This window comes from Kribbella sp. NPDC051718, from assembly GCF_040681515.1.
Taxonomy (GTDB): Bacteria; Actinomycetota; Actinomycetes; order Propionibacteriales; family Kribbellaceae; genus Kribbella.
In genome coordinates this window covers 338521-395882 of sequence record NZ_JBFAYZ010000008.1, presented here as the reverse complement: position 1 = coordinate 395882, position 57362 = coordinate 338521, and the positions used below count along the sequence as shown (strand labels likewise).

Below are 57362 nucleotides of genomic sequence, written 5' to 3'. Positions count from 1 at the left end.
CAACGATGTCGGCTCGTTCATCGCCGCACTCGATGCGACGCCGGTGCTGGTGGATCTGGGGCAGCCGACGTACACGGCGATCTCGTTCTCCGGTCGCCGGTACGAGCAGTGGGTGGTCCGCAGCGAGTGGCACAACGTCCCCGTCGTCAACGGTCTGGAACAGGATGCGGGTCGGCAATGGCGGGCGACGGATTTCGCCGTACACAGTGCCGGCGACACCGAGCGCGCCGAGCTCGATCTGTCGGACGCCTATCCCAGCGGGAACCTGCGACGGACGGCGACCTTGGACCGGATCGGTCAGGCCGTTCGCGTCGTCGACACCTGGGCGGAGGGGACCGAGATCGCCGAACACTTCGTGATCGCCGGACAACCTGTTGCTCACGAGCCAGGCCGCCTGGTGGTCGAGACCCTTGGCGGCAGCGTCGCGGAACTGCGATGGGATGCCGACCTCGGCACCGGCCGGCTGGAGACGCGAGCCGTCGACGACGAACTACTCCAGCGGGTCTGGGGCCCGGCCGTCCATCGCCTGATCCTTGCGGTGGGCAACGATCGTTTCGAACTCACTCTGACCCGAGGACCTCGTCGATGAACGACACCCGCTTCACCGGCCTGACCCGCGACTCCTGGGCGGCGGTCGCCGACCACCTGCTGCTCTCACTGCGTGGCTGGGCTTCGCCCGAGCACGCCCGGATCGACCTGCCTGGACGACAGAGCGCGTACGGGCCCGACAGCGACTCCCTGGAGGCCTTCGCCCGGTCTTTCCTGCTGGCGGCGATCCGGCTGAAGGGTGAGGACGGCAAGGACCCGCACGATCTCGCCGGGTGGTACGCCGAGGGTCTGCGGGCCGGTACCGATCCGATGTCGCCGCACGCCTGGCCGCGCCCGGACCAGCTCGGGCAGGCCAAGGTCGAAGCCTGCTCGATCGCTCTGGGCCTGCAGCTGAGCAGGCAGTGGTTGTGGGACCGGCTCGACGACCGTGATCGCGACCAGATCGTCGCCTGGCTGGCGACCGTGGTCGGCGAGAAGTATCCACCGATCAACTGGGTCTGGTTCCAGATCGTCGTGGAGACGTTCCTCGAGTCGGTCGGCGGACCGTGGTCCCGCGACGACATCGACAGCGGCCTCGCGGTGCACGAGTCGTTGTATCGCGGACACGGCTGGTACGCCGACGGTCCGGAGCGTGCGTTCGACCACTACAACGGCTGGGCCTTGCATGTCTATCCGTTGCTGTGGGCATCGATGGACACCGGGTTGTGCGATCCCGCGCTGGTGACCGAATGGCGCGAGCGGCTGACTGCCTTCCTGGATTCGGCGGTCCACCTGGTCGGCGGCAACGGCGCACCGCTGATCCAGGGCCGCAGCCTGACCTACCGGTTCGCCGCGGCCGCGCCGTTCTGGATCGGTGCGATCACCGGGGCCACCGATCTCGCCCCTGGCCTGCTGCGCCGGACGACGTCCGGAATGCTCAAGTACTTCCTCGACCAGGGTGTCCCCGATCGGCGAGGTCTGCTCACCCTCGGCTGGCACGGCGAATGGCCGGCGATCGCCCAGTCGTACTCCGGCCCGGGATCGCCGTACTGGGCAGTGAAAGGCATGCTCGGCTTGATGCTGCCGGCAAGTCATCCGGTCTGGACCGCGGCCGAGGAGCCCTTGCCTGTCGAGCGTTCCGACTTCACCCGCGAACTCGCGGAGCCTGGCTGGCTGATCAGCGGTACCCGATCCGACGGGATCGTACGGGTCGTCAACCACGGTACCGACCACTCGGTCCCGGGCGACGAACGCGCCGACTCGCCGTTGTACGCCAGGCTGGCGTACTCGACCCACACGATGCCACCACTGAGTACGCCGTACTGGGCACAACCGCTCGAGAACGCTGTCAGCATCGTGCACCCCGAGCTCGGCCGGTCGCACCGCAACGGCTTCACGACGGTCGGTACGAACGCCTCGATCGCGGCGATGCACTGGGTGCGGACGACCGATGACGCCGGACCGGAGCACGGCTCGGGCCGCGGCGGAGCGGTCGTCGCGGGACCGACGGTCGCGATGGTGTCCTCGCTGCGCGGAAGCCACGAGGTGCGGGCCGCACGCATCGATCCGGATGCCGTCGTCGAGCCAGGCCGGCTGCTCGAGATGTCCGGATGGCCGCTGACATCCGACAGCCCGCCGTCCGCCGTGCTCGATGCGCGGGCCGCGGTCCGGGCCGCTGAGTTGCTGTCCTCCATCGAGGGCCGCGTCGGCTTCGACGTGGTCGACATTCGCCGATCCGACGAGTCCGAGGCGCTGGGCAACCACACCGCGATTCCGCTCGTGCGTGCGGCCGTCGTACCGGGTCAGGTCTTCGTTGCCGTCGTCTCCCTGTCCGGCGGTCACCCCGAGCCTGTTCCGGACCTTGCGGTGGACGGTAGCGGGGTTCGGGTCACCTGGTCGGACGGCACCGACGAGATCTTGTCGTTCGGCTGGTGCGGCATCGATGAATCGCGGATGACCAGCTCGGGCACGATCAGCACGCGTTGCGGCGGGCGGCGGCGGCCTTCGGTCAGCCGGGCGACCATCTGCTCGACCGCGGTCCGGCCGACCATGGACTTCGGCGGCCGGATCGCGGTCAGGGCCGGCTCGGCCAGGTGGGCGATCTCGTCGTCGTAGGCAACGATCGCCAGTTGGTCCGGGATCGCGATGCCCTGCTCGGCGCAGTACTGGGCGACTGCCATCGCGTCGGGGTCGGAGTGCACGACGAGGGCTGTCGTGCCCGCGGTCCGGCAGCGGTCGAGTACCTGAGCGATGATGTCGCGATGCCGAGGCTGGTCCATGTTCACGGACTCGCGAATCACCAGGCCGGCTGGGATCGCGAGATCGGCACACACGAGGTCCCAGCCGGCCGCCAGATGGGCCGAGGTCGGACTTCCTTTCGACAGCAGTAAAGCCAGGTTGCGGTGGCCCTGGGCATGCAGGTGCCGGACGGCCAGCTCGACACCCAGGGCGTGATCACTGCGGACCCATTCGACCTGGTACTTGGTCGGTGTCCAGCGCGGCGGCTGTCGCTCGACCAGGATCACCGGTACCGGGAGCCGGGCAATCCAGTCGATCATCTCGTCGACAGGGGCTCCCTCGAGGTTCGGCGCCAGCAACAGGCCCTGGACCTGCTGGGCCTCGATCAGCCGGGTGATCTGCCGGCGGTCCTCGGCCCAGTCGTAGCTCGATCCACGCAACTGGATCGCCACTCCCAGTGCGGCGGCGGTCGTCCGCGCCCCGGAGACGATCGGCGGCCAGTAGTAGTCGAGGGAAGGCACCACCATTCCGATGGTGAACCGGGGCGCGGCCGGTCCCCGGCGCCGGGCCGGTGCCGCCAATTCGGTGGGCAGCGTCGCGCCGCCGTGCACCTTGGTGAGCAGGTTCTGCGCGGCGAGAGTGGCGATGTCCCGGCGGACGGTCAGCTCGCTGACGCCGAGCAGGACGGCGAGGTCCTTGACCCGGACAGCCCCTTCCCGGCGGAGTTCCTCCAGCACACGTTCGTGCCGCTGCAGGCCGAACAGCCGGTCGTCCGGCACTCGCCTCACCTCCGGTATCGAATCTGATCGTTTGCGATCGAATACGGACGAACCGTAGATGATCTGAACGTTGCCGACATCTCATGTTCACATGACCGCAACGGTAACCGCTTACCGCAGTGAGGCACTGCTGGTGATGAGCCGCGAGGCGTTCGAGGCTCACTTCGACCGGCCCCGGCTCGATCGGCTTCGCTCGCTGGTGGCGCTGCCCGATCCGATCTGGACCGACGAACTCGACTCCGCGCAGGCCCGGGCCCGGCTCGCGACGGCCGACCTGATCGTGACCTCCTGGGGCGTGCCCCGGCTGACGGCCGACCGGTTGGCCGCGGCCGCGCGGCTCAAAGCCGTCTTTCACGCGGCGGGAAGCGTCCGGTCGCTGGCCGACGACGTGCTCTGGGCGCGCGACATCGTCGTCACCAGCGGGGCCGACGCCAACGCGATCCCGGTCGCCGAGTACACGCTGGCCGCGATCATCTTCGCGGGGAAGAAGGCGCCGTTCCTGGCCGCCGACGCCGCGACGGCGTATCGGGGATGGGGTCCGGTGCAGGGTTTCGGCGACCTGTCGAACTTCCGCCGCACGATCGGTGTGGTCGGCTTCTCCCGGATCGGCCGCCGGGTGGTGGACCTGCTCCGGACGCTCGACGGACCGTCCGTGCTGGTCGCCGATCCGCATGCTGACCCGGCCGAGGTGGAAGCGGCCGGCGCCCGGCTGGTCGGACTCGACGAACTGCTGCCCCGGGTCGATGTGCTGTCACTGCACGCGCCGGCCCTGCCGAGCACCTACCAGATGATCGGCGCGAGAGAACTCGCCCGGCTGCCCGACCGCGCCACCGTGATCAACACAGCGCGCGGCAGCCTGATCGACTCGGCCGCCCTCGCCGCCGAGTGCTCGGCCGGGCGATTGTTCGCGATCCTCGACGTCACCGATCCCGAACCACTGCCGGCCGACTCTCCGTTGCGTTCGGCCGGCGGCAACGTGATGGTCACCCCGCACATCGCCGGCTCGCTCGGCACCGAGATCCATCGGCTCACCGATCACACGCTGGCCGAACTCACCCGCTGGCTGGCCGGTGAACCACTCCACACCCGGATCACCGCCGACGCCTTTCCGCTCACCGCCTGACCGCCACCCGCGCAGTACGAAGTACAAGGAGAACGCCCGTGAAGCGACACCTCGTCACCATCCTGGCCGGTGCGGCCGCGCTGGCCCTGCTGGCCGGCTGCGGAGGCAGTTCGAACGGTCCGGCCGCCGACGGGCCGCAGACCATCAAGGTCGCGCTCTGGAACTACGCCACCACGCCGGAGTTCAAGGCGATCATCGACGGCTTCCAGCAGGCCAACCCGCAGATCAAGGTCGAGCCGGTCGACATCCTGGCCGACGACTACGCCGAGAAGGTCACCACGATGCTGGCCGGTGGCGACTCGACCGACGTACTGACGATGAAGAACGTCATCGACTACGCCCGGTTCGGCACCCGCGGGCAGTTGCTGCCGTTGACCGACCAGGCCAAGGCGTTGGACCCGGCGAAGTACTCGGGCCTGAAGTCCTACGAACTCGACGGCAAGTACTTCGCCCTGCCGTATCGCCAGGACTTCTGGGTGCTCTACTACAACAAGACGCTGCTCGAGCAGGCCGGCGCGCCGGAGTCCAAGCTGCAGAACCTGACCTGGGCCGACTACGCCACGCTGGCCAAAAGCCTGACCAAGGGCGACGGTCCGGCCAAGGTGTACGGCGCATATCAGCACACCTGGCGCTCGGTGGTCGAGGCCACCGCGGCGGCGCAGACCGGCGGTGACCTGCTCGGTGGCGACTACGGCTTCCTCAAGGACCAGTACACGATGACGCTGGGTCTGCAGAGGGACGGCGCACTGTTGCCGTGGGCAACCGCCAGGAGCCAGAAGGTCACCTACAACACGATGTTCTCCACCGGCAAGGCCGCACTGATGCCGATGGGCACCTGGTACGCCTCGACGCTGCTGGCCGACACGAAGTCGGGCAAGACCAAGGTGGAGTGGGGGATGGCGCCGCTGCCGCAGCGAACGGCGGACGGAAAGGTGACCACCTTCGGGTCGCCGACCGCGTTCGCGGTGAACAAGAACTCCAAGCACGCCGACGCGGCGAAGAAGTTCGTCGAATGGGCGTCCAGCGAAGCCGGCGCCACCGCAGTCGCCAAAGCGGGCGTCACGCCGTCGCTGCAGAGCCAGCAGATCCTCGACACGTACTTCGCGCTGCCGGGCGTGCCCGGCGACCCGGTGGCGAAGAAGGCCTTCAAGCCCGACAACGTGGTGCTCGAGATGCCGGTCGGCGACAAGTCCTCCGACGTCGACCAGATTCTGACCGAGGAACACGAGCTGATCATGACCGGGCAGAAGTCGCTCGACGACGGCCTGGCCGAGATGGCCAAGCGGGTCAAGAACGAGGTCCGCTGACCGATGACAGCCACCGTGTCCGCACCGCGGCAGGTCCGGCCCCCTGTGCCCGCGCCGCGGCCGGTCCGGCGTCGCAGCCGGGCCTGGGTCGGCTGGAGCTTCATCCTGCCGAACTTCATCGGCTTCGCCGCGCTCACGCTGGTGCCGGTGATCGCCTCGCTCGCGTTGTCCTTCCTCGACTGGGACTCCTACAGCACCCCTGAATGGGTCGGCCTGGACAACTTCGAGCGGATGATCCACAACGACACCTTCTGGACGGCGCTGAAGAACACCGCGTACTACGCCGTCGGGCACGTGCCACTGACGCTCGCCGCCTCACTCGGTTTCGCGGTACTGCTGAACCAGAAGCTGAAGGGAGCGCGGTTCTTCCGGACCGCGCTGTTCTTCCCGTACATCACCTCGCTGGTCGCGGTCGCCGTGGTCTGGAACATGTTGCTCAGCCCGGAGTCGGGCCCGGTCAACCAGTTCCTGCGGGCCATCGGCATCGACCACCCGCCCGGCTGGACCACGTCGACCACGTGGGCGATGCCAGCGGTGATCGTGGCCAGCGTGTGGCGCGACCTCGGCTACTACATGATCCTTTACCTGGCTGGTCTGCAGACGATCCCGGCAGAGCTGTACGAGGCCGCGCAGGTGGACGGGGCGAGCGGCTGGCAGCGGTTCCGGCACATCACCCTTCCGGGGCTGCGGCCGACCACCTTCTTCGTGCTGATCATGCTGACCATCTCCAGCTTCAAGGTGTTCGACCTCATCCAGGTGATGACCGAGGGCGGTCCGGGGCGCGCGACGCTGGTGCTGTCGCAGGTGATCTACCGCGAGGGCATCGTGCAGGGCCGGTTCGGCTACTCCTCGGCGGTGTCGATGGTGCTGTTCGTCATCGTGCTGACGATCACCGTGGTCCAGTTCCGGCTGCAGCGAAGGAGCGAGCGATGAGCCGGGTACGCCGTACGTCGGCGTACCTGCTGCTGGGACTGCTCTCGGTGGCGGTGCTGGTGCCGTTCGCCTGGATGGTCTCGTCGTCGCTGAAGGCCGACGCGGACGTCTTCAGCGTGCCGGTCCGATGGATCCCGGCCGAGTTCCACTGGGGCAACTTCAGTGCGATCTGGGGCCGGATCCCGCTGCTCACGTACCTGCGCAACTCGGTGTTCCTCAGCACCACGATCACCGCCTTGCAGGTGCTGACGGGCAGCTTCGCGGCGTACGGGTTCGCCAAGGTGCGGTTCCCCGGCCGGGACGCGTTGTTCCTCGCCTACATCGCGACGATCGCGGTGCCGTGGCAGGCGTACATGGTGCCGCAGTACGTGATCATGCAGAAGGCCGGCCTGGTGAACACGCACCTGTCGCTGATCCTGCTGCAGGCGTTCAGCGCCTTCGGGGTGTTCCTGATGCGGCAGTACTACCTGACCATCCCCGACGAACTCAGCGAGGCGGCCCGGCTGGACGGACTGAGCGAGTACGGCATCTGGGCCCGGATCATCCTGCCGTTGTCGAAGCCCGCGCTGGCCAGTCTCGCGTTGCTCACCTTCGTCAACACCTGGAACGACTACATGGGGCCGTTCATCTACCTGACCGACAACAAGCTGTGGACGATCCAGCTGGGACTGCGCTCGTTCGTCGGCCTGTACGACGCGGAGTACGCGATGATCATGACCGGCTCGGTACTGTCCGTGCTGCCGATCCTGGTGATCTTCCTGCTCGGCCAGAAGTACTTCGTGCAGGGCATCGCGACCAGCGGGATGAAGTGATGGCCTCGCCGCTGTCGCGGGTGAACGTCCGGGCGGACGCCTGGGACCTGCTCTGGTCCTTCGCCCATCGGGTCCTGGCGGTCAACTTCGTGCTGGCCGTCGCTGGGACGCCGCTGATGCTTGCCCTCGGCACCGTTGCCACGCCGTGGCGATACCCGCTCTTCTTCGGTCTGCTCGCCCTCCCGCTCGGCCCGGCAGCGGCCGCCGCTTTCGGATACCTGGCCATCGATGATGCCCGTCCTCCGTTGAGAGCCTTGATCCGATTGGTGCGGGCCACCGGTCGTCGCTCGCTCGTCGTCGCCTCGCTCACGGCAGGCCTGGCAGGAGTGCTGCTGGCCGACCTCAAGGCGCTGGCCGGTGCACTTCCGGTCGTTGCACCCCTGCTGGTGGTGCTTCTCCTGCTGGTACTCAACGCAGGCCTCGCGGGCTTGGTGCTGGCCGGCACCGAGCCGGCGCTGGACCTGCGAGCGCTGCTGCGGCTCGCTGTCTACACAAGCGTCCGCGGCTGGCCGCTCAGCCTGCTCTCGCTCGGTGTCCTGCTGGCCGTACTGATCATCGTCAGCCAGGTGCCGGTAGCGGGCCTGGCCACCGTCCCAGGGTGTGCCTTGTGGGTGGTGCACACGAATACCAACGCCCAGCTCGCTCGAATCCGGAATCCGTCCGCCCGATGAGGAGAATCCGATGAAGCTGCTCAGACCAGTGCGAATCCTTGCCGTCCTGGGCGCCGCGCTCACCCTGCTGGCTCCGGCCACGGTCGCGGCCCAGGCCGGACACATCGAGAGGTACACGTCGTTCCGCCCAGGTGCTCGATGGCTCGACAACAACGGGCAGGTGATCCAGGCCCATGGTGGACAGATCGTCGCCTCGACCGATGGTGGCGGGAAGCGAGTCTGGTACTGGTATGGCGAGGACCGCAGCAACGGGTACTACGACAGCCCCGGCGTGCACGTGTACTCGTCGTACGACCTCTACAACTGGAAGGACCGCGGGCTCGCCTTGCGGGCGATGAGCTCGCCCGGCCAGTTCGAGAGCGATCCGTACTTCGCCAAGGTCTACAAGCACTACAGCCCGGCGCAGAAGGAGGTCGTCTGGCGCGACCTGTCGGCCAACAGTGTGCGCGCGGACGGCTGGGCGCGACCGTCGATCCTCGAGCGGCCGAAGGTGATCTACAACAAGGCCACCCGCAAGTGGGTGATGTGGGTGCACTCCGACGGGCCCTCGTCACCGGCCAGTACGTCGACGTACGCGCGGGCCGAAGCCGGTGTGGCGATCGCGGACTCGCCGATGGGACCGTTCCGCTGGATCGACTCGTACCGGCTGAACCACGTGCCGGGCGATTCCGTGCCCTGGTGCGGCAGCGGGTCCTCGTTCGACCCGGCCGGCGGGATGGCGCGGGACATGAACCTGTTCGTGGACGACGACGGCTCGGCGTACGTCATCTACTCCTCCGAGGAGAACCGGTCGATGTACATCTCCAAGCTCGACCGGGACTACACCTATCTGTCCGCACGGCCCGAGAACGCCATACAGGGCAAGGACTTCGTCCGCACGCTGGCCTGCAACCAGCGGGAGGCGCCGGCGATGTTCAAGTCCGAGGGCCGGTACTACCTGCTCACGTCGGGCGCGACCGGCTGGGATCCGAACCCGGCCAGGTATGCGACCTCGGACAACGTCCTCGGTCAGTTCACCGACCAGGGCAGCCCGATCAGCGGACCGGGCGCGGCGACCACCTTCGGCTCGCAGAGCACCAACGTGATCCCGTACGACCAGAAGGACAACAAGTTCATCTTCATGGCCGACCGCTGGACGCCGAGCGACCTCGCGCACGCGCCGTACGTCTGGATGCCGATGTCCCTGGGTGAGAGCGGCAGCCTGTCGATCGGCCCCGACCAGGACTGGACCCTGGACGGCTTGGCGCCGTACCAGCGGTGGAGTGTCGAGACCCAACTGCCGGACCACACCTGGCTCGGCGACACGAGCGCCCTGCCGGCCGAGGTGACGGTGAAGACGGGCACGCGGTCGACGCAGGTAGCCGTGACCTGGGATGCGACCAGCGTCGCGCGGCCAGGACCGGCCAACCTCCGTGGGACGCTGGCGGACGGACGGACCTTCACCCGGTCGATCGTGGTGATGCCGCGTGAGCTGCGGTACGCGGTCAACGCAGGCGGCGTGGCCACCGCGGACTGGCAGATCCTGGCGAAGAACGCCTCATTGCTGAACTCGAGCGCGGAACGGGTGCTGGGCACCGATCCCGTCACCGGGACCAGCTGGGGTTACACGGGCGCGAGTGCACCATCCGGTACTGCGAACGGCGACCTCTACAGCACCTTGCGGTACGCGAAGAACCACGAGCCGCTGACCTACACCTTCGGGGGCCTGGAACCGGGGACGTACACCGTGCACGCCGGCTACTTCGATCCCTGGCCGTGGGCCAACCGGGCGGCGCAGGTGACCGTCAACGGTGCCGTCGTCGACCAGCAACGCCTGTTCACCGGCACCAACGAGGCAGCGACGTACGACGGCGTCACGGTCGGCGCCGATGGCAAGATCTCCGTCACGATCGCGCCGACCAGGTCGCCCGACATCCAGGTCAGCTGGCTGATGGTCGCCCGTACCGGCTAACGCGGGCGGCTCGCCGTACGGAAGGCTCCTGGGGTGGTGCCGGTGCGGTGCGAGAAGAACTTGGAGAAGTTGGCGGCGTCCTCGAAGCCGAGCCGGTCGGCGATCTCGACGATCGGCACGGTTTCGTGGATCAGCCGGCGTTTGGCTTCGAGGACGACCCGGCGGTCGATCAGCTCCTTGGCCGTCGTTCCCGCGTGGATCCGGGCCAGGCGGTTGAGGGTGCGCTCGGAGTAGCCGAGCCGCCGGGCGTAGCCGGCCACGGTGCGTTCACTCTGGAACGACTCCTCGATCTCTTCCTCGAACCAGCTGAAGACCTCGTTGCGAGGCCGGGTCGGGCCACCGCCGGCCGGGCTGCTGCCTGCCAGCACGAGAAGGGTCGCCAGTACCGCGTGCGTGAGCGCCTGGTCCCGTGCGTCGGGCTCGAGCTCCGGCGCCTCCCGCAGTCGCCGGTCGATCTCGGCTGTCGTGCTGAACGATTCCCAGAGCACGCTACCGGGCAATGCAGCGCCTGGCCAGTGATTGAGATGGCTGGTGCCGAGTCGCCGGAACAGGTGCGCGGTCGCCTCGTCGTACAGGTCGGGCGGGAGCATCAGAACCGGTCCGTCGATGGCCGAGATGTTTCCCCACTGCTGCACCTGCCCGGCGTGGATCCAGAAGACGTCGCCCGGGCCGAGCGGGTAGCTGGTGAAGTCGACCTCGTGGACGGCGTGACCTGAGCGGATCTGCAGGATCAGGTCGAATCCCAGTCTTTGCGGGGCCTGGAACTCGCCCGGCCCGGCCCGGCGCAGCAGCGTGGCCAGGTCGGCGATCTCGGCCCCCGCCGAGTGCCCGGCCGGCGGCGCGTAATCGACCTTCCGGATCGTGGATGTCCGATTTTCACCATAAACTGACGCACTCACACAAGGGATCCTACGGCGCTGAGTCCTAATATCACAGTAACGACTCATCCATCGAAGGAACCAGAACAATGTCCGAACTGAACTACACCGTCCTCGACTTCGCGGACTCCTCGCTGAACAAGACTTCTGTCCTCGTCACCGGCGAGAACGACGCGATCGTCGTCGACGCCGCCTTCACCCGCGCGGACGGCCACCGCATCGTCGCCGCGGTACTGGACGCGGGCAAGACCCTGCGCACGGTCGTCGTGACCGGCGGCGACCCGGACTTCTACTTCGGCGCCGAAGTCATCGCCGACGCGTTCCCCGAGGCGGCCTTCGTCGCTCCGGCCGACGTGATCGAACACATCACCGCGGCCTACGAAGGCAAGCTCAAAGCCTGGGCACACCTGGGCGCCAACCTGCCGACCCGGCTGATCGAGCTCACCGCGTTCACCGGCGGAGTCGAACTCGACGGCCGGACGCTGGAGTTGCGGCACGCGGGCGACAGCCTCGGCGATCGCGGCTGGTACCTCTTCGAACCGCAGCAGCGGGCCCTGCTCGGCGGGATCCTGCTCTTCGACGGACTCCACGTCTGGACCGCCGACAGCCCGACGACGGCCGATCGTGCGGCGTGGCTGACCGCCCTCGACACCCTCGAGGCGCTTCAGCCCAGCTTCGTGGCCGCCGGGCACCGTACAGCGGGTGCGCCGACCGACCTGTCGGCGATCCACCACACCCGCGCCTACCTCACCCTCTTCGAGGAGACCGTCGCCGCGGCGGTCGACGCCGCCCAGGCCAAGGAGAAACTGCTCGCGGCCTACCCCGACGCCGGCCTGGTCATCGCCGCTGACCTCGGCACCAAGGTCGCCAAGGGAGAACTGCAATGGGGCTGATCGACGCAGCAGGAACCGCTCCGGCCGACGTCCTACGCCGCCAGTACCTCGCCTCCGCCGCCGGTGACCTGGAAGCACTCCGCGCCACCCTCGCCCCTGATGTCGAGTGGACGGAGATGGCAGGCTTCCCCCTCGCCGGCACCTACCGGACCCCGCTCGGCGTCACCACCAACGTGATGGAGCAACTCGGCAAGGAATGGGAGAACTGGGTCGCTCACGACGACACCTACGTCGTCGACGGTGAGAACGTCGTGGTCCTGGCGCGCTACACCGCGAACAACCTGGCGACCGGCAAGACCCTGAATGCCCGGGTGGCTCATCACTTCGTGGTCAGGGCCGGTCTGATCGTCCGGTTCGAGCAGTTCACCGATACGGCTCTGGTGCTCCAGGCAAGTAGTTGAGCGACTAAAGGCCGAGGGCGAGCCGGTGGTAGGCCTGGTTCCAGCGGATCTCCTTGTGGAACTGGCGGATCTCGGTCGAGGCGTCGATGGTGAGGAGTTCGGTCCGGAGCATGGTGGCCAGGTCGTGGAGTTCGTCGGAGCCGACGGCAGCCGACAGCACGGTGTGGTGCGGGGCGCCCGCGGTCAGCCACGATTCCGCCGACGTACGGAAGTCCGGGCGGGGTTTCCAGACCGCTCGGGCGACCGGTAGTCGGGGGAGCGGCTGGTCGGGGGCGACGACGTCGATCTCGTTCGCGACCAGCCGGAACCGGTCGCCGAGATCGGCGAGTCCGACCACCACGGCCGGTCCGGGCGCGGCGTCGAAGACCATCCGGACCGGATCCTCGCGGTTGCCGATGCCGAGTGGGTGGATCTCCACCGTCGGGGTGCCGGCCGCGATGGTGGGGCAGACCTCGAGCATGTGGGCGCCGAGGATCAGCTCCTCGCCCGGTACCAGGTGGTACGTGTAGTCCTCCATGAAGGAGGTGCCTCCTGGACGGCCCGCGCCGATGACCTTGAGGGTCCGCAGCAGTACCGAGGTCTTCCAGTCGCCCTCGCCGCCGAAGCCGTAGCCGTCGGCCATCAGCCGCTGGACGGCCAGGCCCGGCAGCTGACGCAGTCCACCGAGGTCTTCGAAGTTGGTGGTGAAGGCGGTGAAGCCGCCGGCTTCGAGAAAGGCCCGCAGGCCGGCCTCCAGCCTGGCGGCGTAGCGCAGCGAGTCGTGCCGGTCGCCGCCGGCGCGCAGTTCGGGCGCGATCCGGTACGTGTCGTCGTACTCCTTGACGAGACTGTCGACGTCGCCGTCCGGTACCGCGTCCACGGCGGTGACGAGGTCGTTGACCGCGTAGGTGTTGACCGAGACACCGAACCGGCGCTGGGCCTCCACCTTGTCGCCTTCGGTCACCGCGACGTCGCGCATGTTGTCGCCGAAGCGCGCGAGCTTCATCGAGCGCAAGGCCGACAGGCCGGCCGCGGCGCGGGCCCAGGCGCCGATCCGGGCGGTGACGGACGGATCGCTGACATGGCCGGCGACGGTGGTCCGCGGGATGCCGAGCCGGGTCTGGATGTAACCGAACTCGCGGTCGCCGTGCGCGGCCTGGTTCAGGTTCATGAAGTCCATGTCCAGCTCGGCCCAGGGGAGCGCGACGTTCGCCTGGGTGTGCAGGTGCAGCAGCGGCAGCTGGAGCGCCTCCAGGCCGCCGATCCACATCTTGGCCGGCGAGAACGTGTGCATCCAGGCGATCACGCCGATGCAGTCGTCGCTGGCGTTCGCCTTCAGGAAGGTGTGCCGGATGGCGTCGGCATCGGTGACGACCGGGTACCAGACCACCTCGGCCTGGAGCTCGGCCGAGTCGTTCAGGGCCGCGACGAGCTGCTGGGACTGGACGGCGACCTGGTTGAGGGTTTCGAGCCCGTAGAGGCCTTGGCTTCCGGTGAGGAACCAGATCCGGGGCCGTTGAGTGGTTTGCATGATGGGCTCCAGAGATCAGCGCTGACCGTAGACGGTCTGATAGCGGCGGTAGAGGCTGTCGACGTGCTCGGGGTCGATGGGCAGCGGATCCCCGCCGGTCCGGGCGAGGTGGACGGTGCGGGCCACGTCCTCGCACATCACCGCGGCCTTGACCGCTGCCCGGGGGTCCTTGCCGATGGTGAAGACGCCGTGGTTGCGCATCAGCACCGCGGGCGAGCGGGAACCGGCCAGGGTCTCGACGATGCCGCGGCCGATCGAGTCGTCGCCGATCAACGCGAACGGTCCGACCGGGATCTCGCCGCCGAACTCGTCGGCCATCGCGGTCAGCACGCACGGGATCGCTTCGTTGCGCGCGGCCCAGGCAGTGGCAAACGGTGAATGCGTGTGGACCACGCCGCCGACATCCGGCCTGGCGCGGTAGACGTACGCGTGGGCGGCGGTGTCGCTGGACGGCGCCAGTTCGCCCTCGACCAGGTTGCCATCCAGGTCGCAGACGACGACCGAGGCGGGGGTGAGATCGTCGTACGAGATCCCGCTCGGCTTGATCACGAACAGGTCCTCCCCAGGCACCCGCCCGGAGATGTTGCCCGCGGTCCAGGCGACGAGCCCGTACCTGACCAGCTCCGCGTGCAGCGCGGCCACCACGGTCCGCAGTTCGTCGACGGCCACTGACGCGGTCACCCGATCACCTCGTTCTTGAGTGCGTGCAGACGATGCAGTACGCCGGTACCGCCGTACGCCTCGCCCGCGAACCAGTCATGGAGTTCCCGGTACTCGGCATACAGCAGGTCATAGCGATCGGCTCGGGCGGCATCGGGCAGGTAGGCGGACTCGGTCCGCCGGCCCATCGCCGCGGCTGCCGCCGGCACGTCCGGATACGTGCCGGCGGCAACGGCCGCGTGGATGGCCGAGCCGAGTGCGGGGCCCTGACCGGACGCGACGACCGAGATGGGACGGCGCAGGACGTCGGAGTAGATCTGCATCAGCAGTTCGTTCTTCAGCAGGCCACCCGCGACGATGAACTCTTCGACGGCCACACCCTGCTGCTCGAACGCCTCCACGATCCGGCGGGTGCCGAACGCGGTGGCCTCGATCAGGGCGCGGTAGCCGTCCTCCGGCCGGGTTGCGAGGGTCTGCCCGACCAGGACGGCCGACAGATCGTGGTCGACCAGGACGGATCGGTTGCCGTTGTGCCAGTCGAGGGCGATCAGGCCGTGCGCGCCCACCTGCTGCTGGGCCGCGAGCCCGGTCAGGTAGGTGTGGACCGAGACGCCTTGCCGTTCGGCCTCGGCGACGTACGCCGGGGGAACGCAGTTGTCCACGAACCAGCCGAAGATGTCGCCGACCGCCGACTGGCCGGCCTCGTAGCCCCAGAGCCCGTCGATGATGCCGCCGTCGACCACGCCGCACATGCCGGGAACCTCGGCCAGCCGATCGGAGGACATCACGTGACACGTCGACGTCCCCATGATCGCGACCAGCTGCCCAGGGCGGGTGGCGTCGGCCGCCGCGGCCGTCACGTGCGCATCAACGTTGCCAGCAGCAACAGCTATGCCGGCCGGCAGGCCGGTCCACTCCGCGGCCTGCGGGGTCAGCCGGCCGGCCGGTGCGCCCAACGGGAGCAGGTGGTCGGCAAGCTTGTCCGTGAAGTCGGTGAAGGCCGGGTCGAGGGCCGCCAGGTAGTCGCGGGACGGGTAGCCGTCCTCGGTCCGGATTCCCTTGTAGCCGGCCGTGCAGACGTTGCGGGACTCGGTGCCGGTCAGTTGCCAGATGATCCAGTCGGCGGCCTCGATCCAGCGGTCGGTCCGCGCGTAGAGCTCCGGGTCCTCCTGCAGTAGCTGGAGACCTTTGGCGAACTCCCACTCGGAGGAGATCTTGCCGCCGTACCGGTTGAGCCATGGCTCGCCCCGGTCCGCGGCGACTTTGTTGATCAGGTCCGCCTGTGGCTGCGCAGCGTGGTGCTTCCAGAGCTTCGGCCAGGCATGCGGGCGGTCGGCGAGATCGCCGAGCTCGCACAGCGGTGTGCCGTCGGCGAGCGTCGGCAGCACGGTACAGGCGGTGAAGTCGGTGCCGATGCCGATGACGTCGGCCGGGTCGACCCCGGAGAGGGCCAGCGCCTTCGGTACCGCCTGGCGGAGTACGTCGACCCAGTCCGCCGGCGACTGAAGGGCCCAGTTCGGTCCCAGCCGGACCCCGGATCCGGGCAGCGAACTCCCGATCACCCCGTGCGAGTACTCATGCACCGCGCTGCCGAGCTCCTCGCCGTCGTCGGCGCCGACCACCACGGCCCGCCCGGACAGCGTGCCGAAGTCGATGCCGACGACGTACCGCCGGGCCGGGTCCGGTGCGCTGTCGGCGCTCACGTTCTGCTCCACATGTGAACGCTAACATTTTTCCGCCGGACGGCAACAGTCATCAGCCGGGCGAGCATTCTCAGAGGTCCAGTTCGACGGTCGCGAAGGAGTGCGGGGGGAGGGTCAGGCGCAGCCCTCGGTCGTCCCTCGCGATGCCGGTCAGCGCCGCCGGTACGACGGCCTGCGGATCATCCGTCGAGTTGTGCGCCTGCAGTTCGGAGGCCGCGAGCAACCGCCCACGATGGTCGCGGATCGTCGCGCCCCGCAGGTCCAGCACGACCTCGGCGGACGCGGCCGGATCGAGATTGGTGATCGACACCAGGGCGTGGCCGTCCTTCACGCTGGCCGAGGCCGAGAGCAGCTCCAGGCTCTTGCCGTCGAGCTCGTACGGCGCCGGCTTGTCGACCAGATGAACCGGTACGGACGTCGCGTCGTGGTGGCCCTTGTTCATCTCGAAGACGTGGTACGTCGGTGTCAGCACCAGCCCGCCGGTGTCGTCGGTCAGCAGCATCGCCTGCAGAACGTTCACCGTCTGGGCGATGTTGGCCATCACCAGTCGCTGCGCGTGCCGGTGGAAGACGTCGAAGTGCAGGCTGGCCACCAGCGCGTCACGGAGTGCGTTCTGCTGGTACAGGAAGCCGGGGTTGGTGCCCGGCTCGACGTCCCACCAGGTTCCCCACTCGTCGAGGACCAGGCCGATCCTGCGCTGCGGGTCGTAAGCGTCCATCACGGTCGAGTGTCCGGTGAGCACGCGGTCGATGTCTTGGGCCTTGACCATGGTCCGGTAATAGTCGTCTAGGTCGAAGTCGGTCGCGCTGCCCTTGTGTTCCCACGATCCGGGCACGGTGTAGTAGTGCACCGAGACCGCCTGGAAGAGGTTCCGCGGTTCGCCGCCGAGGCTGCTGATCGCCTTCATCAGGGCTTCGGTCCAGGCGAGGTCGTGGTCGGAGGCGCCCGCGGCGATCCGGTACAGCTTGTTCCCGTCGTGGTCCTTGCAGAAGGTCGCGTACCGGCGGGCCAGCTCGACATAGGCCTCGGCGCTCAGGTTGCCGCCGCATCCCCAGGCCTCGTTGCCGATGCCCCAGTACGGCACCTTCCAGGCGGCGTCGCGGCCGTTGGCCTTGCGGAGCCGGACCATCGGGCTGTCGCCGTCGCGGGTGAGGTACTCGACCCAGTCGCTCATCTCCTGCACGGTGCCGCTGCCGACATTGCCGTTCACGTAGGGCTCGGCGCCGAGCAGCTCGCACAGCGCCAGGAACTCGTGGGTGCCGAAGTGGTTGTTCTCCACCACGTTTCCCCAGTTGGTGTTGACCATTCCGGGCCGGTCGGCCAGCGGGCCGATGCCGTTCATCCAGTGGTACTCATCGGCGAAACAGCCACCCGGCCAGCGCAGGTTGGGGATGTTCAGGGCTCGCAGTGCCTCGACCACGTCGAGCCGGATCCCGCCCTCGTTCGGCAGGCTGGACGATTCGCCGACGTAGAAGCCGTCGTACACACACCGGCCGAGATGCTCGGCGAAGTGCCCGTAGAGGTGCCGGCTGATGGTCGGGCCGGGGACGTCGAGGTCGATCACGATCCGCGATTCGGTGGACAAGTGCTCCTCCTGGGGGTGAGGCCACAATGTTAGCGCAAACATAATTCGCCCAGAGGTGTTGACCAACGGAAAGTTAGCGCTAACAATCAGCCCAAACAGTGCTGGACGGAAGGACTGCCGGGATGAAGAGACTGATGGCCGTGGCGACGGGGCTGGTGCTCGTCGGAGGCCTGGCGGCTTGCGGGGACGACAAGCCCGAGGCGAAGGCGGCGAGCGGCGACAGCATCACCATGGGCTTCGCCCAGGTCGGCGCCGAGAGCGGCTGGCGGACGGCGAACACGAAGTCGGTCCAGGAGGCGGCCAAGGCCGCGGGGATCGAGCTGAAGTTCTCCGACGCGCAGCAGAAGCAGGAGAACCAGATCAAGTCGATCAGGTCGTTCATCCAGCAGAAGGTGGACGTGATCGCCTTCAGCCCGGTGGTCGAGACCGGCTGGGACACCGTGCTGATGGAGGCCAAGCGCGCCAACATCCCGGTCATCCTGACCGACCGCGCGGTCGACTCCAAGGACACCTCGCTCTACAAGAGCTTCCTCGGCTCCGACTTCGTGGTCGAGGGCAAGAAGGCCGGCGAGTGGCTGGTGAAGCAGGGCGACACCGCGGACGTGAACCACGACGGCTCGATCAAGGTGGTGGAGCTGCAGGGTACGACGGGCGCCGCGCCGGCCATCGACCGCAAGGAGGGCTTCGAGGAGGCGATGAAGGCCAATCCGAAGATCGCCATCGCCGCCTCGCAGACCGGTGACTTCACCCGGGACGGCGGCAAGAAGGTGATGGAGTCGTTCCTGAAGTCGCAGAAGGACATCGACGTCGTGTTCGCGCACAACGACGACATGGGCCTGGGTGCGATCGAGGCGATCGAGGCCGCCGGCCTCAAGCCTGGCAAGGACGTCCAGATCATCACCATCGACGCCGTCAAGGACGGGATGACCGCGCTGGCGGACGGGAAGATCAACTACATCGTCGAGTGCAACCCGCTGCTCGGCCCGCAACTGATGGGTCTGGCGAAGAAGGTCGTGGCCGGCGAGGAAGTCCCGGCGCGGGTACTGACCGAGGAGACGGTCTTCGACCAGGCAGCCGCGAAGACGGCGCTGTCCGCACGGCAGTACTGATCCGGCGATGACCCAGGCGATCACTCCCGCCCCGGCGACGGCGCTCACCCCGCCGGTGGTCGAGATGCGCGGGATCAGCATCGGCTTTCCCGGTGTCAAAGCGCTCACCGACGTCGGCTTCCGGCTGCTCCCCGGTGAGATTCACGCCCTGATGGGTGAGAACGGGGCAGGCAAGTCGACGCTGATCAAGGCCCTGACCGGCGTCTACGCGATCGACGAGGGCACGGTGGAGATGGCCGGTGAGCAGCAATTGTTCAGCTCACCGGCCGACTCGCAGGCCGCCGGGATCAGCACCGTGTACCAGGAGGTCAACCTGTGCACGAACCTGACGGTCGCGGAGAACATGCTGCTCGGCCGCGAGCCGCGGCGGTTCGGCCGGATCGACGGCAAGGCCATGAGGGTCCGCGCAGGGCTGATCCTGGACCGGCTCGGCCTGGCGATCGATCCGGGGTCGACGCTGGCCGAGCACCCGATCGCGATCCAGCAGCTGGTCGCGATCGGGCGGGCGCTAGATCTCGACGCGCGGGTGCTGATCCTCGACGAGCCCACCTCGAGCCTCGACGCGGACGAGGTGGCGAAGTTGTTCGCGGTGATGCGGACGCTGCGCGACCAGGGCGTGGCGATCCTGTTCGTCTCGCACTTCCTGGACCAGGTGTTCGAGATCTCCGACCGGATGACCGTACTGCGCAACGGCAAGCTGGTGGGGGAGTACCGGACCGGGAGCGTCAGCCAGTTCGACCTGGTCCAGGCCATGATCGGTCGCGAACTCCAGACGTTGGAGAAGCTCGAACAGCACACGTCGGCCGACGTGGCCGAAGACCGGGTACCGCTGGTGAAGGTACTGGGTCTGGGCCGCCGCGGCAGTCTGCAAGCCGTCGACCTGGAGATCTACGACGGTCAGGTGATCGGCATCGCCGGCCTGCTGGGGTCGGGACGAACCGAACTCGCCCGGCTGCTCTTCGGGGCCGACACCGCGGACACCGGCTCGATCGACGTACGGGGCACGCGGCGGAGGTTCCGTACGCCGCGGAACGCCATCGGCGCCAAGATCGCCTTCTCCAGTGAGAATCGGCGCGCGGAAGGCGTGGTGGAGGACCTGACCGTCGCGGACAACCTGCTGCTCACCCTGCAGGCTTCCCGCGGCTGGCTCCGCCCGGTACCGGTCCGGACCCGCGAGCGGCTGGTCGCGGAGTACATCAAGGCCCTGGACATCCGGCCTCCCGACCCGGCCGCGCTGATGCGCAACCTGTCGGGAGGCAACCAGCAGAAGGTCCTGCTGGCCCGCTGGCTGATCACCGAGCCGGAGCTGCTGATCCTGGACGAGCCGACCCGCGGGATCGACATCGGCGCCAAGACGCAGATCCAGCAACTCGTCGCGAAGCTCGCCGCCGACGGACTGTCCGTCGTCTTCATCTCCGCCGAGCTCGAGGAGGTACTCCGGCTCAGCCACCGGGTGCTGGTGATGCGGGACCGGGCGAAGATCGCGGACCGGCCCAATGACGACACCGTCACGGTGGCCGGGATCCTTGAACTCATCGCAGCCGGCGGTACGACGACAGCCGAAGGGAACCCCGATGCGTGACCTCGTCCGCCGGCCACTGTTCTGGCCGACGCTGGCCCTGGTACTGCTGCTCGCCCTCAACACGGTGGTGACTCCCTCGTTCCTGTCGGTGCGGATCCAGGACGGTCACCTGTACGGCAGCCTGATCGACATCCTCCGCAACGGGGCTCCGGTGCTCCTGGTGGCGCTGGGGATGACGCTGGTGATCGCCACCCGGGGAATCGACCTCTCGGTGGGTGCGGTGGCCGCGATCGCCGGCGCCGTGGCCTGCGTCTACATAGCGGGCTCGTCGCAGCAAGCGGCGACCTCGACGCTGCTCACCGCGGTCGCGATGGCGGTCGGCGTCTGCGTACTGCTCGGACTGTGGAACGGGTTCCTGGTCTCGGTGCTCGGGATCCAGCCGATCATCGCCACCCTGGTGCTGATGACGGCCGGCCGCGGACTGGCCATGCTGATCACGGACGGCCAGATCACCACGGTCGTCAGCCCGGGGTTCAAGGTGATCGGCGCGGGCTTCGTCGCGACGCTGCCGGTGGCCATCCTGATCGCGCTCGCGGTCTTCGCGCTGACCGCGGTACTGGCCCGGCGGACCGCGCTCGGCCTGTTGATCGAGTCGGTCGGCATCAACCCGGAGGCCAGCCGGCTGGCCGGGATCCACGCCCGGACGATCACCTGGACCGTCTACGTGTTCAGCGCCTTCTGTGCCGGTGTCGCCGGGCTGATGATCGCGTCGAACACGAGTGCGGCGGACGCGAACAACGCCGGCCTGTGGATCGAGCTGGACGCGATCCTGGCCGTCGTGATCGGCGGCACGTCGCTGGCGGGCGGAAAGTTCTCGCTGACCGGGACGCTGATCGGCGCGATGTTCATCCAGACCCTGGCCACCACGATCCCGACCATCGGGATCCCGGCCGAGGCCAACTATCTCTTCAAGGCGGTCGTCGTGATCGTGGTCTGCCTCCTGCAGTCACCGAAGGCGCGGGCCGCGTTGCGCAGCCGCCGGCCTCGCCGGGCCACCCCCACCGTACGGACGGAGACAGCATGAGCGCGTCAGCCCTGTCGCCCGCGGTGGCGGCCCGGATCCGCCGGTACAGCCCACCGCGCCGCTACCTGCCGGTCGCGGCGGCGATCGCGCTGCTGATCGGGATCTTCGGCGCCGGATCGCTGCGCTACCAGGGTTTCGCGGATCCCCAGGTGATCCTGAACCTGTTCGTCGACAACGCCTTCCTGCTGGTGCTGGGGCTCGGGATGACGTTCGTGATCCTTGCCGGCGGCATCGATCTGAGCGTCGGCTCGGTGGTCGCCCTGTCCACGATGATCGCGGCGTCGACGCTCGAGTCGGGCTGGCCGGTGGCGGCCACCGTCATCGCCGTCCTGCTGTCCGGGACGGTGCTCGGGACGTTGATGGGCCTGGTCATCCACTACTTCGACGTGCAGCCGTTCATCGCGACCCTGGCCGGAATGTTCCTGGCTCGTGGCCTCTGCTACCTGATCAGTGTCGAGTCGATTCCGATCCGCGATCCCGGTCTGACCAGATTCGCTCAGGGGACCGTCCCGGTGCCGGGCGGCTACCACGTCACTCCGAGCGTCGTGGTGGCGCTGGTGGTCTTCGCGATCGGCGCGTGGGTGCTGCACCTGACCCGCTTCGGGCGGACGGTCTACGCCGTCGGTGGCAGCGAGAGCTCCGCGCATCTGATGGGGTTGCGGGTCGCTGCGGTCAAGGTCGGCGTGTACACGATCAGCGGCCTCTGCTCGGCGCTGGCCGGACTGCTCTTCGCGGCCTACACGCTGTCGGGGTACAGCCTGCACGCCGTCGGGATGGAGCTCGACGCGATCGCGGCGGTGGTGATCGGCGGGACGCTGCTGACCGGCGGCCGCGGCCTGGTACTGGGGACGATGGTCGGCGTCCTGCTGCTCGGCACCATCCAGACCTTCATCTCGTTCGACGGCACGCTGAGTTCCTGGTGGACCAAGATCTCCATCGGAGCGCTGCTGCTGGTCTTCGTGGTGGTCCAGCGCCTGCTGACCAGAAGGCAGACCTGACGGCGGTCAGACGGCGCCGGAGCTCTGCCGCACGATCAAGGTGGCGGGGATCTGCTCACTGCTCGACTGTCCGCCGTTCATCTGCTCGGACAGCAGATAGAAGGTCCGCCGGCCGACCTCGTCGAAGTCCTGCCGGACGGTGGTCAGCGGCGGGTTGAAGAACTCGGCCTCCGGGATGTCGTCGAAGCCGACCACCTGGACATCGCCGGGTACCGAGATCCCGGCCTCGGCGAACGCCCGCAGCAGGCCGAGCGCCATCTGGTCGTTGGCGACGAACACGGCGCTCAGGCTGGATTCCCTGGCCAGTGACCTACCGGCCTCGTACCCCGACCGCGGGCTCCAGTCGCCCCGGGTCAGCCGGGGCCGGCGGACGCCGTGGGCCTTGAGCGTCTCCCGCCAGCCGCGCTCGCGTTCGGCCGCCTCGAGCCAGTCCGCCGGTCCGCCGACATGCCAGACCGTCTTGTGACCGAGCGACAGCAGGTGCTCGGTCGCGAGGCGGGCGCCGTCGTACTGATCGACCGAGACGGTCGGTACCGGTGGTGCCGCGCCGCCGACAGCGACGAGCGGTACGCCGTGCGGCGCGAACTCCAATGCCTTGGCCGTCGTGACGTGGGGTGCGATCACGACGATGCCTTCGACCGCCTGGCGTTGCAGTGACTCGACTGCCTCCGCGATGGACTGTCCGCCCGGCCGGCTGACGCTCGCCACGGTGATCGCGAAACCGGCATCCCGCGCCGCCCGCTCGATGCCGTAGAGCGTGCTGGCCGGTCCGTACAGGGTGGAGTCCAGCGTCACTACTCCGAGCGTGCCGGTCCGCCCGGTGACCAGGGCTCTGGCGGCGGTGTTCGGCCGGTACCCGAGGCTCTCGATCGCGGCCAGCACCCGCTCGCGCGTCGCAGGCCGGACCAGGTCGCTGTCGTTGATCACCCGCGACACCGTCATGTGGGACACCCCGGCGAGCACGGCGACATCGGCCAGACTCGGATGCCGCCGGGCCGACGACGAGGCCACCGGCGCGTGCTCGACGTCCGAACCCTTGACCACGTTCACCTCTCCGATCATCGCCTGGGCTGAATTCTGTCATCCGCCACCCGTTTCCCGGCGGATGACGGCACCGGCGCCATCACTCGGCGAGCGGATCCTCGCTGGGTGGGCGTTGATGGAGATAGTCCTCGACGGCGAAGAGGTGCGCGGACATGTAGGTGCGGGCGCGGTCGGAGTCGTGCGCGGCCAACGCCGCCAGGATGGAGCGGTGTTCGGTATGGGTCGCCTCGTCCGCACCGTGCTGACTGATCGAGCGCCACAGCCGGTCCCGGCTCGTCCGGCCGCCGAGCGCCTCGATCAGTGCCGCGAGGACCGGGTTGCCGGCGGCTTTGGCGACGACCAGGTGGAAGGCGATGTCGCCGTCGATGATCGCCTCGTGATCAGGTTCGCCGTTCGCGAGCTCAGCCTCGATCCGGCCGAGGATGAGGTCGGCGGCGGCCAGTTCGTCCGGACCGATCGACTGGGCCGCCAGGCCGGCCGCCTCGGTCTCCAGGATCCGGCGTACGGCGTGCAGATGGTGTGCGCCGCTGCGATCGTGCAGGTCGACGACCAACCCCATCGGCGCCAGCAGCATCGAGGAGTCCAAGGTGGTGACATAGGTCCCGTCACCTCGCCGGGTCTCCAGCACGCCCATCGCCGACAGCGCGCGAACCCCCTCCCGCAGCGGATTCCTGGACACGCCGAGCGCTTCGGCGAGATCCTTCTCGACCGGCAACCGATCGCCCGGCCGGAGCCTGCCCTCGACGATCAGGTCCCGGATGCCCTGGACGACGACGTCGGTCTGAGACGTCATGACACCTGCTCCGCGACGGACCGCGCCGCCCAGTACCTGCCGGCCGGGTAGGTATAGGTGTCGACCGAGTCACCGTGCATCTCGGCACTGTATCCGGCCGCCGTCGGCAGGACGTAGGCCCCGTCACGGACGACGCACGGGTCGACGAAGTGCTCGTGCAGGTGGTCGACGTACTCCGTCACCCGCCCCTCGAGGGTCGCCGCGACCGCCACGTAGTCGAAGATCGCCAGGTGCTGGACGAGTTCACACAGCCCGACACCGCCGGCGTGCGGACATACCGGTACGTCGTTCCAGGCGGCCAGCAGATAGACCGCGAGGATCTCGTTGATGCTGCCCAGCCGGGCCGCGTCGAGCTGGCAGTAGTCGATCGCTTCGGCCTGCATCAGTTGCTTGAACAGCACCCTGTTCATCCCGTGCTCGCCGGTCGCGACCCCGATCGGCGCGACGGCCTTCCGGATCGCCGCGTGGCCGAGGATGTCGTCCGGGCTGGTCGGTTCCTCGATCCAGAGCGGATCGAACTCGGCCAGGGCGAGCACCCAGTCGATCGCCTGTGGCACGTCCCAGACCTGGTTCGCGTCGATCATCAGCTTTCCGTCCGGCCCGAGCACCTCCCGGGCGATACCGCAGCGCCGGATGTCGTCGTCGAGGTTGGCGCCGACCTTCAGCTTGACGTGGTGGTAGCCGGCGGCAACCGCTTCTTCGCAGAGCCTGCGCAGCTTGGCGTCGGAGTACCCGAGCCACCCCGCGGAGGTGGTGTAACACGGGTACCCGGTGGCAGCGATCTCGTCGATTCGTTGCTTACGGCCCGCTTCCCGCGCGGCCAGGAAGGCGATCGCCTGATCAGCGCTGAACACGTCGGACAGATAGCTCAGATCCGCGGCGGCGACCAGCTCCTCGGGCGACATCTCGGACAGCAGCCGCCACAGCGGTAGTCCGGCTCGCCGGGCCGCAAGGTCCCAGACGGCGTTCATCACGGCGGCGAGGGCGAGGTGGATGACGCCCTTGTCCGGTCCGAGCCAGCGCAGCTGGGTGTCGGACTGCAACTCGCGGTAGACCGCGCCGAGATCAGCGCAGAGTTCGTCGACGTCGCGTCCGGCCAAGGGGATCGCCCGCTGCTGCGCGGCGGCGACGCACAGGTCGTTGCCGCGGCCGATGGTGAACGTGAACCCGTGGCCGCGCAGATTCTCGTCATCGGTGTGCAGGACGACGTAGGCGGCCGAGTAGTCGCCGTCCTTGTTCATCGCGTCCGAACCGTCCTGGGTCAGCGAGGTGGGAAAGCGGACGTCGGTGACCTGCACGGACGTGATGCGTGGCATGAGATCCCCTCAGCGAAACAATAGATGGGATGTTTCGGCAGATTCTTCGAGCCACAGTATGGATCATGAGCGCGTGCGGCGCTACGATCCCGGCAAAACATGGGATTAATCCCGCCTTTCGATGAAGGGTTCCTCGGATGAGGCTGTTCTACGACCATCCCGCGCGCAGCTGGCTGGAAGCGTTGCCGCTCGGCAACGGGCGGATCGGGGCGATGGCCTTCGGTGGCGTCGGCAGCGACCGGATCGGCCTGAACGACGAGACCTGCTGGTCAGGCGGTCCGGAGACGGCGCGCCTGCTCTCGGAGCCGATCGGTGCGATTGGCGCCGATGCTGTCCAGGCAATTCGGGGCGCGCTGGCTGCTGGTGACATCCGGCGCGCGCACGAACTGGCTGGAGGATTCCAATCCGGCTACTCGCAGGCGTACCTGCCACTCGGTGATCTGCTGCTGGACATCACGGTCGACGGCTCCACGCCGGTTGCCGACGACGTAGCGGAGTACGGAAGAAGGCTGGAGCTCGACCTCGCCACCGCACTGACGGAGTACGAGGTCGGGGAAGTGGCCGTCCGGCAAGAGGTGTTCGTGAGCGCGCCGGCCGGGGTGCTCGTCGTACGGATCACCGTCTCGAAGGCGGGTGCGCTCGGCCTGACCGCGCGGCTCGACTCCCAGTTGCGCTCCCGGCCTCATGCCGCCGGCGACGGCGTCGGGCTCCTGCTGCAGGCTCCGGCCGATGTCGCGCCGCCGCACCGCGACGTACCGGAACCCATCCGGTACTCCGAGGGCGCGGACCGCGGGATGGCCGCCGCGATCGCGCTGCGTGCGCGCACCGATGGCGACGTGCACGCTGACGAAAGAGGCCTCAGCGTGACTGGTGCCACCGAGCTGACGCTGATCCTCTCGACAGCGACCGGGTACGACGGCCCGTCGACCGTGCCGACGCGGACGGCGGAAGAGTGCTGGGCGATCGCAGACGACCTGGTGGCGGCTGCGCTGGCCCGCGAGTACGGCGAACTGACGGCTGATCACACCGAGGATCACCAGAAACTGTTCCGTCGCGCATCGCTCGAGCTGACCGGCCTACCCGATGCCGCGGGCCTGCCGACCGACGTACGACTGGCACAGCACGGTGACGACCCCGCCTTGGCCGCGCTGGTCTTCAACTACGGCCGCTATCTGATGATCGCGAGCTCTCGGCCCGGCGGTCTGCCGACCACCTTGCAGGGCATCTGGAACGACATCCTGCGGCCGCCGTGGAGCAGCAACTACACGATCAACATCAACACCGAGATGAACTACTGGCCCGCCGAGACGACCGCGCTCCCGGAGTGTCACCAGCCGCTGCTCGACTATCTCGAGCACCTCGCCGAGGCAGGACAGAAGACAGCGCAGGAACGCTACGGCTGTGCCGGCTGGACAGCGCACCACAACGCCGACGCGTGGTGCTGGACGCTTCCCGTCGAGGGCGACCCGCGATGGTCGAACTGGCCGATGGCGGGCGCGTGGCTGGTTCGCCATCTGTGGGAGCATTACGCATTCACAGGCGACCTGGACTTCCTCGGCCGGGCCTGGCCCGTACTACGAGGCGCTGCGGAGTTCTGCCTTGACTGGCTGGTGGAAATGCCGGACGGCAGTCTCGGTACCTCGCCGTCGACCTCACCCGAGAACGACTACCTGGCCGACGACGGCGAGCCCGCCTCGGTCACGATCTCGTCGACGATGGACCTGTCGCTGATCGCGGACCTGTTCGACCGGTGCGCGCAGACTGCGGGGCTGCTCGGCGTGATCGATCCGCTCGTGGACCGGCTCGTGCTGGCCCGCAAGCGGATCCCGGAGCCGTCGATCGGTGGCCGTGGGCAACTACAGGAATGGGCCGCGGACCTGCCCGAGGAGGACCCGCACCACCGGCACATGTCACACCTGATCGGTCTCCATCCCGCCGACACGATCACCCCGGACGGTACGCCGGCTCTCGCCGCCGCGGCGGCGAGAACGCTCGACCTGCGCGGAGATCGGGCCACCGGGTGGTCGCTGGCGTGGAAGATCAACCTGCGGGCGCGGCTCCGGGACGCCGCGGCGGCGCAGCGACTGGTGCGCGCGTTCCTGACTCCCGCCGACGACACCTCGACGGACTACGTGGGCAGCGGCGCCGGTGTCTATCCGAACTTGTTCTGCGCGCATCCGCCGTTCCAGATCGACGGCAACTTCGGTGCGACGGCAGGCATCGCGGAGATGCTCCTGCAGAGCCACACCAGCGAGATCGAGGTACTGCCCGCGCTGCCGGTCGACTGGGCCGCAGGCCGGGTGACCGGTCTGCGTGCGCGGGGCGGTGTCTCGGTCGACCTCGCCTGGTCCACGGACGGAGTCGAGGTGACCCTGACCGCGGATCGGGACCAGGAGCGCGTCATTCGCTCCGGCGACGAACGGACCACCGTCCGGCTGAACGCCGGCACAGCCCACCGTCTCAGCTTGAGCTGACGACGCCCAGGGAGGAGGCCCCCGATGGCAGCAATCCCCACCACCATCCCGCCACCCGTCGGCGAAGCACCGCCGCGGCAGCGACGCCGCCGCCGGCGCGAACGCACCACCGTCGCCGGCCTGCGCCGCAGTCTGCGGCGGCACTGGACGCTGTACCTGCTGATGGTCGTCCCGCTGATCTGGTTCGCGGTCTTCAAGTACATCCCGATGTCGAACGCCGTGCTCGCCTTCAAGGACTACAACGTGATCCAGGGCATCTGGGGGAGCCCGTGGATCGGCTGGCAGAACTTCGAGGTGTTCTTCCAGAACCCGGTGTTCTGGACCCTGGTGAAGAACACCTTCGTGCTCTCGGTCTACACAGTGGCGGCGAGCTTCCCGCTCGCGATCATCCTGGCCCTGGCACTGAACGAGATCCGTACCGGCTTCTTCAAGAAGACGGTACAGATGGTGACGTACGCGCCGTACTTCATCTCCACGGTGGTCGTCGTCTCGATGACGATCCTGGTGCTGTCGCCACGGCTGGGCATCGTCAACGAGGGTCTGGGATTCTTCGGGGTACCGGCGGTCGACTTCCTCGGCAATCCGGACTACTTCCGGCACATCTACGTGTGGTCCGACGTCTGGCAGACGACCGGGTACTCCGCGGTGATCTACCTGGCCGCGTTGTCCGGCATCGACCCGGCGCTGCACGAGTCGGCCAAGATCGACGGTGCCAGCAGGTTGCAGCGGATCCGGCACGTGGATCTGCCGGGCATCATGCCGACCGCGGTGATCATCCTGGTCCTTGCTGTCGGCAACATCATGGCGATCGGCTTCGAGAAGGCGTTCCTGCTGCAGAACCCGCTCAACCTGAGCAAGTCCGAAATCATCGCCACCTACGTGTACAAGACGGGTCTGCTGAACGCGGACTTCAGCATGGCGACCGCGATCGGGCTGTTCAACTCGGTGATCAACCTGGTGCTGCTGTTCGGAGTCAACACGATCGCCAAACGGATCACCGGGAACGGACTGTGGTCATGAGCGCTCAGACTGAAGTGAGAACGTTGCCCGGGAAGAAGCTCGAGCGCCGTACGGCGCGGGCCCGGAGGATCCGGGAGCCGCGGACGGACCGCATCTTCCTCTTCTGTGTCTATCTCCTGCTGGCGGTCCTGCTGGCGGTCGTGCTGCTGCCGTTGCTGTACATCGTGGCGAGTTCGTTCAGCAGCCCGGAGGCGGTGTCGTCCGGCCGGGTGCTGTTCTGGCCGGTGGACTTCTCGCTCCGCGGGTACCACGCGGTGTTCGCCAACCCGCAGGTCGTCCAGGGCTACCTGAACTCGCTGTTCTACACCGTGGCCGGGACGATCGTCAGCGTCACCATGACGATCGCGATCGCCTACCCGATGTCGCGCCGTACGCTGGTCGGCCGCAATGTCGTGATGACGTTCATCTTGTTCACGATGCTGTTCACCGGCGGCCTGATCCCGACGTACCTGGTGGTCCAGTCGGTCGGTCTGCTGGATACCAGGTGGGCGTTGATCATCCCGCAGGCGATCGGCGTGTGGCAGGTCATCATCGCCCGCACCTACTTCCGTACGGCGATCCCGGAGGAGCTGGTCGAGGCCGCGCAGCTGGACGGTTGTGGCGACCTGCGGTTCCTGTGGTCGGTGGTGATCCCACTGGCCAAACCGATGATCGCGGTGGTCGCGCTGATGTACGCGATCATGCAGTGGAACTCGTACTTCGACGCGCTGATCTATCTGAAGAACCCGGATCTGTTCCCGCTGCAGCTGGTGCTGCGCAACATCTTGATCCTGAACACGACCGGCGGTGGGGCGGTCGATGCCTCCGTGGTCATCCAGCGCCAGCAACTGGCCGATCTGCTCAAGTACTCGCTGATCGTGGTGGCGAGCGTGCCGGTCCTGCTGATCTATCCGTTCGTCGCCCGCTACTTCACCAAGGGAATCCTGATCGGCGCCGTGAAGGGCTGATCTTCCGCATCACCTCGACCCTGTGAGGGACCTCATGTCTGTACAGTTCAGAAAGACCAGGCGTGCCGCGATCGCCGGCATCAGTCTCCTGGCAGTCGCGCTCGCGGCCTGTTCCGGTGGCGGCTCGAACACCGAGCAGGGTAAGCCGCTGCCAACGATCACCGGAAATCCCGACGTCACGCTGAACGTCTTCTCGCCGCAGTCGGCCGACACGAACCTCGCCACGAACGACTTCACCAAGCTGATGAAGCAGAAGTTCAACCTCACCATCAAGTGGCAGACCACGACGTTCGACGGCGGTCCGTCGAAGGAGAAGCGGCAGATCTCGCTGGCCAGCGGCGACTACCCCGATCTGTACCTGCTGATCCCGTGGGTCGACCAGTTCACCACGGCGGAGCTGCTCAAGCTCGGCAAGCAGGGTGTCGTCGTACCGCTGAACCAGCTGATCGACCAGTACGCGCCGAACATCAAGAAGGCGCTGGACTCCACGCCCGAGTGGAAGGCGATGGCGACCGCGCCGGACGGCAAGATCTACGGGATGCCGCAATGGGTCGACTGCTTCCACTGTTCGTACCCGGACAAGCTGTGGATGAACTCGGCGTGGCTGAAGAAGCTGGGCCTCGAGCAGCCGAAGACCACCGAGGACCTGCGGAAGGTGCTCCAGGCGTTCAAGACCCAGGACCCGAACGGCAACGGCAAGGCCGACGAGATCCCGCTCAGCGCGAACGTCCGCGACAGCCTCATCCCCTACTTGATGGACGCCTTCATCTACGACCCGCAAGGGCAGAACAACAGCGGCGGCAACAACACCACACTGGTTCTCGACAACGGCAAGGTCGACGTCCAGGCGAACAAGGACGGCTGGCGCGAAGGCCTGCGGTACATCAACTCGCTCTACCAGGAAGGCCTGATCGACAAAGGCGCCTTCACGCAGAACCCGGACGCGATGCAGCAGCAGGGCAACCACGGCGGCTCGGTCATCCTCGGCGCGGGCACCGTCATGCACTCGGGCATCTTCGTCACCATCGGTTCGGCGGACGGGCGGGACAAGCAGTACGACGCGGTACCGCCGCTGACCGGTCCGAGTGGCGCGAGCTTCGCCAGCTACGTCTTCCCGAGCATTCCCGGCGCCACGTTCGTACTGACGTCGAAGGCCACACCGGACAAGCAGATCCAGGCGATCAAGATGCTCGACTACATCTTCACCGATGAGGGACAGAACAATGGACAGTTCGGCACGGAGGGCAAGGCCTGGACCAAGCCCGGTCCCGGCGATGTGGCGCTCGACAAGGCGCTGAAGCCGAGCTTCAAGCAGATTCCCCTGAAGCCCGGGTCGAAACCGCGGAACAGCGGCTGGGGTGCGCTGGCGCAGTACAACAACACCGCGAAGTACCGCAACTCCGAGGTCATCGACACCGACATCACCTCGCAGGCGGGGTACGAACGCAAGCTGTTCGACGCAACGAAGTTGTACGCCGGCAAGGAGGACAAGGCCCAGATCTACCCGTTCTGGAAGGTGTGGATCGACCCGTCCCTGGCGAGCGAGGTCGCGACCCTGCAGACGAACCTCGAGAACTACGTCCAGCAGAACGCGCTGCAGTTCATCACCGGCTCGAAGAACATCGACACCGACTGGGACGCCTACGTCAAGGGCCTCGACGGCCTCGGCCTGAAGCGCTACCTGGAGATCCAGCAGACCGCCTACGACAAGGTCCCGAAGTAGAACCAGGAAAGAGGATTCGCCGATGCAAGAGTTCGAGCCGACCTTCGAGTCGCTGGGGAGATTCGAGTGCCCGGACTGGTTCCGGGACGCGAAGCTCGGAATCTGGTCGCACTGGGGCGCTCAGTCGGTGCCCCGGTACGGCGACTGGTACGCCCGCAACATGTACCGGGAGGGCTCCGACCAGTACCGGTACCACCTGCGGACGTACGGTCATCCGTCCGAGTTCGGCTACAAGGACATCGTCCGGCTGTGGAAGGCGGAGCGGTTCGATCCCGATGCCCTGATGGATCGCTTCGCCGCCGCGGGTGCCCGGTACTTCGTCGCGCAGGCCGTGCATCACGACCACTTCTTCAACTACGACTCGGCGCTGAACCGGTGGAACTCGGTGAAGGTAGGGCCTGGCAAGGACATCGTGGCTTTGTGGAAGGCTGCCGCGGACCAGCGAGGCTTGCCGTTCGGGATCACCGAGCATCTCGGCGCGACGCTCAGCTGGTCGGCGGTCAACAAGGGCAGCGACAAACACGGCCGGTACGCCGGTGTGCCGTACGACGGGAGCGATCCGGCGTACCGAGACCTCTACCTCGACAACAGGCGGTACCTCCCCGCGGAGGACACAGAGGTCCAGGACCCTTGGTACAGCGAGGATCCCGCCTGGCATGCCTACTGGCTCGAGGCGGTGACCGAGATGATCGATCGCTACCAGCCCGATCTCCTGTACTCCGACGGGCCGCTACCGTTCGGCGACGTCGGGTACACACCCGGTCTGCGGGCGGTTGCCCAGCTGTACAACACGAGTGCTCAGGTCCACGGGACGAACCGTGCCGTCTACCAGCAGAAGGATCGCCGGCCCGAGGTCAGCCGGGTCGGCGTGATGGACATCGAACGGAGCCAAACGCCCGGCATCCACGCCGAGCCCTGGCAGACCGACACCTCGGTCGGTGACTGGTTCTACAACGTCCGCGACGTCTACAAGACCTCAGGACACGTCATCGAGTTGCTGGTCGACATCGTCTCGAAGAACGGCAATCTGTTGCTCAATGTGCCGCAGTTGCCGGACGGCTCACTCGATTCCGAATGCTCGCAGTTGCTGGACGACCTGGGTGCCTGGACGCGCGTGTGCGGCGAAGGTGTCTACGGCAGCCGGCCGTTCCGCGTCTTCGGCGAGGGACCGTCGGGGGTGATCATTCGCGGGTTCACCGAGGAGCGGGTGAAGTGGACCAGCTCCGACTTCCGCTTCACCCGCAAGGGCGACACCCTGTATGCCTTCCAGCTGGCCTGGCCGGACGACGGGCGGGCGGTCATCCGGAGCCTTGCCGATCACGAGGTGGTGTCCGACGTCCGGCTCCTCGGCCACGGCGCCGTGCCCTTCGAGCAGGCTCACGGAGTACTGGTTGTCCGGCTGCCGGATGCTCGCCCGGTCGACGTCGCGAACTGCCTTGCCATCGAGCTCACCTGACCAGCTTGATGACGCGGGCTGAAGGCTCGGGGGAGGACGTGGTGACGGTCAACGTCTGATCGGTACTGGCGTAGGTCCAGCCGTCGGGCTGGGCCGGGAAGAAGTTCTCGACGGTCAGTCCGCTGAGGGACAGGTCGATCCGGCCAGGGGTCGAGGCGCGGTGCCACAACGTCAGGTACGACGTGGTGGCACCCGCCAGGCCGAAGGCGACCCACTCGTCGGTCCAGCCGGGCAGGCCCAGTGGCCAGAACGGTGTCAGCTCCTCGATCTCCGTCAACACTTCCCGGTGCGCCGCAACGGCGGCCCGGACCAGGTCGAGTTCGTCCGTCGTCATCCGGTTCAGATAGCCCGACAAGTACATCCGGCCGAGGATGCCGTTCACCAGGCTGACCGTGTATCTCTCCGTCGACGTGCCTGTCTCCGGGTATGCCCAGTGGCCGGCCTGTTCGGGAAGGACCGACGCGGCCGCGGCCGCCGCGATCGGGGCATACAGCAACGGATCTTGCTGGTCGGAGGTCGATTGCAGGTGCAGCCTGGACAGCAGCGCGTAGTCCATCCGCAGCGCACCCGATCCACAGTTCTCCAGCAACAGCTCGGGGTGGCGTGCCTGGACGCCGTCGAGCCAGTCCAGGTGCGCCCGGTTGTGCTCGAGCAGTCCTTGCCCTGGTGACTTCCCGCCCAGGTCGGAGCCGGGGCCGGTCATGGTGTTGTAGTCCAGCTTGAAGAATCCGATCCCGTACTCCGCGACCAGCCGGTCGACGGTGCCGTCGAGATGGGCGCGGGCCGCTTCGCTGCGCAGGTCCAGCAGGTATCGGCCGCTCTCGGCGTACCGGATGCCACGCCGGCTGAGGAACGCCTCGTCGGGCAACTCCTCGGCCAGCGGCGAGTCGACGCCGATCACCTCGGGTTCGAGCCACAGTCCGGGCACCATGCCCCGGTCGCGGATCCGGTCGATCACCTCGCCGAGACCGTTGGGGAAACGGGTCGCGGACGGTTGCCAGGCGCCGACCGTGCTCCACCAGTCGCCGTCGGCGTACCAGCCGGCATCGATGCAGAAGTAGTCCGCACCGGCGTCCGCTGCGGCGTCGATCAGCGGCAGCAGTTTGGCCGTAGTCGGGTCGCCCATCAACGTGTTCATGTAGTCGTTGAAGACCACCGGCAGCCGGTCGTCGACCGGACGGCGTCGGCGCAGCGCGCGTCGCTGGCGGGTCAGGGCCGCGAAGGCGTCGTCCTGTCCGTGGCCGGCAACCAGCGACACGGGCACGGTGCTGAACGACTCGTCGGCGCTGATCGAGGTGGTCCACTGGTGTTCGGCGTCGGTGGGTCCGCTGAGCAACAGGTATCCACCCTGCCGCGTCTCGCCGACCTCGTAGTGCCAGGGTCCGTTGTGTTCGATCTGCCAGCCGAGCGCGTACGGCTCGTCGTGTGCCAGGAGCATCCCGGTCGGCAGTCGTTCACCGGTGGACCACGAGCCATTGCAGGTGACGGCCCGGCGGGTGCGCGGCGGCGGACGATGCACGGCGGTACGGATGTCGGGCAAGGCGGTACTGCGCAACGGCGAGCGGCTCCAGCGGCTCTCGGCCATCCAGTCGTTGTCCCCGGCCAGCAGGTCGAAGTCCACCGAGCCGAGTCCGATCACCGCCGACGACAGGAAGTCCAGTTCGAGCCGCCCGGCACCGGTAAGCGTCGCCTCGGTCCAGGTCTGCACACCGGCCAGCGCCTTGAAGCAGCTGGTGACCTGCAGCCCGGCCACGTCGTCGTGCTGAACGATCCGGAGCATGTCCGCGGTCTGCTCGTGCCGTCGGTACCGCAGCCGCTTCCCGATCACCGTCTCGACATGCCGGAACGTGCTCGGTGCCCGCCCGTGGCCGAGCGCCGACACCTCCACCAGAGGCTGATCCGTCGTCGCGAAACCGTCACCCGGCTCATCGCGCGACCGGATCGAATCCAGCCGAACGGCCCCATCGTCGAAGCAGAAGCTCAGAGTCAGGTCGGGGGTCTGCCAATAAAACGTCATAAAGCTCCGTTCGAGGGTGCCGGTCAGGCCAGGGGGAGCCAGACGCGCATGGCGCCGGGCTCGCGGTTTGCCCAGGTGTAGTAGGGAATCGCGGTGATGGTGACCGGAGTACTGGCGGTCGATGCCGGCGGGTAGGGCTGATAGAGAGTGGTGTCGAGGGGCGTGATGATCGCGGGCAACCGGAGGTGGACGGGATGCGAGACCTCTTCGAGAATGGCGCCTGAAGGGTCGAGCGCCAGCTGCTCGACCGTGACGCCGTCGGGGAGATCTGCCTGCTCGACGCAGTACACGATCGGTCCGCGCTCGATGGCCACACACCCGCGGACGGCATCGACGCGTCGGTCCGCGCGCACCAGGCGCGGTTTCATCGGCAAGGTGATCCGCACGATCGCGCCGTCATCACACGACACTCGCAGGTAGTCGCCTGCTGTCGGCTCTGCCAGGACCTTCGCGCCGGTCGCGGCGGCGGTCGCGCCCGCGGCCCAGGGCGGGATGCGGACTGCAAGCTCCCCTCGGCCGCGGATGCTCATCAGTACCTCGCCGCTCCACGGATAGCCGGTTTCGACAACCACGGTCAACGTGTCCGCCGTGAACGACCCTGCCGTGAGGAGATGCAACTGGAGCCCTGAGGCGTCCGAGGTGGCGGCGTAGCCGTGCACGGACGCGAGCAGGCGAGCGAGATTGGGCGGACAGCAGGCGCACTCGTACCACGGCAGCCGCTCGCTGGGCGCATCCTCGTGGGAGCCGTCGTGTCCGGTGCGCAACTGCAGCGGGTTGGAGTAGAAGAAGGCGGTACCGTCGGCTGTGGTCGATGCCGCGATGGCGTTGAGCAGCGCACGCTCCATCTCCTCGGCGTACCGGGCCCGTCCCGTTGCCAGCAGCAACCGCCAGGACCACTGCAGGGCTGCGATCGAGGCGCAGGTCTCGGCGTAGGCACGATCGGGAGGTAGCTCGTACGGATCGCCGTACGCCTCGTCCCGATGTCTCGAGCCATGTCCTCCGGTGATGTACATCTTCGTGCCGAAGGCGCTGTCCCACAGCTGCGTCATCGCGTGCAGCAGTGTCTCGTCACCGTTCTCCAACTGCAGGTCCGTGACACCGGCGGCCAGATAGAGCTGCCGCACCGAGTGCCCGATGGCCTCGGTCGCGGCCCGCACCGGCAGGTGATCCTGGTAGTACTGCGATCCGAGGCCCCCGGGTGGCAGGACGCCGTGCCCACGTCGCTCGATCTGAAGCTCGGCCGCACGGAGATAGGACTCCTCGCCGGTCTCGCGGTAGAGCTCGATCAGCGCGGTCTCGACCTCCGGGTGCCCGTCGATCCGCGGGGCGGCGTCGGCTGTGAAGGTGCGAGCGATCAGGTCGGCGAATCTCCGGGCGATCGTGAGGAAGCGCGGATCGCCGCCGCCACGGTGGATCGCTACGGCAGCCTGGATGAGATGGCCGGCGCAATAGAGCTCGTGGCTGTGTTCGAGCTGACTGAACGGCTCTGCGCCCGGCGTCCCCTGTACGCGGGTGTTGAGGTAGCCGGCCGGGGTCTGCACCTGCTCCAGCAGCTCGGCCACGTCGGACAGCAATCCGGCCCACCGGTCGGTACCGGTCCGCGCCATCTCCCAACCGATCGCCTCGAGCGTCTTGTAGAGATCCGAGTCGGCGAACAACATCCCTTGGAAGCTGCCGTCAGGAACGGCCGGTACGCCCACCAGCCGGCGGAAGTTCTCGATCACACCGGTGCGCTCGATGTTGTCGACGCAGTGCGGAATGGTGGCCGCGGCGTTGACTTCCTGCCGGCCACCCAGCAATGACGCGGGGTCGAGCCGCACAGCGCTCAACGGCAACGGCGTCAACCGTGCGGGCCTTCGCGGCACGGCCGGCGCCGGCGTACCGGCCGGTGATTCGTTCATCTGTGGCTCCAGACTCTCGACCACCATATGTTAGCGCTCACAGGCGGCAACCTTTTCGCCGTTGGCGGCAACTGGGGGTGGACGGCGACTCGATCAATCGGACGGATGGACAGATGAGGACAACGAAGCACGGTGGGGCGCAACTGCCGAAAATGCACTGGCGGACCGTAGGCATCCCGCTGGCTGCGCTGGCCGTCGGCGTAGTGGTCTGCCTGGCCGCCGCGCTTCTCACCAGGGGCGGCGCTGCTCCCCGGCGTACCGCCGATGCGTCCGTCCCGGCCGCCACGGCCAACGTGGCGCCCGATTCCGGCTCTCCGGGGGCGACGGCCGATTCCGCCACCGCACCGACGCAGCCGCCGGCCACGAGCCCGACGCCATCACGTCGTACTCCGACGCCCTCAGTCGCCGGCAAGCCGCCGGCGGCTACTCGCAGCCCGCACGTGGCTTCCAGCACCCCACGCGTCGCCTCCAGCACCCCGCGCATGACTTCCAGCACCCCGCGCGCGGCATCCGCTGGGACCGCGGGATCCTTGGCGGGACGGATCAAGCCCGCCGTCCGGTACCGCGGCGTCGCGACCTCCTACGAGGCAGGTGACGGCAACGGTGCCTGCCTCTACGGCCCATCCGGCGACATGATGATCGCGGCGATGAACCACACCGACTACGAGTCGGCCAAGGCCTGCGGGGCGTACGTACTGGTCCGCGCCGCCAACGGAGCCTCCATCACGGTACGGATTGTCAACGAGTGCCCGTTGCCCTGCGCACCCGGGCAGCTCGACCTCAGCCACCAGGCCTTCTCCAAACTCGCCAGCCTCTCCGTCGGCCGGCTCCCGATCACCTGGACGCTGGTCAGCCCCGCCGCGTCCGGCACGATCTCCATCCGCTACAAGACCGGGTCCAGTCGGTACTGGTGCGGCGTCCAGGCGATCGGTCACCGCAACCCGTTGGCCGCGCTCGAGGTCCGGACCACCAAAGGCTGGCTGAAGCTGCACCGCACCGACTACAACTACTTCCTCTCCACCGACGGCAGCGGATGCGGCAAAGCGATCAGGATCACCGACATCTACGGTGAGCGACTGACCATCGACGGGATCGCGCTCGAACCGGACGTCGCGCAGTCCACTCGCGTCCAGTTCGCCCGGCATTGACCAGGTGACGGGCACTGTTACGCTCAGGCCGATTGTTAACGCGCACATCGCAGGGAGAGGGCGACCGCGGGAGATGCTCCTCGACGACGCGTCCGGGCAGTTCCACGACTTCTTCGAACGCCATCACGCCGAACTGGCTCGTCTCGCCCACCTCCTGACCGGCGAGAAGGACGTGGCCGACGATCTTGCCGCCGATGCGCTGGTCGCCCTGTGGCAGCGCTGGGATCGGTTGGTGGCGGCGCAACACCCGGTCGCCTACGCCCGCGGTGTGGTGGCCAATCTGGCTCGGGAATGGATTCGGAGTACGGTCCGCGAGCGACGGCGAGTAGGACTGTTCTGGTCACGCGGTACAGAACCGGTGGACGGGCCGGACGTCGCGGTTGTGCTGGACGTCCGGGCCGCACTCACCCGGCTGCCGTTCCGCAAGCGGGCCTGCGTGATCCTGCGCCATGCCTTCGACCTGTCGGAGAAGGACACCGCCACCGCGCTGGGCATCTCGGTCGGTACGGTGAAAAGCCAGACCTCGAAGGGGATGGCCGAGCTGGAATCGCTGCTCGGCGCAAAAGCAGCCGGCGAACTCGCGGCAGGAAGGAGGAACCGGTGAACGAGGACATCCGCCGACGGCTGCGCGAGGCCGCCGAGGCCCACGAGCCCAACCGTGCAAGGATCCTGGCGCGCGTCGAGCGCGGCGTGGCCGGCCCCACCGTCCGGCACCGCACACCTTCGATCGCGAGGTCCTGGCACCAGGCAGCGATCGTCGGTCTCGTCGCCGCCGCCACTCTGGCGACCGGTGGTCTCGCCGTAGCCGCCATCGGAGGAACTCCGTCGCTGCCGGCCGCCGTGCCCACGTCCTCCGTCCCGTCCCCGATCGTCACTTCCACTCCGACGCCATCGCCACGCACCACCAGGACCCCCACCCCCACCGCCACCCGCCCTGCCCCGACGACCACCCCGCGAAGTTCGCGTCCGACCCCGCCGGCCGTCAGCCAGCTCCAGAACGGGCCGCTGTGGTCCCAAGGCTCGATAGACGCGCACAGCACCATCTACTGGGCCCAGAACAACCTGATCCTCGAGACCACCAAGCCCCTCACTGCGCTCACCGTGGAACTGCGCATTGCCCAGACCGGCGACGTGCGCCAGACCGGCAATTGGCAAACCCTGCCAAGCGAGGACTTCACCGTCACCGTTCAGGAGTCCGGCGGTGCACTGCTCTACCGCTGGGTCCTCATGCCGGGCCGCACCGTACCGGCCGGCCGGCACGAGTTCGCCGCCCAGTACAACCACGCCACCGGCATCCGCAAGCCCAAGCGCGACACCTACCACGCCTACGCCCAGAGCTCGGCCGGTCCCAGCACAGTCTGGGGAGGCTTCACCTCACCCCGCTGAGGTGTCGTATTGGCGGTAGCCGGTTCGTGGTGAAGGAAACAGGTCCTAGGACGGTTCCAGACACCAGGAGAATCGCGATGAACGACCAGGCCGGGCGACCCACCAGACCATTCCGATTCGGAGTCGTTGCGCCGATCGGTTCCGACCTGGCGAAGTGGCGAGACCACGTGCGCCGCATCGCCGACAGTGGTTACTCGACGCTGCTGATGCCTGACGTCCCGACCTGGCAACCCGCGCTCGGTCCCACGCTCGCAACTGCGGCCGCCCTCACTGACCTGCGGGTTGGTTCATGGGTCTATGCCGCCGCGCTGCGCGAACCATGGAGTGCGGCATGGGAGGCCCATTCACTCTCGGTACTCACCGAAGGCCGCTTCGAGATGGGTATCGGCGCCGGCCGTCCCGGGATCGAGGTCGAACTGGGTCTGCCCGCCGTCTCCCTGGCTGAGCGTCGGGCCAGAATGCGCGAGACCGTGGCCGCACTACGAAGGTTCGATGGCCCCGATCTGCACACGCCAGTAGTCATGGCGGTCAGCGGACCGAAGTCGCAAGCGCTGGCGCTCGAAGTCGCCGACGGACTCACGTTCGTACTCCCACCGCAGGAGAGTCGAGCAGAGACCACGAACCGAGTGCGCAACCTTCCTGCCAGCCAGGACATCGAACTCGGCCTACACGTCGCCGCCGTCGGCGACGGTGTCGCTCCGTTCATGGCAGCGCCCAACCTAGACACCGCGGCCCTTCGCGCAGCCGACTCCCTCATAATCCTCCCGAGCGACCCCAGCGCCGCCACCGAAGAAATCCAACGCCGCCGCGAAGAGATCGGCTTCTCCTACTTCGTCATCGGCGCCGACTTCGCTGACACCCTCGCACCGGTCGTGGCCCAGTTGGCCGGGCAGTAGTCGCCTCGCAGTAAACTCCGGCGGCGGAGGGATCGACATATGGTGATGGGGACTCAGGACATCAGCGCCTGGGACGCGGAGTTGCACCGTTCCGGCCGGGTAGTCTTCGCGGTCCGGCGTGCGCTGTCCTTCGGCGGCCTGGTGGTCGTACTGGTGCTGGCCGGCATCCCGATCCTCTCGGTCGTCCGGGATCTCGACACCCGCGACACCTGGTTCACGATCCGGGTCGCCCTCCTCGCCGTACTCCTCGCCGCCTGTGTCGCGCTCGCCGCCTTGTTCCTTCTCGGTCATCCCCGATTGACCGTGAACGCCACCGGCATCCGCTTCGCTTGGTGGCGGCAGATCCCCTGGTCCGAGTTCGAGGGCACCACCTTCGTCAACCCCACCAGCAGCCTCGCCGGCCCCTACCTGACCATCACCTCCACCCGCGGTACCAAACTCCACATTCCCCAGACCAACGTCGAAGACCTCCGAGCCCTCGCCGCCTGGCTCACCAAACTCCACACCCAGCACCGCCTGAAGACGGCCGGCCGACTTGGTTGCTTTATGGGGCGGGTCACATCGGGGGAAACAAGCGAAGCCGCGACGGGGGAGCTGCGTGGGAAGAAGTCGCTGGGGAAACACAAGGCCCGAGAAAACAGATTGCGATGTCTGCTCGGGCCTTGGTGTTGGTGCGTCGCCAGGGACTCGAACCCCGAACCTGCTGATTGCCGCCGAGACTGTCGCCAGTTGTCGACATCACGTAGGATCCCTTACTGGTAAGGGATCGACTGGCGGGACGGTGTTTATGCCCTCGTGAGCGCGCTCCGTGAAGTCCTGCGGCTCAAGCCGCTTCGGGGAGCGGCGGGGTCAGCTGCGGTAGAAACCGTGCGGCGCTGAACAGCGGCTTTCGCGCGGCGGATTCGACCAAATGCCACTGAGGTCATCCGAGTCTGTGATCGTGGTGGGCATTTCTTACGGTACGGGCCCACCGCAGCATACGTATGCCCTGCTGCGCGACCCGCCGCAGAGGCCGATCTAGGTCGTCGCCTGCGAGCTGACGATGGACGATGACGGGCGGTTCGGACCTGTCATCACCGAACCCAGCCGGAGATGCTGGTGCCGTCGTTCGACGAGGAGCTCCTGTCCGCACTGCCCGCACTATGGTATGCGATGCATCTACCGAAGACACGATTCGAGATCGTCGACCTGTCACTTCCGGAAGTCAGGGTGAACGCCTCGGAGAGCCGAAAGCATGATCTAGTGCTGATGTCGGTCCAGTGGCTCCAAGAGCCGACGACGGTCAACCTGCTTTTGCCGGCACGGTGAACCGGCGATCGTCTTGTATCCAGCAGAGCATCTCGAGGCTGCTAGAGCGGTCTCTTCTCATGTTGTTGGCTTCCTACTCGAACCAGCTTCGTTCGACTGGCCGACGCCACCGGCAGATAGTAGACCCACATAGGCCCACTGCATGGACCTGATCCCCTCGTCGGACGGATCCTCGATCAGTCTCTGGCTGAGCTTCGCTTTCGGCTTCAGTTCCGCCTCACAAGGCCGATGCCCGTCAAAGTCCGGCCGGCGGAGCATTCGGGTCGAGAAGGTCATCGGGCCCGTAGCCCAGAGTGTTGGCCAGGACGGCAGCAGACGTCGACGATTCAGGAACCAGTTCGTCGAGATCCACACGTGCCAGGTAGTCCCGAAACTTCCGGTTGGTTTCGGTGGTGTATTTTTCGATAGCGCTGCGGCTCAGGAAAAGCCTCGCCATGATGGATTCGACGCTGAGACCGCGCGCCCGCCATCGCAACACCTCTTGCTCACGGGGCGTGAGCGTCGGCAACAGGCCCTCGCGTTCGTACAACTCGGCCAGTCCGGTGAGTTCTGTGGTCAAGACAACCTCACCAGCGCCGACTCGGGCGATCGCTCGGAGGAGCAGATCCTTCGGTTCGGTCTTGATGACTACGCCGTGGGCACCCGCACGAAGCAGTCTTGCCAGCACTTCGCGGCGCCGGTCTGCTGTGTAGATCAGGATCCGGTACTGCCTCGCGACGATGGCCTCGACAGCCCGGAGTCCGCGCAGCGGCGGAGCCGACTCGGCCCGAGGCGGGCGAATCCACAGATCCAGGAGCACCATGTCCGCCGCGGGGAGTGCGTCCAGGAACGCTTCAACGCTGGGGAAGGAGCCGACGATCTCGAACCCAGGGCCAACGAGTTTCTCCTGGCTTTCCCGCTGCAGCGTTTCGTCCTCGATGACAACCACCCGGGCAGGCGAGGATTCAGGCGACGACATCATGTTCCCCCTTCAGTGCGGGCAGATTGCCAGTCAAAGTCACACTCGTTCCGACGCCGGGCACGCTGGAGATGTCAACATCCACACCGTGAGGCTGAAGTTCTTCGATGACCTGGCGCTGGAGGCCGTAACCTCGCCTCGTCGATGCGGGGTCGAAGCCCACCCCGTTGTCCGTGACCATGACTTCCCACTGATCCGCCGTACAGGATCCGTGCAGCACGGCTATGTCACAACCGGCATGGTGATGAACGTTGAGCAGCAGCGTCCTAGTCGCGTGCGCAATCGCGTCGAGCACATCCGACGGAAGGGTAAGTCGGTCGACCTGATCGGTGGTGCAAACGACCTCAATGATGGTGAGGTCAGCTTGCACACTCTGCAGCACGCTCCCCAGCGTGTTGCCTGCCATGATCGAGGAGTCGCCGTTCAGGACGATGCGGGAAGTACGGACAGTCTGCGCCAACTGCCGGGCAGCGGCAGCTAGTCTCTCGTCCCCGGTTGCCTCCATCAGCCCGACCAGTTCGGTGAACTGTCCGGCCTGATCGTGGAAGAGATGCTCGATCACGCGCTGACGTTCCTTGAGCTTGGTCCGCTTGATCTCCTCCTGGGCGGCACTTTCAGCTCGCTCGGCTTCAGCCCTGATCCGCTCCTCACGCGCGGCCAACCCCGCTGCCGAGTCCGCTCGACGGCCCAACCGGACCAGGTACGACCACACGCTTCGCACGACAACGGCGTTGATCAAGTAGCCCGCGGCGTTCGCGAGCACCGTAACTCCCTGTCCCGCCTCGACGGCCGATGGTCCGACCGCGACGCCGTAACTGATCCCGATCGCCAGGACCGCCACCAGAGTGTGCCGCCAGGTGCGCAGTGAGATGCCGATCATCAAGGTCGTCGACAGGGAGACTCCGTACGCCCAGGCATCCCAGGTCGAGTACCTCGACTCGACCGGTGAATAGAGAATCTGGCCGAGCTGAAGCGCGCACATCACCGCGAGGTCAAGGACCCCGACCCAGGCGACGGCCGGGGTTCTGCGACGGCGCAGGACCGCAGTCAACAGGATCGACTGGGCGACAAACACGGCAGCGAGGCCGATGTTTACCGCGGGCCGTGTCGCGTGAGCTATCGATCCGCTCAGGAGCGCGATCAGCAACTGAACCACGGTCGCCCAGCGAACGCAGATAACGGCCCAGACTCCCAGGAAGAGCAGCCCCTCCGTCGTAGCCGGTACTTTTCGTCCGAGGATCGACCGCCACGCCTCGGACCAGCGGTGACCAGACCTTCCAGTGACGGCGCGCTGAGCGACCATCTCCCACCTCGCCCTTTCTGACACTCGATTCCGTGCATCGAGTGTGGGGCACGACGCCAGCGGGCGCAGTAGGGAAACCCCCAGTTGCACGACCTCGACGCCAATCTGGCCTCGTCGCGGGGTAGGGAAATCCGCAGGTTTTCCAGCGTAGGGATCTCCGCATTCCGGCTCGACTACTCGCGATCGCAGGCTGGGAAGAAAGGAGGCAACCATGCGCAAGCCCACCCGACGGGAACTGCTCGCATCGCTCGCCGACGACGACTGGTTCGGCACAGCGATCGACGACTACTCCCGCAGCGATCTGATCGAGGCTGGTCTCAGAGACCCGCTCCGAGGCGCGGTGCAACAGTCCCGGGACCACCCGTCGAAGTTCTTCGGTTCACCCAATCAACACCCCTTCGTCAGGTTCACCGCGGCGACCGATGCCGACCTGATGAAGCTGAACGCGCATAGCGGACGCGCGGTTGTCCTGATCGCCATGGGCTCGTACGCGCCCATGCACAGCGGTCACGTATCACTGATGGAGGCGGCCGACCTTGCCATCAGGAAAGGAGGCGACCTACCCATCGCAGCAGTGTTCTCGTTGCACTCCGAGGATCGAGTCAAGTCCAAGATCCTTCCGCTCCGCCCCGACGCACCGGTCACTACGGAGGCGCGGCGCGCAGAGGCACTAGAGGTGCTGCCGGCCCATCTGGCCAGCGGGACATCTACCTTCCTGGACCTGTGGGACGCGTCGATGCCAGGTGGGCCACGAAGCTTCACCGACGTCATGCGGCGGATCGTGAACACGCTGAACTCACTCGAGATCCGCAACGTGACCCCGGTAGCCGTCTTCGGCTCCGACAACGGCGTTTCGATGCGCGCCTTCTGCCGGTACGGTCGCTGCGTTTGTGTGATCCGCCCGAAGCACGAGCACGAAGCTGATGCCTATCTCAATGAACCCCAGATGCGGCTGGCGCTACGTGAGGGCCGCGTCCTCATCGCTCAGCGGCATGCCGGAGGAGAGATCTCCTCCACCGACATCCGCAACCGCCGTCGGAGCGCGTTGTGATGGACCCACTCCCAGGATCTCTCTTGTCGATTCTTCCGGCCGATCGAGTGGTCCTGCGCCGTCATCCGGACCGGATGGTTCTCATGTCACCGACCAACCAGGCTGTCTACCGGATCACCCTTCAACACCAGGGGTCCAGCCAACTGTCCGACCCCTCCGACACCGGCTACTCCCACCGCATCGCCTGGGCAATGGCGTCGGCGGGCCTCAACGTCCTGACCCCGCTCACGCCCGAGCCCCTCACCATCGAGGGCTACGCCGTTTCGACCTATCCCCTGGCAGAGGGCCTCGAACTCACCGGTTGGTTCCGGAATGAGCCGGAGCAACTCGGCGCGGAGCTTGCTGCCTGGCGAACCTACACAAATCCGGCCCTCCACGCGCTCGACATCCCTGCGTACTCGCGAGCGAGGTCGGTACTCGCCTCGAACTCGTCCTCGGCGGCCCTCCGGGCAGCCGGCAGGTTCTGCCTGAACCGACTGGACCGCGAGGAACAGGCACATCCGTGGGATGATCTCATGCTGCAGACCGCGACGGTGCACGGTGATCCTCATCTCGGCAACGTCGTTCGTCTTGATAACCGCCTTCTCTTCATCGATCTCGACACGGTGAAGATCGGGCCTGAGGGCTTTGATCTGGCGGTCATGCAACAGTATGTCGCCCGGTACGGCGCCGCCTTCCCCGCATCCCAGGTGATCGATGGCTATCAACGCGACGGAAGTTCGGTCGACAGCAGTCGTCTCGACGCCCTAATGGCATGGAAGTCGCTGTCGTCGCTCACCCAACTGTTGACCCGTTGGAGCCAGGACGGGATCCCCGCGGAATTTCACCGTCGCGTCCGGTCACAGACGAACTGGGGCAATGTCACCAACACTCCGATGGTGCCGCGCATCCACACCTGAGAAAATGGCGTCGCGAATTCGACTGATGAGACGTCAGGGCGAGGGCGGGTACGCCGAGTATGCCGGCGAATAGCAGCAGGAGCATCGAAGACCAGCCTCACGAGGACGACGTGGCCGAGCTTGGATGGCGGCGTTGGCGCCACCCAACGATCTCCGCTCACCGCGGAGTTCCTGTTCCCTTGACAAGGGGCGAGTTGCCCGGTGGCGGCGTAGACGGTGTGGGGCTGGCACCGGCAGCAGTGCTGCGTCACCTCGATCCGCGCGACGTTGGAGAAGCAGGGCAAGTGGAGCTCGATCTGACCGCGCCGACGCTGACAGTGTTGTAGCAGGACCCAGGCGAAGCCGAGCGCGCCGTCAGAAGGCTCGCCGCACCAGCCGTGAAACAGAACCGAGCTCATCTATCGATCCTGCCTCCTCGGTGCTGGGGTCTAGCTGCCTCTGATGTAGGAGACTGCAGGCGCAGGCTCTCCCGTCGGGCGCGAGAGCCTGCGGTTACCAGCAGATTGTCGAGGTCGGTTGCGACCTAGCCGGCGAACTTCACGGAGTCGAACTGGTTGATTGCCGACTGCGTCACGTCGTGTGAGGTGGAGAAGATTCCTGCGTCCTGCTGTGTCGCGGCCGAGGTCAGGGTTACCGGCGCGCCGATCGGGACATAGTTCTGCCCGTCGTAGGAGTACGAGGCCACGAAAGATGTCCCGGACCGGGTGAGCTTGACCCAGACCGGACGGTAGCTGTCGACGGTCGCGCGCGCGTCGGTGTCCAGGTAGCCGTCGCCGTTGGCGTCCCACTCGAACACGACACCGTTGCGGGCGGTGGCCGCGACGACGGCGTAGCCGGCCGAGGCTCCCGCCTTGGTCATGTCGTTGCGAACCATGATTCCGGACTTGGCCCAGGCGTTGGCGTCGTTGACCGAGACGACCCGGGCGGAAACGCTCGCCTGTGCTGTGAAGGCGCCCGGCCGGTAGATCGCGCCGAACTGGTCGTCGTGCTGACCGCCGGCACCCCAGACGTCGGCCCCGGCGGCCGCGATCCCGAAGGCTCCGCCGCTCTGGCCGAAGTACGAGCTGACAGCTGATGCCTTCGCCGTGCTGAACTCGGCTCCGACGGGTGCATCGACCGCACAGCCGGTGAAGCCGAACTGGTTCGCGTTCAGCGACGTCCGGTACTGAGGTGCGACACCCGCGGCGCAGATCACGTCACGCGCGCCGGCCGGCCAGTTGGCGCCGCTGATCTTCAGGTTGTTGATCAGCTTGTTGTTGTGCGCGGCGGCGTTGGGTGCGGAGACTCCACCGGAGTTGTACCAGTTGTTCTGGATGACGTTGTCGCTGGTGTTGTTCCGGAGGCTGCCGGCGTTGGTGAAGACGAACGAACCGCCCTGCACCACGTTGTTCTCGTACGTCATCGAGCGCGAACCCTCGTCGAGGTACAGGCCGACCCCCGAGATGTTGAACAGGTAGTTCTTGTCGACCACGGTGCCGGGGCTCGCGGACAGGTTGTAGACCGATCCGCCGTCGGCGAAGCGTGCCTTCGTGTTGTGCACGAGGTTGCCCTCGACCCGGTTGTCCTTGAGCGTGGTCGGTGTCGAGTACTTCGTGTTCCAGTTGTAGTAGCCGCGGTCGACGTAGTCGTTCGACCCGCCCGCGTCGTTGATGCCCCAGCCGTAGCCGGTGTCGATGCCGTCGTACGGGACGTTGGAGACCTCGTTGTGCAGGATCCTGGCGTTGGTGACATAGGTACTCAGGATGCCGCTGTTGTCCTTGTAGTCCACGGCCACCCGGTTGATCGTGTTGTTCTCGATCAGGATGTCGTGATTGGTCATCCGCGGGTCGCTCGGGTGGTGCGCGTCGGGCAGTACGCCGCCGACCGCGACGCCGTGTCCGCTGTTCTCCACGAACCGGTTGCCGACCACGTCGATGTCGCCGGCTCCGAGCCCGACCCCGGTCACGGTGGCGTTAGCGTCGTTCCCGATCCCCAGCGCGGACTGCCCGAGGTTGGTGAACGTGTTTCCCGTGAACGAGATGCGGCTGGCGGCCGACACCTGTACCGCGGCGGGTTCCTGGTACCAGGAGGTGCGCGCCCGCTCGAACAGCTCACAGCCGCGGGAGCAGCTCGTGAACGCGTCGGCGGGGCGATAGTCGTAGGCGCCCTTGAGGAAGAGTCCGTTCTGCTGGTCGGCGTACCCGTCGACGGACGGGCCGAGCCACGACGTCCCGGAGAACTGGATGCCGTCGAAGGCGAGCCCGGTGACCGGCTCGTCGTACGTGCCGCCGATGCTGATCAGTGACTGCAACCGGGGCAGCTCGACGTCCAGCTGGTTCGGGTCGATGCCGTCGGCCGGCTTGTAGTAGAGCTTGCCGCCGGTCGGGTCGATGTACCACTGACCTACCTGGGTGAGGAAGCTCAGCGAGTTGTCGAGGTACCAGCTCGGCCCCGCCAGGAAGGACCGCTGGACCGTGTCCCAGCCCCAGGTGTTGTTGTCCCAGGCCGGCTGCGCCATCGTGATCTCGGTTGCGCTGATGCTCTGCACCGGTGAGTACCGGTTGGTGAAGTCGCCCAGCGACTCGAATTCGATCCGGCTCTGGTCCGGAAGCGTCGCGAGATAGCTCAGGGCAGGGTTCTTGATGGTGAGACCGGTCGCCGTCGGGGTGACGTCCGCGTTGGCGACCCGGATGGCCGCGCGCGGAGCGATCACGCCGTTCACGTACAGCTGGCGGGTGTCGAGGCCGGTCGGGGTGTCCGCCACCCAGATCCCGGCACCAACGTCGGACTTGGACCAGCCGCTGACCTTCGACGCGCCCGTGATGACCGGGTGAGCGCCGGGCGCGGCGGTCCAGCGGATGGTGTGGTCGCCGCCGCTGTCCTCGGCTCCGAACCGGAGCGGCGCCGAGAGGCGGTAGTTGCCATCGGCAAGTTCAATGGTCAGGTCGCCGTGCTTCACGGCCGGCCGGATCACCTTCTGGGCTCGCTCGAGCGAGCAGGGTTCGTTCAGCGTGCGCGACAGGTGTTGCGGACGGGTGGCGGCGTGATGGCGGAACTCGCGGCTGGGCTGTCTCAGCGCAGTGTCGGAGCGCTCGGCTGGCTTCGGCCTCGGGCGGCAGCTAGGTGCGAAAGATCTGTTCGTTCGGGCGGACAAAGTTGCGGTGTTGGCCGCCGAGGACGACGTCGCGGGTCTGCTGTGCGGTGTCGTGGGGGATGCCGAGGGTAGGTGCGCTCACGGTTTCGAGTCGCTGGTAGTGCTCGGCATTGAGGTCTACCTCGAGGGCGTGGAGGTAGGCGGCGAGCTGCTCGGTTGTGCGTGGCCCGATGATGGGGATGACGGCGGTCGTCGACCGGTTGTTGCGTTCCCGGAGCCACGCGATGGCCAGGGTGGCGGGTTGGGTGCCGGTTTCCTTGGCGATGGCGAGGAGTTCGTCGACGATCGCGGTTTTCTGGGCGGAGTCTTCACGCTGGATGATGGAGTTGAGGGTGGTCAGCCGGCCTTCGGGGCTTGTGCGGTACTTGCCGGTCAGCAGCCCTCCGCCCAGTGGTGAATAGATTGCGACGCCGATCCCGAGTTGTTCGGCCATCGGGAGCAGGTCGCGTTCGCCATCGCGTGCCGCGAGGCTGTATTCGAACTGGGTTCCGATGATGGGAGTGCGGCCGTGGGCTGCGGAGCGCGTGGCGTTGGCTGAGATCTGCCAGGCGGGGTAGTTCGATAGTCCGCCGTGGAGGATCTTGCCGGCTCGGACGAGGTCGTCGAGTGCTGCGATGGTCTCGTCTACGGGTGTGACGAGGTCTGGGGAGTGTGCCCAGTACAGGTCGAGGTAGTCGGTCTTCAGACGCCGGAGGCTGGATTCGAGCGCGTGTCTGATCGTTTTGCGGCTGTTCCCGGTAGTGTTTATGCCGGTGTCTCCTGCGGCGCCGAAGGTGAATTTGCTGGCCAGGGTGAACCGGTCACGGTCGCCGGCCAGCAGCTTCGCGAGGAAGGTCTCGGATTCGCCGTGCTGGTAGGTGTCGGCAGTGTCGATGAAGGTTCCACCGGCGTCGGCGAACTGCCCGAAGATCTTGGCTGAGGTGTCCTCGTCCGCACCGGTTGCCCATTCCGTTCCGAAGTTCGAGGTGCCGAGGGCGAACTCGGAGACGCGCAGACCTGTCTTGGTGCCGAAGGTTGTGTAGCGCATGGTTTCTCCCAGGAGAGGGGGGCGTCGCGTCGCACCGGAGGGTCCGGTGTGGGCGAGCGATCAGGATGCAGTCGTGGTGGCCGAAGGGGTGATGGCGGCGAGGAACTGCTCGACGGTCAGGGTTTGGTGGCCGAAGGTCGGGTAGGAGATCTCGACGGCGGCGCGATGTGCGGCTTCGGTGAAGTCGGCGACCGCGTCGCTGAGGAAGGTGACGTGGTATCCGGCGTCGAGCGCGTGGCGGCCGGTTCCTTCGACGCAGGTTTGCGAGGTGAGGCCGGCCAGCACGAGCTTCTGGACGCCTAGTGCCGTGAGCCGGGTCTGGAGGTCGGTGTTGATGAAGGAGTCGAACATGCGGTGATGGCTGACGACGGTCTCACCCGTGTGGGGTGCCAGCGGCGGGTAGAAGTCGTCGCCGTAGCTTCCTTTCCAGAACACCTTGTTCTCCAGGGCTCCGGCGAAGGTGGGGTGCACGTAGGTGACGTCGTCGAAGCTGTGCTCGTCTAGCCCGTGTGGGGAGTAGATCACGTGGACTCCGGCGTCGCGGGCGCCGTTCAGCAGCTGCTGCAGGTGCTCGATCAGGTGGAGCTGGTCGACCATGGGCTTGATCGCGGGGGCGAGCTTGCCGTCTTCGGCAAGGAAGTCGTTGAGGACGTCGACGAGCACGAGCGCGGTGGTCTTGGGGTCGTATGCCTGCCTGTCCATGAGGGCCTTCCGGTCGGGCTAGTGTGATCCGGCCGGCGTCGAGCGCCGGCTGGTGTGGTGGGTTGAGAGCAAGGCGATGAGCGCAAGGCCGGCAACAGCTGCGCTGTAGCCGATCGCGGTGTGGCATAGGCCTTCGTGGGTGCTGATGACTCCGGAGATGATCGCCGGGATCGCGAACGCGGTGTAGCCGAGGACGTAGGTCGCGGCGATGAGCGCGCCGCGTTCGGTCGGTTCGGCGAGGGCGACGATGCTTCGGAATGCGCCGGAGAAGGCAAGTCCGAAGCCGATCCCGGCGATCATGGTGCTGAGATAGAAGAGGACCGGACAGTTGATCGCGATCGCAGCGACCGTGAGTCCTGATCCGGCCGTGAGGACGGCACAGCCGCTGACCATGCTGGTGTGCGAGGCCCAATTCTTCGTCGCCAGCGTCACGAGGGAGGCCAGGCCGGTGAGCAGGGCGACCGATATCGCGCCGGGCAGGTGACTGCTGGAGTGGCTGAGTGTGGTGACCAGCTTGGGGCCGAGCGAGAGATAGAAGCTGATCAGCGCCCAGGTCGAGATGAGACAAGGAGTGGCGGCCAGGAAGATTGGTCGGGCCTCAGCGGGTACGGAGACCAGGACGCGGATGCGGGGCCGGATCCGGTGGGTGACTGTCTCGTCTGCCCAGCTCGCGGTTGCTATCGCAAGTAGGCCCAGTGCGCCGAGCAGGATCAGGTAGGTGAGCTTTGACGGACTCCACGCGTATTGCACGAGGAAACCGGACAGTAGCGCGCCGAGCCCCAGTCCGCCGGTTGACAGAGCGGCGCCCAACAACGATGCCAGTCCCGGTCGGCGGCTTGGTTGAAGGTCCAGTAGGGCGGCGGACGCGACTGCGGTGAGCAGGCCGGTGGCGAAGCCCTGCAGCGCCCGGGCGGCGATCAGGGCGGTCAGTCCGTCGGCGGTGATGAACAGCGTCAGGCTTGCCGCGAGTAGACCTGCGGCGACCAAGGTGACCGGTTTGCGGCCGATCTCGTCGGAGAAGCTGCCGAAGACGAGCAGGGCGATCAGCAGTGGCGCCGCGTAGACCGCGAACACGATCGTCAAAGTGGTGTCGGAGAACTGCCATCGAGCGGCGTAGTCGGCATAGAGCGGACTGGGCGCGCTGGCTGCCATGGGGAACAGGGTTAGCAGGGCGGCGAAGACCCAGAAACCGCGACGGTCTGGTGTCGGGACACCTTCAGGTGGCAGCCGGACGGCAGGCTGTTGAGTGGCAGAGTATGGCGGCATCGGTGGCTGCTTTCGTCAGGGAGGCACGATTCGCGTGTCGGAAGTCGGCTTGGTGGCGGCGTCGTCGGTTCACGAGTTGGCGGACGATAAGCAGGAGCGTCCTCGCTGTCGCCGTAGGGGACGTCGCCTGTGCGGCGGCAGCGTGGTTGGTCCTGGCTGCTAGGAGATCGAGCGGACGGCGTCGAGGATGACGGCGGCGACCTCGTCGGGGCGGGAGATGGCGATACTGTGTGAGCCCCCGGCCAGTTCGGCAGTGGTTGCGCCGATCTTCTTGGCAGTGTCGCGCTGGTAGTCAGGATTGATCGAGTTGTCTGCGGTGCCGTAGACGAACCAGCTCGGCACCCGCCGCCAGGCCGGCTCGATCGGCAGTGGTTCGCCGAGCGCAACAGCCGCGGCGGGCCGCTGGGTGAGGACGCCGAGAGCAGCTTCCTGGTCGGTTACGTCGGCGGCGAAGACGTGACGGTACTTCTCGGCCTGGATGGTGAACTCGGGAAGCTCGCTGCCGGGGTAGGTCCAGGGCTGCAGCGTCGAGCTCAGTTCCGGGTCGGGGTATCCGCTGGTGGCGCTCTGTGCTGATTCGCCTTGGTCCAGGGCGAACGCGGCGACGTACACGAGTGCTTTGACGTTCGGAGCGTCGCTGCCGGCATAGGTCGCTACGGCGCCGCCGTAGCTGTGGCCGACCAGCACAACGTCGCCGTCGGTCTGCGCGACGATGCTGGCGACGTACTCGCCGTCGGCTGACAGGCCGCGCAGTGGATTCGCCACCGCCCGAGCCTTGACGCCTTCGTGTCGGAGTCGGTCGATGACGTTCTTCCAAGCCGAGCCGTCGGCGAAGGCGCCGTGGATCAGCAGGACTGTGGTGGCCATGGGGTGCTCCTGCTTCCTGTTTCGGTTAGTGGCTGCGGGACATCTGGTTTCGCGTGCAGGGCTTCGGGCGGCGGCGTTGCGGCACCTGTCGTGGGCTGGCGCAGTCTTGGTGCCGCAGATGCCGCGCAGCCTCATCACCTTTGGCGTGGTCTCGTTCGTGAGGCCGGTGGGTGAGTTCGCTCGAGCGTCGACGGATGGGTCCCGCCTGCCGGCCGTCAGGTCTGGGCGATGGCGGCGATGTCCTCGCCGAGGTGGTATTCCAGAGGTCCGCGCTCCTGCAGCCCCTTGGTGAACAGCCGGGCTGCCGTTGTCTGGAACTCGGGCCGGCCGACGGCGCCCCAGAACGCGTCGGAGTGCAGCGGGAACTCCGAGTCGGGTAGCCGGGTGTACTTGTTGATGAAGGACTTGATCTCGCCGAGTGCCTGGTGGTTCCATCCGGAGACGCGGGTGGCGTAGCCGGTGACAAAGGCCTCGAAGTCCTCGTCGGCGACGGCGCGGTTGACGTAGCCGTACTTCTCGGCGAGCTCGCCGTCGTAGTCGTTGCCGCCGAGCAGGATCTCGAACGCGCGGCCGCGGCCGACCAGTGCCGGCAGTCGCCCGCCTGCGCCGCCGCCGGCGACTGCGGAGAATCCGACCTCCATCTGGCCGAGGATGGCCTTCTCGCGGCTGGCGAAGCGGATGTCGGTAGCCAGCACGAACTCGCTGCCTGCGCCGCGGGCGATGCCCCGGATGGCGCTGATCGTGACCGCGTTCAGCTTGCTGATCCGGACCGTGATGTCGACCCAGGCGGCGTAGCCGGTCGCGCTCGGCAGGGCCTCGGCTTCGGTGGGGTCGCCGGCCAGGTCGTAGTGCGCGAGGTAGAAGTCTGGGTCGGCGCTGTCGAAGATGACGACGTTGACGATCTCGTTGCTCTCCAGTTCGGTGAGCAGGGTCTTGAGGTCGCTCATCATCTCGGCGTCGATGACGTTGACCGGTGGGTTGTTGAACGTCACTCGCCACAGGGTCGGCGACTCCACAGTGAGCTTCAGGTGTTTCGGAGCGAACTCCTCGATGAATGTCATGGAGCGAACCGTACACATCTGCATTGGAAAATACTAGTCAGCGCCGTAGGTCACTCTCGCCGGCTGTCGGTCTCGGCGCCGCGACAGCGCGGTAGTGGGATCAGCGTCGCTCGTTTACGGCAGGTTCTGGTGCCCACTGAAGCCACGTCAGGTAGAGGATTCGTTTACCGACAGGGACAACGTCGATGTCGTCTTGCGCAACCTCGTGGCCGCCGTCAACGAATCCAACTCGGACGCGTTCGCCCGTGATGCGTGATCGCCGGCCGACGCTCGGCCCCTCTGGGCGCGGCATATGGGCGTCACCCCACTGCTGCAGGGCGCCTACGACCAGCTGCAGATCCCGGCCGGTTTCGGTCAGCAGGTACTCGGAGTAGGTGCGCCGTCCGGGCTGTCGATAGGCCTCGCGCGTCATGATCCCGTGCTCGACGAACGTGGCAAGTCGGGCGCCGAGCACGTCTGGTGCGATGCCGAGATTCACTCGGAAGGTCTCGAAGCGGGTCACGCCGTAGAGAGCCTCGCGAATAATGAGTAGTGCCCACCGCTCGCCGACGACCGACAGGCTGCGCGCGACCGCAGACGAACGGTCCTGCGGTCTTCCATCTGGCATCTAAGCGTCCTCCACGCACTATGGGCTGCTGCTCGCGGCCGAAGCCACAACTGGTTGGGCCCGCGTCTCAGAGCCCGGCGATGGGCGATGCGTTCATGGCAAGGGCCTCTCTTCGCGCCTGGCCGCGGATACGAACCGTGCATCCACAACCAGGCTGACTTGTTTTTTCCAACGTACGCCGGGTACGGTCACACTGCGGGGCGGGACCGTTCCGCGCTGAGGCCAACGAGCGAGCGCAACTCGTAGCCAGGCCGGCCACTGAGTTGACGAGGGCGAGGGCGAGGGCGATGACATGACAGCGATTGCGGGTATCGATTCATCAGCGGCGCCGAGCGGAACGGGCTGTCTGGAGTGCGAGGCCGCAGGCGGATGGTGGCTGCACCTGCGTCGCTGCGCGCTGTGCGGCCACATCGGCTGCTGCGACTCTTCGCCCAGCCAGCATGCGAGCGCACACACGGCGAGCACCGGGCATCCCCTTGTGCAGAGCTTCGAGCCCGGCGAGCACTGGTTTTGGGATTACCAGCGCGAGACCTATGTCGACGGCCCCCGGCTGGTCGACCCCCAGCATCACCCACTGGACCAGACCGTGCCCGGCCCGTCCGAGCGCGTGCCAGCCGACTGGCAGGACCACCTCCACTTCTAAGCCGCCTTGCGCTGACCAACCCGCAGGCCCACCCCGGCAGCTGGCGGTCGCCGAACTCGCCGGCCCGGACGACCGACTAGCGTGGCTGATCGATGAGGAGGCGTGGGGTGCCGCTGCGGGGCGTCTTCTCGGTAGCGGACGGGACCGATGACGACTGGGACACCTACGGCAGGGCTATGCGTGAGGGGCGTCGTGTCGAAGCGTCGGCCAGCGCCATCCGCATCTACAGCAACCCCGCCTGACGCGGCGCGCAGGCATCGAGGACCTGGTCGGGCTCGGCGTTAGCAGCCGAGGCACGCCGTGCAAGGTCGGCACCGACCCAGCGGGCGGTCTGGAACCGTACTCCGAGCGCAGCGAACGATGCCCCGGCGACGGCGCCGATCGTGATCGACCACGCGAGGGACAACCCCAGCCCGTAGCTGAGCACTCCAGCGTCACCGCCGAACACGATGGCCGTGATGACGCACATGCTTCCGGCGACGGTGAGCAAGCTCTGCAGGCGGTTCAGGAGTGGCCGCAGCATGACCACGGCCTGTTCGTCACTGGTCATCGAGCCGAGCCGGTCCGCCAGGTCGGGGAGCAGGTCGGCATAGATCGCGCGCAGGTGGCGGATGCGGTCGCCGAAGTCCCAGTCGTCGATGGCGATCTGGAGGCAGCGCAGGAAGGTGATGGTCCCGAGCGCGACGAGCGACGACAGCACCAGCACCTCGAAGGTGGTGGTGCCGGCCGTGCGATCACCGGTGGCGGCAAAGCCGAGCGCGATCAGTCCGGCCGACAGCGCGCCAAGGAAGATGCTGGCGCGGCCGTTGGCCTCGCCGATCGTGGCTGCGCGTTGGGTTTGCAGGTTGTAGTGCTCGGTGGTGAGCCAGGTCATCCACGCAGCCGGGACATCACCACGGATCGCCGCCGTGGGCAGACTGCCCGGCAGTGAGCCGGGCCCGGCCTCGGGCGCGGCGTTCGTCGACGCCGGGAAAGCTCGGCTGGTCATGCGCTGACCGCGCGCAGGGCGGCGTGCACGGAACTGACGGCGCTGGCGCCTTCGCCGACCGCGGCCGCGACTCGCTTCATCGATCCTGCGCGTACATCCCCGGCGGCGAACACGCGGGGCATGCTGGTCTCGAAAGGCAGCGGGCGGCGAGCTAGTGATGCCCACCGGTCGTCGAGGTCGGTGTCGTCGAGTTGGGCGTCGGTGAGCAGGAAGCCGTGATCGTCGGTCGCCAGACCGTCGAGCCAAGCGGTGGCCGGGGTTGCGCCGATGAAACAGAACAAGCCGACGCACTCCTGCGACCCCGGTGTGGTCTGTACGGCCGCGTCGGAGGTGACACCGGAGGTCGACGGGGCGAGGGTGATCGCCTGCAGGTGGGTGTCACCGTGCAGGGCGGTGACCTGTGTGCCGGTCCGGACCGCGATGTTGGCGTCGGCAACGATCCGGTCCGCCAGGTAGGAGGACATGCCTTCGTGTAGGTCAGGGCCGCGCACGACCAGGGTGACCTGGCTGCCGCGGCCGGCCAGGTACAGCGCGGCCTGCCCGGCCGAATTGGCTCCGCCGACGACGGCGACCGGGTGTGGTCCGCAGGCGCGGGCTTCGATCTCGGTCGCGGCGTAGTAGATGCCCGCCCCCTCGAAGTCTGCCCACCGATCCAGCGGCAGGGTCCGGTACTTCGCCCCGGTGGCAATTACGACGGCACGGGCGCGGACGGTCGTTGCATCGGCAAGCACGATGCTGACCCC

Annotated in this window: 49 protein-coding genes and 1 pseudogene (2 of these 50 only partly in view); 28 read left to right on the top strand and 22 right to left on the bottom strand. The window is 67.2% G+C overall.

The features are described from left to right. Together AB0M15_RS29695 and AB0M15_RS29690 are read left to right on the top strand one after the other, a co-directional pair. Positions 1-589 carry the final stretch of a heparinase II/III family protein gene (locus AB0M15_RS29695; protein ID WP_363824865.1) on the top strand. The gene continues 1250 nt to the left of window position 1, outside the view, so only the last 589 of its 1839 coding nucleotides appear in the window; the start codon falls outside the window, past its left edge; the stop codon is at positions 587-589. Next, a pseudogene (locus AB0M15_RS29690) lies at positions 586-1641 on the top strand (DUF2264 domain-containing protein); the annotation flags it as partial. The gene AB0M15_RS29695 and the pseudogene AB0M15_RS29690, both read left to right, overlap by 4 nt. 725 nt (positions 1642-2366) lie before the next feature. Here the strand turns inward: AB0M15_RS29690 and AB0M15_RS29685 are convergent. Further along, on the bottom strand, positions 2367-3554 hold the full coding sequence (locus tag AB0M15_RS29685; RefSeq protein WP_363824863.1) for a substrate-binding domain-containing protein: 1188 nt from the start codon (positions 3552-3554) through the stop codon (positions 2367-2369). A gap of 82 nt (positions 3555-3636) precedes the next feature. Between AB0M15_RS29685 and AB0M15_RS29680 the strand changes: the two genes are divergently transcribed. From AB0M15_RS29680 to AB0M15_RS29655, 6 genes are read left to right on the top strand one after another with little or no spacing between them, the layout of a single operon-like run. After that, the gene (locus AB0M15_RS29680) at positions 3637-4668 is read left to right on the top strand and encodes a hydroxyacid dehydrogenase (RefSeq protein ID WP_363824861.1); all 1032 of its coding nucleotides are present in this window, start codon (positions 3637-3639) and stop codon (positions 4666-4668) included. Between the two features lie 38 nt (positions 4669-4706). Beyond that, positions 4707-5975: a sugar ABC transporter substrate-binding protein gene (locus tag AB0M15_RS29675; protein ID WP_363824859.1), complete on the top strand. Its 1269-nt coding sequence runs from the start codon at positions 4707-4709 to the stop codon at positions 5973-5975. A 3-nt stretch (positions 5976-5978) separates the two neighbouring features. After that, positions 5979-6908: a sugar ABC transporter permease gene (locus tag AB0M15_RS29670; RefSeq protein WP_363824857.1), complete on the top strand. Its 930-nt coding sequence runs from the start codon at positions 5979-5981 to the stop codon at positions 6906-6908. Then, entirely contained in the window at positions 6905-7720 is an 816-nt protein-coding gene (locus AB0M15_RS29665) for a carbohydrate ABC transporter permease (RefSeq protein ID WP_363824855.1), read from the top strand. The genes AB0M15_RS29670 and AB0M15_RS29665 overlap by 4 nt, the downstream gene beginning before the upstream one ends. After that, the gene (locus AB0M15_RS29660; RefSeq protein WP_363824853.1) at positions 7720-8391 is read left to right on the top strand and encodes a hypothetical protein; all 672 of its coding nucleotides are present in this window, start codon (positions 7720-7722) and stop codon (positions 8389-8391) included. The genes AB0M15_RS29665 and AB0M15_RS29660 overlap by 1 nt, the downstream gene beginning before the upstream one ends. Positions 8392-8401: 10 nt before the next feature. Beyond that, positions 8402-10342 (top strand): glycoside hydrolase family 43 protein, encoded by a 1941-nt coding sequence (locus AB0M15_RS29655; protein ID WP_363824851.1) that lies wholly within the window; start codon positions 8402-8404, stop codon positions 10340-10342. Here AB0M15_RS29655 and AB0M15_RS29650 read toward each other — a convergent pair. Beyond that, positions 10339-11241 carry a helix-turn-helix domain-containing protein gene (locus AB0M15_RS29650; protein ID WP_363824849.1) on the bottom strand — a complete coding sequence of 301 codons (903 nt, stop codon included), beginning with the start codon at positions 11239-11241 and terminating at the stop codon, positions 10339-10341. The genes AB0M15_RS29655 and AB0M15_RS29650 overlap by 4 nt on opposite strands. Positions 11242-11309: 68 nt before the next feature. Between AB0M15_RS29650 and AB0M15_RS29645 the strand changes: the two genes are divergently transcribed. Both AB0M15_RS29645 and AB0M15_RS29640 read left to right on the top strand, forming a co-directional pair. Next, the gene (locus AB0M15_RS29645; protein WP_363824847.1) at positions 11310-12113 is read left to right on the top strand and encodes an MBL fold metallo-hydrolase; all 804 of its coding nucleotides are present in this window, start codon (positions 11310-11312) and stop codon (positions 12111-12113) included. Further along, positions 12104-12514 (top strand): nuclear transport factor 2 family protein, encoded by a 411-nt coding sequence (locus AB0M15_RS29640; RefSeq protein ID WP_363824845.1) that lies wholly within the window; start codon positions 12104-12106, stop codon positions 12512-12514. The genes AB0M15_RS29645 and AB0M15_RS29640 overlap by 10 nt, the downstream gene beginning before the upstream one ends. 4 nt (positions 12515-12518) lie before the next feature. Here AB0M15_RS29640 and araA read toward each other — a convergent pair whose 3' ends face one another. From araA to AB0M15_RS29620, 4 genes are read right to left on the bottom strand one after another with little or no spacing between them, the layout of a single operon-like run. Next, positions 12519-14024, bottom strand: a complete 1506-nt coding sequence (araA, locus tag AB0M15_RS29635; protein WP_363824843.1) for an L-arabinose isomerase — start codon at positions 14022-14024, stop codon at positions 12519-12521. A gap of 15 nt (positions 14025-14039) precedes the next feature. Beyond that, the gene (locus AB0M15_RS29630; protein ID WP_363824841.1) at positions 14040-14705 is read right to left on the bottom strand and encodes an L-ribulose-5-phosphate 4-epimerase; all 666 of its coding nucleotides are present in this window, start codon (positions 14703-14705) and stop codon (positions 14040-14042) included. Continuing rightward, positions 14702-16399 carry a ribulokinase gene (gene araB / locus AB0M15_RS29625; protein WP_363824839.1) on the bottom strand — a complete coding sequence of 566 codons (1698 nt, stop codon included), beginning with the start codon at positions 16397-16399 and terminating at the stop codon, positions 14702-14704. The genes AB0M15_RS29630 and araB overlap by 4 nt, the downstream gene beginning before the upstream one ends. A 58-nt stretch (positions 16400-16457) precedes the next feature. Further along, a complete protein-coding gene (locus AB0M15_RS29620; RefSeq protein WP_363824837.1) occupies positions 16458-17972 on the bottom strand; it encodes an alpha-L-arabinofuranosidase C-terminal domain-containing protein in 1515 nt (504 codons plus the stop codon). A 122-nt stretch (positions 17973-18094) separates the two neighbouring features. Between AB0M15_RS29620 and AB0M15_RS29615 the strand changes: the two genes are divergently transcribed. The 4 genes from AB0M15_RS29615 to yjfF are packed head-to-tail and all read left to right on the top strand — an operon-like array spanning position 18095 to position 22685. Beyond that, complete coding sequence (locus AB0M15_RS29615) at positions 18095-19081, top strand: ABC transporter substrate-binding protein (RefSeq protein ID WP_363824835.1); 987 nt, start codon at positions 18095-18097, stop codon at positions 19079-19081. Positions 19082-19088: 7 nt separating this feature from the next. Then, the gene (locus tag AB0M15_RS29610) at positions 19089-20663 is read left to right on the top strand and encodes a sugar ABC transporter ATP-binding protein (protein ID WP_363824833.1); all 1575 of its coding nucleotides are present in this window, start codon (positions 19089-19091) and stop codon (positions 20661-20663) included. Continuing rightward, positions 20656-21687, top strand: coding sequence for an ABC transporter permease (locus AB0M15_RS29605; protein WP_363824832.1), 1032 nt, complete (start codon positions 20656-20658; stop codon positions 21685-21687). Before AB0M15_RS29610 ends, AB0M15_RS29605 begins: the two co-directional genes overlap by 8 nt. Next, positions 21684-22685, top strand: a complete 1002-nt coding sequence (gene yjfF / locus AB0M15_RS29600) for a galactofuranose ABC transporter, permease protein YjfF (RefSeq protein WP_363824829.1) — start codon at positions 21684-21686, stop codon at positions 22683-22685. Before AB0M15_RS29605 ends, yjfF begins: the two co-directional genes overlap by 4 nt. A gap of 6 nt (positions 22686-22691) precedes the next feature. Here the strand turns inward: yjfF and AB0M15_RS29595 are convergent, their stop codons facing one another. From AB0M15_RS29595 to AB0M15_RS29585, 3 genes are all read right to left on the bottom strand, one after another. Beyond that, positions 22692-23747: a LacI family DNA-binding transcriptional regulator gene (locus AB0M15_RS29595; protein ID WP_363824827.1), complete on the bottom strand. Its 1056-nt coding sequence runs from the start codon at positions 23745-23747 to the stop codon at positions 22692-22694. Between the two features lie 61 nt (positions 23748-23808). Continuing rightward, positions 23809-24522: a FadR/GntR family transcriptional regulator gene (locus tag AB0M15_RS29590; RefSeq protein ID WP_363824825.1), complete on the bottom strand. Its 714-nt coding sequence runs from the start codon at positions 24520-24522 to the stop codon at positions 23809-23811. Then, complete coding sequence (locus AB0M15_RS29585; protein ID WP_363824823.1) at positions 24519-25838, bottom strand: enolase C-terminal domain-like protein; 1320 nt, start codon at positions 25836-25838, stop codon at positions 24519-24521. The genes AB0M15_RS29590 and AB0M15_RS29585 overlap by 4 nt, the downstream gene beginning before the upstream one ends. Positions 25839-25975: 137 nt before the next feature. Here AB0M15_RS29585 and AB0M15_RS29580 point away from each other — a divergent pair, with 137 nt between their 5' ends. Genes AB0M15_RS29580 through AB0M15_RS29560 form a run of 5 tightly spaced genes read left to right on the top strand, consistent with a single transcriptional unit; the run spans position 25976 to position 33458 of the window. After that, positions 25976-28312, top strand: a complete 2337-nt coding sequence (locus AB0M15_RS29580) for a glycoside hydrolase family 95 protein (protein ID WP_363824821.1) — start codon at positions 25976-25978, stop codon at positions 28310-28312. Between the two features lie 24 nt (positions 28313-28336). Beyond that, positions 28337-29332 carry an ABC transporter permease subunit gene (locus AB0M15_RS29575; protein ID WP_363824819.1) on the top strand — a complete coding sequence of 332 codons (996 nt, stop codon included), beginning with the start codon at positions 28337-28339 and terminating at the stop codon, positions 29330-29332. Further along, entirely contained in the window at positions 29329-30279 is a 951-nt protein-coding gene (locus tag AB0M15_RS29570; protein ID WP_363824817.1) for a carbohydrate ABC transporter permease, read from the top strand. The genes AB0M15_RS29575 and AB0M15_RS29570 overlap by 4 nt, the downstream gene beginning before the upstream one ends. Before the next feature lie 34 nt (positions 30280-30313). Then, the gene (locus AB0M15_RS29565; RefSeq protein WP_363824815.1) at positions 30314-32002 is read left to right on the top strand and encodes an ABC transporter substrate-binding protein; all 1689 of its coding nucleotides are present in this window, start codon (positions 30314-30316) and stop codon (positions 32000-32002) included. A gap of 22 nt (positions 32003-32024) precedes the next feature. Then, entirely contained in the window at positions 32025-33458 is a 1434-nt protein-coding gene (locus AB0M15_RS29560; RefSeq protein ID WP_363824813.1) for an alpha-L-fucosidase, read from the top strand. Here the strand turns inward: AB0M15_RS29560 and AB0M15_RS29555 are convergent. After that, positions 33451-35475 (bottom strand): glycoside hydrolase family 36 protein, encoded by a 2025-nt coding sequence (locus tag AB0M15_RS29555; protein ID WP_363824811.1) that lies wholly within the window; start codon positions 35473-35475, stop codon positions 33451-33453. The genes AB0M15_RS29560 and AB0M15_RS29555 overlap by 8 nt on opposite strands. A gap of 23 nt (positions 35476-35498) precedes the next feature. Then, entirely contained in the window at positions 35499-37376 is a 1878-nt protein-coding gene (locus tag AB0M15_RS29550) for a beta-L-arabinofuranosidase domain-containing protein (RefSeq protein WP_363824809.1), read from the bottom strand. A 113-nt stretch (positions 37377-37489) separates the two neighbouring features. On the opposite strand from AB0M15_RS29550, the gene AB0M15_RS29545 reads away from it, so the two are divergent. The 5 genes from AB0M15_RS29545 (at position 37490) to AB0M15_RS29525 (ending at position 41568) form a co-directional block, all read left to right on the top strand. Next, positions 37490-38524 (top strand): expansin EXLX1 family cellulose-binding protein, encoded by a 1035-nt coding sequence (locus AB0M15_RS29545; RefSeq protein WP_363824807.1) that lies wholly within the window; start codon positions 37490-37492, stop codon positions 38522-38524. A 73-nt stretch (positions 38525-38597) separates the two neighbouring features. Continuing rightward, positions 38598-39128: a SigE family RNA polymerase sigma factor gene (locus AB0M15_RS29540; protein WP_363824805.1), complete on the top strand. Its 531-nt coding sequence runs from the start codon at positions 38598-38600 to the stop codon at positions 39126-39128. Further along, positions 39125-39910, top strand: coding sequence for a hypothetical protein (locus AB0M15_RS29535; RefSeq protein ID WP_363824803.1), 786 nt, complete (start codon positions 39125-39127; stop codon positions 39908-39910). Before AB0M15_RS29540 ends, AB0M15_RS29535 begins: the two co-directional genes overlap by 4 nt. 77 nt (positions 39911-39987) lie before the next feature. Then, on the top strand, positions 39988-40806 hold the full coding sequence (locus tag AB0M15_RS29530; protein ID WP_363824800.1) for an LLM class flavin-dependent oxidoreductase: 819 nt from the start codon (positions 39988-39990) through the stop codon (positions 40804-40806). Between the two features lie 39 nt (positions 40807-40845). Beyond that, positions 40846-41568, top strand: coding sequence for a hypothetical protein (locus AB0M15_RS29525; RefSeq protein WP_363824798.1), 723 nt, complete (start codon positions 40846-40848; stop codon positions 41566-41568). 781 nt (positions 41569-42349) lie between these two features. Here AB0M15_RS29525 and AB0M15_RS29520 read toward each other — a convergent pair. Then, on the bottom strand, positions 42350-43072 hold the full coding sequence (locus AB0M15_RS29520) for a response regulator transcription factor (RefSeq protein WP_363824796.1): 723 nt from the start codon (positions 43070-43072) through the stop codon (positions 42350-42352). Then, a complete protein-coding gene (locus tag AB0M15_RS29515; RefSeq protein ID WP_363824794.1) occupies positions 43059-44219 on the bottom strand; it encodes a hypothetical protein in 1161 nt (386 codons plus the stop codon). Before AB0M15_RS29515 ends, AB0M15_RS29520 begins: the two co-directional genes overlap by 14 nt. 367 nt (positions 44220-44586) lie before the next feature. Here AB0M15_RS29515 and AB0M15_RS29510 point away from each other — a divergent pair, with 367 nt between their 5' ends. Together AB0M15_RS29510 and AB0M15_RS29505 are read left to right on the top strand one after the other, a co-directional pair. Next, complete coding sequence (locus tag AB0M15_RS29510) at positions 44587-45426, top strand: hypothetical protein (protein WP_363824792.1); 840 nt, start codon at positions 44587-44589, stop codon at positions 45424-45426. Positions 45427-45449: 23 nt separating this feature from the next. Continuing rightward, entirely contained in the window at positions 45450-46325 is an 876-nt protein-coding gene (locus AB0M15_RS29505) for a phosphotransferase (RefSeq protein ID WP_363824790.1), read from the top strand. Positions 46326-46848: 523 nt separating this feature from the next. On the opposite strand, the gene AB0M15_RS29500 is transcribed toward AB0M15_RS29505, so the two are convergent. The 7 genes from AB0M15_RS29500 to AB0M15_RS29470 form a co-directional block, all read right to left on the bottom strand. Continuing rightward, positions 46849-49263 (bottom strand): hypothetical protein, encoded by a 2415-nt coding sequence (locus AB0M15_RS29500; protein ID WP_363824788.1) that lies wholly within the window; start codon positions 49261-49263, stop codon positions 46849-46851. A 160-nt stretch (positions 49264-49423) separates the two neighbouring features. After that, positions 49424-50485, bottom strand: a complete 1062-nt coding sequence (locus tag AB0M15_RS29495) for an aldo/keto reductase (protein ID WP_363824786.1) — start codon at positions 50483-50485, stop codon at positions 49424-49426. A gap of 60 nt (positions 50486-50545) precedes the next feature. Next, a complete protein-coding gene (locus AB0M15_RS29490; protein ID WP_363824782.1) occupies positions 50546-51187 on the bottom strand; it encodes an isochorismatase family cysteine hydrolase in 642 nt (213 codons plus the stop codon). Between the two features lie 18 nt (positions 51188-51205). Further along, on the bottom strand, positions 51206-52453 hold the full coding sequence (locus AB0M15_RS29485; RefSeq protein WP_363824780.1) for an MFS transporter: 1248 nt from the start codon (positions 52451-52453) through the stop codon (positions 51206-51208). Between the two features lie 159 nt (positions 52454-52612). Then, positions 52613-53320, bottom strand: a complete 708-nt coding sequence (locus tag AB0M15_RS29480; RefSeq protein WP_363824778.1) for an alpha/beta hydrolase — start codon at positions 53318-53320, stop codon at positions 52613-52615. Positions 53321-53535: 215 nt separating this feature from the next. After that, positions 53536-54381 (bottom strand): enoyl-CoA hydratase/isomerase family protein, encoded by an 846-nt coding sequence (locus tag AB0M15_RS29475; RefSeq protein WP_363824776.1) that lies wholly within the window; start codon positions 54379-54381, stop codon positions 53536-53538. Positions 54382-54481: 100 nt separating this feature from the next. Then, complete coding sequence (locus AB0M15_RS29470) at positions 54482-54988, bottom strand: helix-turn-helix domain-containing protein (RefSeq protein WP_363824774.1); 507 nt, start codon at positions 54986-54988, stop codon at positions 54482-54484. Positions 54989-55280: 292 nt separating this feature from the next. On the opposite strand from AB0M15_RS29470, the gene AB0M15_RS29465 reads away from it, so the two are divergent. After that, positions 55281-55631, top strand: coding sequence for a UBP-type zinc finger domain-containing protein (locus AB0M15_RS29465; RefSeq protein ID WP_363824772.1), 351 nt, complete (start codon positions 55281-55283; stop codon positions 55629-55631). A 92-nt stretch (positions 55632-55723) separates the two neighbouring features. Then, on the top strand, positions 55724-55873 hold the full coding sequence (locus AB0M15_RS29460) for a hypothetical protein (RefSeq protein ID WP_363824770.1): 150 nt from the start codon (positions 55724-55726) through the stop codon (positions 55871-55873). Here AB0M15_RS29460 and AB0M15_RS29455 read toward each other — a convergent pair. Beyond that, positions 55855-56619, bottom strand: coding sequence for a hypothetical protein (locus tag AB0M15_RS29455; RefSeq protein ID WP_363824768.1), 765 nt, complete (start codon positions 56617-56619; stop codon positions 55855-55857). The two genes, AB0M15_RS29460 and AB0M15_RS29455, sit on opposite strands and share 19 nt — an antisense overlap. After that, positions 56616-57362, bottom strand: the final stretch of a protein-coding gene (locus AB0M15_RS29450) for an FAD-dependent oxidoreductase (protein ID WP_363824766.1). 939 nt of this gene lie beyond the right edge of the window; only the last 747 of its 1686 coding nucleotides appear in the window; the start codon falls outside the window, past its right edge — the gene reads right to left on this strand; its stop codon occupies positions 56616-56618. Before AB0M15_RS29450 ends, AB0M15_RS29455 begins: the two co-directional genes overlap by 4 nt.

What these genes read in the sequence shown, in the direction of transcription:
- AB0M15_RS29680 (WP_363824861.1), top strand. Translation starts at nt 3,637, where the DNA reads ATGACCGCAACGGTAACCGCTTACCGCAGTGAGGCACTGCTGGTGATG.
- AB0M15_RS29670 (WP_363824857.1), top strand. Translation starts at nt 5,979, where the DNA reads ATGACAGCCACCGTGTCCGCACCGCGGCAGGTCCGGCCCCCTGTGCCC.
- AB0M15_RS29665 (WP_363824855.1), top strand. Translation starts at nt 6,905, where the DNA reads ATGAGCCGGGTACGCCGTACGTCGGCGTACCTGCTGCTGGGACTGCTC.
- AB0M15_RS29660 (WP_363824853.1), top strand. Translation starts at nt 7,720, where the DNA reads ATGGCCTCGCCGCTGTCGCGGGTGAACGTCCGGGCGGACGCCTGGGAC.
- AB0M15_RS29655 (WP_363824851.1), top strand. Translation starts at nt 8,402, where the DNA reads ATGAAGCTGCTCAGACCAGTGCGAATCCTTGCCGTCCTGGGCGCCGCG.
- AB0M15_RS29645 (WP_363824847.1), top strand. Translation starts at nt 11,310, where the DNA reads ATGTCCGAACTGAACTACACCGTCCTCGACTTCGCGGACTCCTCGCTG.
- AB0M15_RS29640 (WP_363824845.1), top strand. Translation starts at nt 12,104, where the DNA reads ATGGGGCTGATCGACGCAGCAGGAACCGCTCCGGCCGACGTCCTACGC.
- araA (WP_363824843.1), bottom strand. Translation starts at nt 14,024, where the DNA reads ATGCAAACCACTCAACGGCCCCGGATCTGGTTCCTCACCGGAAGCCAA.
- AB0M15_RS29615 (WP_363824835.1), top strand. Translation starts at nt 18,095, where the DNA reads ATGAAGAGACTGATGGCCGTGGCGACGGGGCTGGTGCTCGTCGGAGGC.
- AB0M15_RS29610 (WP_363824833.1), top strand. Translation starts at nt 19,089, where the DNA reads ATGACCCAGGCGATCACTCCCGCCCCGGCGACGGCGCTCACCCCGCCG.
- AB0M15_RS29605 (WP_363824832.1), top strand. Translation starts at nt 20,656, where the DNA reads ATGCGTGACCTCGTCCGCCGGCCACTGTTCTGGCCGACGCTGGCCCTG.
- yjfF (WP_363824829.1), top strand. Translation starts at nt 21,684, where the DNA reads ATGAGCGCGTCAGCCCTGTCGCCCGCGGTGGCGGCCCGGATCCGCCGG.
- AB0M15_RS29595 (WP_363824827.1), bottom strand. Translation starts at nt 23,747, where the DNA reads ATGATCGGAGAGGTGAACGTGGTCAAGGGTTCGGACGTCGAGCACGCG.
- AB0M15_RS29590 (WP_363824825.1), bottom strand. Translation starts at nt 24,522, where the DNA reads ATGACGTCTCAGACCGACGTCGTCGTCCAGGGCATCCGGGACCTGATC.
- AB0M15_RS29585 (WP_363824823.1), bottom strand. Translation starts at nt 25,838, where the DNA reads ATGCCACGCATCACGTCCGTGCAGGTCACCGACGTCCGCTTTCCCACC.
- AB0M15_RS29580 (WP_363824821.1), top strand. Translation starts at nt 25,976, where the DNA reads ATGAGGCTGTTCTACGACCATCCCGCGCGCAGCTGGCTGGAAGCGTTG.
- AB0M15_RS29575 (WP_363824819.1), top strand. Translation starts at nt 28,337, where the DNA reads ATGGCAGCAATCCCCACCACCATCCCGCCACCCGTCGGCGAAGCACCG.
- AB0M15_RS29570 (WP_363824817.1), top strand. Translation starts at nt 29,329, where the DNA reads ATGAGCGCTCAGACTGAAGTGAGAACGTTGCCCGGGAAGAAGCTCGAG.
- AB0M15_RS29565 (WP_363824815.1), top strand. Translation starts at nt 30,314, where the DNA reads ATGTCTGTACAGTTCAGAAAGACCAGGCGTGCCGCGATCGCCGGCATC.
- AB0M15_RS29560 (WP_363824813.1), top strand. Translation starts at nt 32,025, where the DNA reads ATGCAAGAGTTCGAGCCGACCTTCGAGTCGCTGGGGAGATTCGAGTGC.
- AB0M15_RS29555 (WP_363824811.1), bottom strand. Translation starts at nt 35,475, where the DNA reads ATGACGTTTTATTGGCAGACCCCCGACCTGACTCTGAGCTTCTGCTTC.
- AB0M15_RS29550 (WP_363824809.1), bottom strand. Translation starts at nt 37,376, where the DNA reads ATGAACGAATCACCGGCCGGTACGCCGGCGCCGGCCGTGCCGCGAAGG.
- AB0M15_RS29545 (WP_363824807.1), top strand. Translation starts at nt 37,490, where the DNA reads ATGAGGACAACGAAGCACGGTGGGGCGCAACTGCCGAAAATGCACTGG.
- AB0M15_RS29540 (WP_363824805.1), top strand. Translation starts at nt 38,598, where the DNA reads ATGCTCCTCGACGACGCGTCCGGGCAGTTCCACGACTTCTTCGAACGC.
- AB0M15_RS29530 (WP_363824800.1), top strand. Translation starts at nt 39,988, where the DNA reads ATGAACGACCAGGCCGGGCGACCCACCAGACCATTCCGATTCGGAGTC.
- AB0M15_RS29525 (WP_363824798.1), top strand. Translation starts at nt 40,846, where the DNA reads ATGGTGATGGGGACTCAGGACATCAGCGCCTGGGACGCGGAGTTGCAC.
- AB0M15_RS29520 (WP_363824796.1), bottom strand. Translation starts at nt 43,072, where the DNA reads ATGTCGTCGCCTGAATCCTCGCCTGCCCGGGTGGTTGTCATCGAGGAC.
- AB0M15_RS29510 (WP_363824792.1), top strand. Translation starts at nt 44,587, where the DNA reads ATGCGCAAGCCCACCCGACGGGAACTGCTCGCATCGCTCGCCGACGAC.
- AB0M15_RS29495 (WP_363824786.1), bottom strand. Translation starts at nt 50,485, where the DNA reads ATGCGCTACACAACCTTCGGCACCAAGACAGGTCTGCGCGTCTCCGAG.
- AB0M15_RS29490 (WP_363824782.1), bottom strand. Translation starts at nt 51,187, where the DNA reads ATGGACAGGCAGGCATACGACCCCAAGACCACCGCGCTCGTGCTCGTC.
- AB0M15_RS29485 (WP_363824780.1), bottom strand. Translation starts at nt 52,453, where the DNA reads ATGCCGCCATACTCTGCCACTCAACAGCCTGCCGTCCGGCTGCCACCT.
- AB0M15_RS29480 (WP_363824778.1), bottom strand. Translation starts at nt 53,320, where the DNA reads ATGGCCACCACAGTCCTGCTGATCCACGGCGCCTTCGCCGACGGCTCG.
- AB0M15_RS29475 (WP_363824776.1), bottom strand. Translation starts at nt 54,381, where the DNA reads ATGACATTCATCGAGGAGTTCGCTCCGAAACACCTGAAGCTCACTGTG.
- AB0M15_RS29470 (WP_363824774.1), bottom strand. Translation starts at nt 54,988, where the DNA reads ATGCCAGATGGAAGACCGCAGGACCGTTCGTCTGCGGTCGCGCGCAGC.
- AB0M15_RS29465 (WP_363824772.1), top strand. Translation starts at nt 55,281, where the DNA reads ATGACAGCGATTGCGGGTATCGATTCATCAGCGGCGCCGAGCGGAACG.
- AB0M15_RS29460 (WP_363824770.1), top strand. Translation starts at nt 55,724, where the DNA reads ATGAGGAGGCGTGGGGTGCCGCTGCGGGGCGTCTTCTCGGTAGCGGAC.
- AB0M15_RS29455 (WP_363824768.1), bottom strand. Translation starts at nt 56,619, where the DNA reads ATGACCAGCCGAGCTTTCCCGGCGTCGACGAACGCCGCGCCCGAGGCC.